The 55,863-nt window shown below is 68.8% G+C and carries 56 protein-coding genes and 1 riboswitch (1 of these 57 only partly in view); of the genes, 27 read left to right on the top strand and 29 right to left on the bottom strand.

The window, feature by feature from the left end; genetic code table 11:
- The 4 genes from ABT130_RS17530 to ABT130_RS17515 all read left to right on the top strand — a co-directional run.
- A protein-coding gene (locus ABT130_RS17530) for an FAD/NAD(P)-binding protein (protein ID WP_350956548.1) crosses the window boundary here: on the top strand, nt 1-32 show its final stretch. 1,333 nt of this gene lie to the left of the window's left edge; only the last 32 of its 1,365 coding nucleotides appear in the window; its start codon lies off the left edge, out of view; the stop codon is at nt 30-32.
- 224 nt (nt 33-256) lie between these two features.
- Complete coding sequence (locus ABT130_RS17525; protein ID WP_350956546.1) at nt 257-853, top strand: molybdopterin-binding protein; 597 nt, start codon at nt 257-259, stop codon at nt 851-853.
- A 38-nt stretch (nt 854-891) separates the two neighbouring features.
- Nucleotides 892-1,467 (top strand): TetR/AcrR family transcriptional regulator, encoded by a 576-nt coding sequence (locus ABT130_RS17520; protein ID WP_350956544.1) that lies wholly within the window; start codon nt 892-894, stop codon nt 1,465-1,467.
- Between the two features lie 348 nt (nt 1,468-1,815).
- Nucleotides 1,816-2,985, top strand: coding sequence for a DUF6745 domain-containing protein (locus ABT130_RS17515; RefSeq protein WP_350956576.1), 1,170 nt, complete (start codon nt 1,816-1,818; stop codon nt 2,983-2,985).
- A gap of 151 nt (nt 2,986-3,136) precedes the next feature.
- Here ABT130_RS17515 and ABT130_RS17510 read toward each other — a convergent pair whose 3' ends face one another.
- The 4 genes from ABT130_RS17510 to ABT130_RS17495 form a co-directional block, all read right to left on the bottom strand.
- The gene (locus ABT130_RS17510) at nt 3,137-5,638 is read right to left on the bottom strand and encodes an ATP-binding protein (RefSeq protein ID WP_350956542.1); all 2,502 of its coding nucleotides are present in this window, start codon (nt 5,636-5,638) and stop codon (nt 3,137-3,139) included.
- A gap of 674 nt (nt 5,639-6,312) precedes the next feature.
- Nucleotides 6,313-7,407: a tetratricopeptide repeat protein gene (locus tag ABT130_RS17505; RefSeq protein WP_350956540.1), complete on the bottom strand. Its 1,095-nt coding sequence runs from the start codon at nt 7,405-7,407 to the stop codon at nt 6,313-6,315.
- Nucleotides 7,397-8,692 (bottom strand): MFS transporter, encoded by a 1,296-nt coding sequence (locus tag ABT130_RS17500; protein WP_350956538.1) that lies wholly within the window; start codon nt 8,690-8,692, stop codon nt 7,397-7,399. The genes ABT130_RS17505 and ABT130_RS17500 overlap by 11 nt, the downstream gene beginning before the upstream one ends.
- Before the next feature lie 139 nt (nt 8,693-8,831).
- Nucleotides 8,832-9,038: a hypothetical protein gene (locus tag ABT130_RS17495; RefSeq protein ID WP_350956536.1), complete on the bottom strand. Its 207-nt coding sequence runs from the start codon at nt 9,036-9,038 to the stop codon at nt 8,832-8,834.
- 432 nt (nt 9,039-9,470) lie between these two features.
- On the opposite strand from ABT130_RS17495, the gene ABT130_RS17490 reads away from it, so the two are divergent.
- Complete coding sequence (locus ABT130_RS17490; protein WP_350956534.1) at nt 9,471-9,710, top strand: hypothetical protein; 240 nt, start codon at nt 9,471-9,473, stop codon at nt 9,708-9,710.
- A 190-nt stretch (nt 9,711-9,900) separates the two neighbouring features.
- A complete protein-coding gene (locus ABT130_RS17485; protein WP_350956532.1) occupies nt 9,901-10,734 on the top strand; it encodes an SAM-dependent methyltransferase in 834 nt (277 codons plus the stop codon).
- 45 nt (nt 10,735-10,779) lie between these two features.
- On the opposite strand, the gene ABT130_RS17480 is transcribed toward ABT130_RS17485, so the two are convergent.
- Nucleotides 10,780-11,559 carry a (2Fe-2S)-binding protein gene (locus ABT130_RS17480; protein ID WP_350956530.1) on the bottom strand — a complete coding sequence of 260 codons (780 nt, stop codon included), beginning with the start codon at nt 11,557-11,559 and terminating at the stop codon, nt 10,780-10,782.
- 38 nt (nt 11,560-11,597) lie between these two features.
- Nucleotides 11,598-11,775: riboswitch (cobalamin riboswitch) on the bottom strand.
- A gap of 238 nt (nt 11,776-12,013) precedes the next feature.
- On the opposite strand from ABT130_RS17480, the gene ABT130_RS17475 reads away from it, so the two are divergent.
- Entirely contained in the window at nt 12,014-12,952 is a 939-nt protein-coding gene (locus ABT130_RS17475; RefSeq protein ID WP_350956528.1) for a leucine-rich repeat domain-containing protein, read from the top strand.
- 129 nt (nt 12,953-13,081) lie between these two features.
- On the opposite strand, the gene ABT130_RS17470 is transcribed toward ABT130_RS17475, so the two are convergent.
- Nucleotides 13,082-13,618, bottom strand: coding sequence for an NUDIX hydrolase family protein (locus tag ABT130_RS17470; protein WP_350929234.1), 537 nt, complete (start codon nt 13,616-13,618; stop codon nt 13,082-13,084).
- Between the two features lie 342 nt (nt 13,619-13,960).
- On the opposite strand from ABT130_RS17470, the gene ABT130_RS17465 reads away from it, so the two are divergent.
- The 3 genes from ABT130_RS17465 to ABT130_RS17455 all read left to right on the top strand — a co-directional run bounded on the left by ABT130_RS17465 (nt 13,961) and on the right by ABT130_RS17455 (nt 17,169).
- On the top strand, nt 13,961-15,175 hold the full coding sequence (locus ABT130_RS17465) for a helix-turn-helix domain-containing protein (protein WP_350956526.1): 1,215 nt from the start codon (nt 13,961-13,963) through the stop codon (nt 15,173-15,175).
- A gap of 129 nt (nt 15,176-15,304) precedes the next feature.
- The gene (locus ABT130_RS17460) at nt 15,305-15,733 is read left to right on the top strand and encodes a hypothetical protein (RefSeq protein WP_350956524.1); all 429 of its coding nucleotides are present in this window, start codon (nt 15,305-15,307) and stop codon (nt 15,731-15,733) included.
- A gap of 746 nt (nt 15,734-16,479) precedes the next feature.
- Nucleotides 16,480-17,169, top strand: a complete 690-nt coding sequence (locus ABT130_RS17455) for a hypothetical protein (RefSeq protein WP_350956522.1) — start codon at nt 16,480-16,482, stop codon at nt 17,167-17,169.
- A gap of 89 nt (nt 17,170-17,258) precedes the next feature.
- Here the strand turns inward: ABT130_RS17455 and ABT130_RS17450 are convergent, their stop codons facing one another.
- From ABT130_RS17450 to ABT130_RS17420, 7 genes are all read right to left on the bottom strand, one after another.
- Entirely contained in the window at nt 17,259-17,585 is a 327-nt protein-coding gene (locus tag ABT130_RS17450; RefSeq protein ID WP_350956520.1) for a hypothetical protein, read from the bottom strand.
- Nucleotides 17,585-18,523 carry an alpha/beta fold hydrolase gene (locus tag ABT130_RS17445; protein WP_350956518.1) on the bottom strand — a complete coding sequence of 313 codons (939 nt, stop codon included), beginning with the start codon at nt 18,521-18,523 and terminating at the stop codon, nt 17,585-17,587. Before ABT130_RS17445 ends, ABT130_RS17450 begins: the two co-directional genes overlap by 1 nt.
- 44 nt (nt 18,524-18,567) lie before the next feature.
- On the bottom strand, nt 18,568-20,943 hold the full coding sequence (locus ABT130_RS17440; RefSeq protein WP_350956516.1) for a CaiB/BaiF CoA-transferase family protein: 2,376 nt from the start codon (nt 20,941-20,943) through the stop codon (nt 18,568-18,570).
- Nucleotides 20,944-21,018: 75 nt separating this feature from the next.
- Nucleotides 21,019-22,317 carry an amidohydrolase family protein gene (locus ABT130_RS17435; RefSeq protein WP_350929219.1) on the bottom strand — a complete coding sequence of 433 codons (1,299 nt, stop codon included), beginning with the start codon at nt 22,315-22,317 and terminating at the stop codon, nt 21,019-21,021.
- Nucleotides 22,318-22,420: 103 nt separating this feature from the next.
- Nucleotides 22,421-22,927, bottom strand: a complete 507-nt coding sequence (locus tag ABT130_RS17430; RefSeq protein WP_350956515.1) for a DoxX family protein — start codon at nt 22,925-22,927, stop codon at nt 22,421-22,423.
- Nucleotides 22,927-23,253 (bottom strand): hypothetical protein, encoded by a 327-nt coding sequence (locus tag ABT130_RS17425; protein WP_350956513.1) that lies wholly within the window; start codon nt 23,251-23,253, stop codon nt 22,927-22,929. The genes ABT130_RS17430 and ABT130_RS17425 overlap by 1 nt, the downstream gene beginning before the upstream one ends.
- A 105-nt stretch (nt 23,254-23,358) precedes the next feature.
- Entirely contained in the window at nt 23,359-24,858 is a 1,500-nt protein-coding gene (locus tag ABT130_RS17420; RefSeq protein WP_350956511.1) for a class I adenylate-forming enzyme family protein, read from the bottom strand.
- Nucleotides 24,859-25,188: 330 nt separating this feature from the next.
- Here ABT130_RS17420 and ABT130_RS17415 point away from each other — a divergent pair, with 330 nt between their 5' ends.
- The 4 genes from ABT130_RS17415 to ABT130_RS17400 all read left to right on the top strand — a co-directional run bounded on the left by ABT130_RS17415 (nt 25,189) and on the right by ABT130_RS17400 (nt 29,148).
- Nucleotides 25,189-26,346, top strand: a complete 1,158-nt coding sequence (locus ABT130_RS17415; protein WP_350929211.1) for a thiolase family protein — start codon at nt 25,189-25,191, stop codon at nt 26,344-26,346.
- The gene (locus ABT130_RS17410) at nt 26,343-26,768 is read left to right on the top strand and encodes a Zn-ribbon domain-containing OB-fold protein (protein ID WP_350956509.1); all 426 of its coding nucleotides are present in this window, start codon (nt 26,343-26,345) and stop codon (nt 26,766-26,768) included. Before ABT130_RS17415 ends, ABT130_RS17410 begins: the two co-directional genes overlap by 4 nt.
- Before the next feature lie 285 nt (nt 26,769-27,053).
- Complete coding sequence (locus tag ABT130_RS17405) at nt 27,054-28,517, top strand: MFS transporter (protein WP_350929206.1); 1,464 nt, start codon at nt 27,054-27,056, stop codon at nt 28,515-28,517.
- Nucleotides 28,518-28,674: 157 nt separating this feature from the next.
- Nucleotides 28,675-29,148 carry a GNAT family N-acetyltransferase gene (locus tag ABT130_RS17400; protein WP_350929204.1) on the top strand — a complete coding sequence of 158 codons (474 nt, stop codon included), beginning with the start codon at nt 28,675-28,677 and terminating at the stop codon, nt 29,146-29,148.
- A gap of 224 nt (nt 29,149-29,372) precedes the next feature.
- Here the strand turns inward: ABT130_RS17400 and ABT130_RS17395 are convergent, their stop codons facing one another.
- Nucleotides 29,373-30,374 carry a trypsin-like serine peptidase gene (locus ABT130_RS17395; RefSeq protein ID WP_350956507.1) on the bottom strand — a complete coding sequence of 334 codons (1,002 nt, stop codon included), beginning with the start codon at nt 30,372-30,374 and terminating at the stop codon, nt 29,373-29,375.
- A gap of 181 nt (nt 30,375-30,555) precedes the next feature.
- Here ABT130_RS17395 and ABT130_RS17390 point away from each other — a divergent pair, with 181 nt between their 5' ends.
- Nucleotides 30,556-30,768, top strand: coding sequence for a GNAT family N-acetyltransferase (locus tag ABT130_RS17390; protein WP_350956505.1), 213 nt, complete (start codon nt 30,556-30,558; stop codon nt 30,766-30,768).
- Between the two features lie 332 nt (nt 30,769-31,100).
- Here the strand turns inward: ABT130_RS17390 and ABT130_RS17385 are convergent, their stop codons facing one another.
- From ABT130_RS17385 to ABT130_RS17360, 6 genes are all read right to left on the bottom strand, one after another.
- Nucleotides 31,101-31,448 (bottom strand): DUF4288 domain-containing protein, encoded by a 348-nt coding sequence (locus ABT130_RS17385; RefSeq protein ID WP_350956504.1) that lies wholly within the window; start codon nt 31,446-31,448, stop codon nt 31,101-31,103.
- Between the two features lie 160 nt (nt 31,449-31,608).
- Entirely contained in the window at nt 31,609-31,809 is a 201-nt protein-coding gene (locus ABT130_RS17380) for a DUF397 domain-containing protein (protein WP_350956502.1), read from the bottom strand.
- 144 nt (nt 31,810-31,953) lie between these two features.
- Nucleotides 31,954-32,154, bottom strand: a complete 201-nt coding sequence (locus ABT130_RS17375; RefSeq protein ID WP_350956500.1) for a DUF397 domain-containing protein — start codon at nt 32,152-32,154, stop codon at nt 31,954-31,956.
- Nucleotides 32,155-32,279: 125 nt separating this feature from the next.
- Nucleotides 32,280-32,480 (bottom strand): DUF397 domain-containing protein, encoded by a 201-nt coding sequence (locus ABT130_RS17370; protein WP_350956498.1) that lies wholly within the window; start codon nt 32,478-32,480, stop codon nt 32,280-32,282.
- 11 nt (nt 32,481-32,491) lie between these two features.
- Nucleotides 32,492-33,334 carry a helix-turn-helix domain-containing protein gene (locus ABT130_RS17365; RefSeq protein ID WP_350956497.1) on the bottom strand — a complete coding sequence of 281 codons (843 nt, stop codon included), beginning with the start codon at nt 33,332-33,334 and terminating at the stop codon, nt 32,492-32,494.
- 186 nt (nt 33,335-33,520) lie between these two features.
- Nucleotides 33,521-33,775 (bottom strand): GntR family transcriptional regulator, encoded by a 255-nt coding sequence (locus ABT130_RS17360; RefSeq protein ID WP_350956495.1) that lies wholly within the window; start codon nt 33,773-33,775, stop codon nt 33,521-33,523.
- A gap of 172 nt (nt 33,776-33,947) precedes the next feature.
- Here ABT130_RS17360 and ABT130_RS17355 point away from each other — a divergent pair, with 172 nt between their 5' ends.
- The 7 genes from ABT130_RS17355 (at nt 33,948) to ABT130_RS17325 (ending at nt 39,055) form a co-directional block, all read left to right on the top strand.
- A complete protein-coding gene (locus tag ABT130_RS17355) occupies nt 33,948-35,030 on the top strand; it encodes a hypothetical protein (protein WP_350956493.1) in 1,083 nt (360 codons plus the stop codon).
- Nucleotides 35,027-35,347 (top strand): hypothetical protein, encoded by a 321-nt coding sequence (locus ABT130_RS17350; RefSeq protein WP_350956491.1) that lies wholly within the window; start codon nt 35,027-35,029, stop codon nt 35,345-35,347. Before ABT130_RS17355 ends, ABT130_RS17350 begins: the two co-directional genes overlap by 4 nt.
- Nucleotides 35,348-36,079: 732 nt before the next feature.
- A complete protein-coding gene (locus ABT130_RS17345; protein WP_350956489.1) occupies nt 36,080-36,241 on the top strand; it encodes a hypothetical protein in 162 nt (53 codons plus the stop codon).
- 54 nt (nt 36,242-36,295) lie between these two features.
- Nucleotides 36,296-37,288 carry an MvdC/MvdD family ATP grasp protein gene (locus tag ABT130_RS17340; RefSeq protein WP_350956487.1) on the top strand — a complete coding sequence of 331 codons (993 nt, stop codon included), beginning with the start codon at nt 36,296-36,298 and terminating at the stop codon, nt 37,286-37,288.
- Complete coding sequence (locus ABT130_RS17335; RefSeq protein WP_350956485.1) at nt 37,285-38,280, top strand: TIGR04500 family putative peptide maturation system protein; 996 nt, start codon at nt 37,285-37,287, stop codon at nt 38,278-38,280. Before ABT130_RS17340 ends, ABT130_RS17335 begins: the two co-directional genes overlap by 4 nt.
- Nucleotides 38,189-38,803, top strand: coding sequence for a transposase (locus ABT130_RS17330; RefSeq protein WP_350956483.1), 615 nt, complete (start codon nt 38,189-38,191; stop codon nt 38,801-38,803). The genes ABT130_RS17335 and ABT130_RS17330 overlap by 92 nt, the downstream gene beginning before the upstream one ends.
- 114 nt (nt 38,804-38,917) lie before the next feature.
- Nucleotides 38,918-39,055, top strand: a complete 138-nt coding sequence (locus ABT130_RS17325) for a hypothetical protein (protein WP_350956481.1) — start codon at nt 38,918-38,920, stop codon at nt 39,053-39,055.
- A 408-nt stretch (nt 39,056-39,463) separates the two neighbouring features.
- Here ABT130_RS17325 and ABT130_RS17320 read toward each other — a convergent pair whose 3' ends face one another.
- Nucleotides 39,464-40,078, bottom strand: coding sequence for a type IV toxin-antitoxin system AbiEi family antitoxin domain-containing protein (locus ABT130_RS17320; protein ID WP_350956479.1), 615 nt, complete (start codon nt 40,076-40,078; stop codon nt 39,464-39,466).
- 246 nt (nt 40,079-40,324) lie between these two features.
- Nucleotides 40,325-40,903, bottom strand: coding sequence for a TetR/AcrR family transcriptional regulator (locus tag ABT130_RS17315; RefSeq protein WP_350956477.1), 579 nt, complete (start codon nt 40,901-40,903; stop codon nt 40,325-40,327).
- An 85-nt stretch (nt 40,904-40,988) separates the two neighbouring features.
- Between ABT130_RS17315 and ABT130_RS17310 the strand changes: the two genes are divergently transcribed.
- Nucleotides 40,989-41,675, top strand: a complete 687-nt coding sequence (locus ABT130_RS17310; RefSeq protein WP_350929177.1) for an SDR family oxidoreductase — start codon at nt 40,989-40,991, stop codon at nt 41,673-41,675.
- A gap of 383 nt (nt 41,676-42,058) precedes the next feature.
- Here ABT130_RS17310 and ABT130_RS17305 read toward each other — a convergent pair whose 3' ends face one another.
- Nucleotides 42,059-42,526 carry a hypothetical protein gene (locus tag ABT130_RS17305; RefSeq protein WP_350956475.1) on the bottom strand — a complete coding sequence of 156 codons (468 nt, stop codon included), beginning with the start codon at nt 42,524-42,526 and terminating at the stop codon, nt 42,059-42,061.
- A gap of 378 nt (nt 42,527-42,904) precedes the next feature.
- Nucleotides 42,905-44,215, bottom strand: coding sequence for a WD40 repeat domain-containing protein (locus tag ABT130_RS17300; protein WP_350956473.1), 1,311 nt, complete (start codon nt 44,213-44,215; stop codon nt 42,905-42,907).
- A 500-nt stretch (nt 44,216-44,715) separates the two neighbouring features.
- On the opposite strand from ABT130_RS17300, the gene rfbA reads away from it, so the two are divergent.
- The 4 genes from rfbA to ABT130_RS17280 all read left to right on the top strand — a co-directional run bounded on the left by rfbA (nt 44,716) and on the right by ABT130_RS17280 (nt 49,313).
- On the top strand, nt 44,716-45,588 hold the full coding sequence (rfbA, locus tag ABT130_RS17295; RefSeq protein WP_350956471.1) for a glucose-1-phosphate thymidylyltransferase RfbA: 873 nt from the start codon (nt 44,716-44,718) through the stop codon (nt 45,586-45,588).
- Between the two features lie 79 nt (nt 45,589-45,667).
- Nucleotides 45,668-46,867, top strand: a complete 1,200-nt coding sequence (locus ABT130_RS17290) for an AMP-binding protein (protein WP_350956469.1) — start codon at nt 45,668-45,670, stop codon at nt 46,865-46,867.
- Nucleotides 46,864-48,387, top strand: coding sequence for an aromatic amino acid lyase (locus tag ABT130_RS17285; protein ID WP_350956468.1), 1,524 nt, complete (start codon nt 46,864-46,866; stop codon nt 48,385-48,387). Before ABT130_RS17290 ends, ABT130_RS17285 begins: the two co-directional genes overlap by 4 nt.
- Nucleotides 48,384-49,313 carry an SAM-dependent methyltransferase gene (locus ABT130_RS17280; protein ID WP_350956466.1) on the top strand — a complete coding sequence of 310 codons (930 nt, stop codon included), beginning with the start codon at nt 48,384-48,386 and terminating at the stop codon, nt 49,311-49,313. The genes ABT130_RS17285 and ABT130_RS17280 overlap by 4 nt, the downstream gene beginning before the upstream one ends.
- Before the next feature lie 46 nt (nt 49,314-49,359).
- Here the strand turns inward: ABT130_RS17280 and ABT130_RS17275 are convergent, their stop codons facing one another.
- From ABT130_RS17275 to ABT130_RS17255, 5 genes are read right to left on the bottom strand one after another with little or no spacing between them, the layout of a single operon-like run.
- The gene (locus ABT130_RS17275) at nt 49,360-50,613 is read right to left on the bottom strand and encodes an activator-dependent family glycosyltransferase (protein ID WP_350956465.1); all 1,254 of its coding nucleotides are present in this window, start codon (nt 50,611-50,613) and stop codon (nt 49,360-49,362) included.
- Nucleotides 50,614-50,622: 9 nt separating this feature from the next.
- Nucleotides 50,623-51,861, bottom strand: a complete 1,239-nt coding sequence (locus ABT130_RS17270) for an activator-dependent family glycosyltransferase (RefSeq protein ID WP_350956463.1) — start codon at nt 51,859-51,861, stop codon at nt 50,623-50,625.
- A 9-nt stretch (nt 51,862-51,870) separates the two neighbouring features.
- Complete coding sequence (locus tag ABT130_RS17265) at nt 51,871-53,127, bottom strand: activator-dependent family glycosyltransferase (protein ID WP_350956461.1); 1,257 nt, start codon at nt 53,125-53,127, stop codon at nt 51,871-51,873.
- A gap of 4 nt (nt 53,128-53,131) precedes the next feature.
- Nucleotides 53,132-54,421, bottom strand: a complete 1,290-nt coding sequence (locus ABT130_RS17260) for an activator-dependent family glycosyltransferase (protein ID WP_350956459.1) — start codon at nt 54,419-54,421, stop codon at nt 53,132-53,134.
- Between the two features lie 5 nt (nt 54,422-54,426).
- Complete coding sequence (locus ABT130_RS17255) at nt 54,427-55,722, bottom strand: activator-dependent family glycosyltransferase (RefSeq protein ID WP_350956457.1); 1,296 nt, start codon at nt 55,720-55,722, stop codon at nt 54,427-54,429.
- Nucleotides 55,723-55,863: the final 141 nt, after the last annotated feature.

Below are 55,863 nucleotides of genomic sequence, written 5' to 3'. Positions count from 1 at the left end.
TCGACGCGATCACCCTCGCTCCCCGCCTCTGAAGGAGGGGAGCAGCCTCTGCGGGAGAGGCCGGGGAAAGATTCGGATTGACGCGTTCGCTCTCTGCAGGATGCGGATGCGAGAAGAAATCTCGACAAGCTCTCGTGCCTGCCATAGTTATGTGCATTTACCCTTGCATATGCGTGTGATCGAGACGCAGGGCGGGAATATTGCGGTAAAGGTCCATGTCCATGACCTGATCACGGGCGAGGGAGGGCTGAGGCCCATGTCGATCGACGTCCCCGATCGTGTCCGCGCCGGCGGGCGGCTGCGCCTGTCGGGCGACCTGTCCCTTCCCGGACTGTTGAGCATGGCCGATCTGCGGGCCTTGCCGCAGCGGACGGTGGAGGTCGGCTTCGCCTGCCGCACGTCGGGAACCCGGCACCACCGCTTCACCGGCCCCCTGCTCCTGGATGTGGCCCGCGCGGCCGGGCCGGTCTTCGACGCCTCCGAGCGCAAGGACCGGCTGCGGTTCCTGGTGTCGGTGCTGGGGCGCGACGGCCATCACGCGGTGCTGTCGTGGGGGGAGATCGATCCGGAGTTCGGCGATGTCCCGGTGCTGGTGGGCGTCCGGATGGACGACGACGACCTCGACGCGCGCGGGCCGCACCTGGTGGTGCCCGGAGACCGGTGCGGAGGACGGCACATCAGCGAGGTCGTCGAGATCCGCATCTGCGCGGACGCGCGCCTGTGGAAAGAGACGCCGGACGACCTGAAAGGAATGGAGGGCGTACCGGATCGTGTCGGCCGCTCGTCCCCGAGCGGTGCCGGAGCCGCAGATCATTCCGGTGAGGAGCCCGGAACCGCCGTGCCCCTGCCGTGACGGTTGGTCCTCCTGCCCGGGACACGGATCCGGATAGTATGGCCCGCGTGAGCAGGAGTGATCAAAAATATCCTTATCATCACGGTGACCTGCGACGAGCTTTGCTGGACGCTGCGATGGAGGCCATCGCGAAGGACGGACCCGCCGCGCTCAGCCTGCGCGACGTGGCCCGCCATGTGGACGTCTCACACGCCGCGCCCACCCATCACTTCCGCAACAAGACGGGCCTTCTCACCGCGATAGCCGTGGAGGGTTACCATCGGCTGGCCGACGAGTTGGCGCGAGCGCGGGCGGCTGGCGGGCTCGCCGAGCTCGGCGTCGCCTACGTGCTCTTCGCCACCGGTAACCGGGCGTATTTCGCGGTCATGCGCGCCACCGACCTGCTCGACACCAGGGACCCCGAATTCGTGGCCGCTCGCGAGCGAACCGGGCACCAGCTGCTGCGCGGCACGGCGAGGCACCCCGGTTCGGCCGACTGGACCGTCGCCCTGGCGGCGTGGGCGCTCATGCACGGTCTTGCCAACCTGTTCGTGGAGGGCAACATCCAGCCCGAGCCGGGAAGTGACATCGAGGAGCTGACCCGCGCTCTCACCCGTCGGCTCGTTCCTCGCTGACCTCAAGATGACGGCCGCCCCGCGCTCGGCCGGGGCGAGGACCGTCCCCCGAGGGCCTTGCCGTGCGTTCGAGCCTCGCGCACAGGGCGGAGCGCGCCCGCGGTCCCGCCATGAGGCAGCGCGACTCGGCGGGCCGCGTCGGCAGAGGCCGCATCCGGGAGCGTGCGACGGCCGATTCGCGACGTCGACCCCGTGAGCCAAGGTGCGGGTGCGCTGGGCGCCAAGCATCCACCAAGAACGGCAGGCGAAGCTGGTGTCCGACAGTCCGGCTCGGACCTCGTTATGTGACAGGAGATCCGTCAGTCCTGTCCGTATCCGACGTGCGAATGGAGAGAACACTTGAGCACCATGTGTCCATCCGCCTTCGGGGGTGATCTCACCTCTGAACACGAGGAAATCATTGACACCGTGCTCCGCGAGTGGATGGACTACGGACTGTCCACCGTGGCCGTCGACAAGGACAGGGCGGAATGGGCCGTGCGCCACGCGTACGGCGCCGCCGGGCTGGACGTCCCCTCTCTCGTGATTTGGGCCGACTCCCCGATGGAATGTCTGTCGACCGTCACGGCCTTCGACCGGCTTCCCCCCGCGAACCCCTCGTGGGAGCGGTCCGTGGAGGTCCGCCGGAGCGGGCTCGGCGACGACCTGCGGGTTTCCAGCAGGAGCCAGGTCAAGGAGGAGCTCAAGGACCGGCTCAAGGACCAGATGCACGACCGGCTGAGGGCCCGGCTGGGCGACCAGCTCTGGGACCGGTTGCGGAGCCGGCTCAAGGAACGGCTCTGGGAGCAGCTCTGGCGGCAGCTCAGAGCCCAGCTTGGCGGCCAGCTCCTCGGCCGGCTGTGGGAGCAGTTCCGGTCCGAGACCTGCACATACGTGTGGGGGATCCTCGACATCTGGCGCGAGGCCTATTGGATCGCACTGTACACCTGCGCTTTCCGGATAGCCGGGCTGGAGCCCGGCGAGCGTCTGGAAACGCTGGCGGAGGCGAGCCGGCACCTCGGCTGGTGGATCCCGCTGAACGGGACGGTGGTCCTGTCCGAACGTCCAGTCGCCATCCTCCGGGACGACGACCATCGGCTTCACTGCGAAACCGGCCCGGCCCTTTCCTGGCCCGACGGGTACGCGCTGCACGCCTGGCACGGCATCCGGGTCCCCGAGTGGGTCATCACCGATCCCACCCCCGAGGCCATCCTGGCCGAGGGGAACGAGGAGATCCGCAGGTGCGCCATCGAATCCCTCGGTTGGTACCGCTACGTCGCCGCCGCGGGGCTGAAGCTCGTCGCGGAAGCCGCCGACCCCGGTGATCCCGGCCGCACCCTCTCGCTCTACGACGTGCCGACGCAGGTGTTCGGGGAGCACGTCCGCGTTCTGCTGTCCGCCAACGGTGGGAACGAGCGTGACGGGGCCCCGGGCAAGTCCGGGCTGATAGTCCCCGTCGAGACGGCCACGCCGCTCGACGCGGTCGATTGGAGCCGAGGGTTGACCGCCGATCGGTACAGGCCGCCGTACCGGGCCTGACCACGGCACGCGCGAATGGCCGGTCGGTGGTGGCCGCCCGAACACTGAGGAACATGTTCGAGGCGAGTTCCGGTGGTCCTCGAATCCCTCCGGAAATCGTTTCGCGGGGACATCGCGATGCCAGGGGTGGTGCCCGCGGTGCCCTTCCCCGTCACCCGCCTCCGCCGCCTCGGCGAAACCGGCGGCTCGTGGACGGAGCCTGCCTGTACAGAGGTGCACGGCACGGGTCGCGATCCACCGCCTCCGGGCCCTTCGGCCGCCTGGTCGTGGCCTGCGCCTCGTCTGCCGCCTCGGTGAACCGGGTCGCCTCCTCGCCCCCGAAACCCGCGACCTCGAAGGCGAGTGAGGTGAGCAGCAGGCAGCGTGCCGCGCGGTCGCCCGCGGGCAGCAGGGAGAGCGCCTCCTCGATGACCTGGACGACCTCCTGGAAGCCCTTGTCGCCACCCCCGGTGCCGTATACCGCCGGCTTGTCCAGTACGCCGACGACCCGTGCGGTCAGCTCGGGGTCGGCGTGCGGAAGGGCCAGCTGGATCGCCCGCTTCCACAGCTCCCTGGCGTCGTCCAGCTCGTCGCAGAGCGCCAGAGCGGTGACCCGTCGCACGAGCAGTTCCAGATCCTCCTCGTCCGCGAATTCGATCGCCCGTCCCCAGAGGGAAGCCGCCTCGCGGTACGCCGAGCGTCCTTTGGCTCGCTCGGTGGCGAGCACGCAGTGGCGAGCGGCGGCCGAGGGCTTCCCGCTCGCGGCGAAGTGGTGGGCCACGGCGGCGGCCTCGCGCGGGCGGAGCCGTTCGAGAGACACGGCGATCCTGCCGTGGGTGCGGATCTGTCGCAGGCGGGACATCTCACCGTAGAGCGCGTCCCGGGTGAGGGCATGGGTGAAGCGGAGCCCACCACCCTCGGGCTCGACGAGCAACCCGGCTGTCAGGGCCGCCTCGACCGCTTCCACGACGACTTCCTCGCCGTTGCCGTTCACATCGATCAGCACGTCGATGTCGAAGTCCCTGCCGATGACCGCCGCCTCGCTCAGCACGCCCCGGATGGACGCGGGCAGGCGGGCGAACCTGCGCCGGAGCACGTCGCGTATCCCCGCGGGCACGGTCGACAGGGCGGCGTCCTCGCCCTCCGTGGCGATCAGGCGGGCGGTCTCGCGCAGGAAGAAGGGGTTGCCGCCGGTGCGGTCGGTTACGGCGGCAAGCACGCCAGGCGTCACCGCCCTGCCCGAGACGGAGGCCACGAGCCGCTCCGCCGCGTCCTGGTCGAGCCCGTCCAGGACGATGCGGAGCGGCTCGTGGCGGGCCAGCGTGGCCAGTGTCTCCGCGAGTCCGTCCGCCTCCTCCTCGCGGAAAGTGCCGACGATGAGGACCTCGGCGTCCCTCAGCTCGGAAACCAGGTCCACGAAGATGGCCAGCGTCTCATCGTCGGCCCGGTGCAAGTCGTCGAGGACGAGCAGTAGCGGGGAGACCCGGGCCACCTCCGCCAAATACGCCGCCAGGTCGCGGCGGAACCGGAACCGCTCGGCGGTGAGGTCCGCGTCGCCGTGGACGGGGTACGGGGCATCCGGATCGGCGAGCAGCCGCCGGATCCGCGCGGCCACCGCCTCGGCGGGGGCCACGCGAGCCGTGAGAGTACGCAGAATCTCCACCCACGCCCATCCGGCCGGAGCTCCGCCGGTCTCCGGGCAGCGGCTGACGGCGGCCTGCCGACCAGAGCGCGAGTGTCCGGCGACGACCGCTTCCACCAGGGCGGACTTTCCTATGCCCGCCTCACCGCTGATCAGCGCGATGCCCCGGGACATCCCGGCGAGCAGGGCCAGTTCCCTCTCCCTGCCGAAGATCGGGCCGAGGGTCTCCGGACCCGCCTCGGCCCTTACCCGGCGGAGTCTCTCCGGCGAGGACAACGTTGTGGAGGAGGTCATGTGCTCCAACGGCTTGTTCGCGGCGACCGGCCGCGCGATCTCGGGAGATTGCGAGAGAATGTCGGCTTCCAGCCGTTGCAGCGCCGGACTCGGGTCGACGCCGAGTTCCTCGGCGAGGGTGTGGCGGGCCTGTCTGAGTGCGACGAGCGCGTCCCCCTGCCGGCCCTGGTGGTAGAGGGCGATCGCGAGCAGCCGCCATCCCTCCTCCCGTAGCGGGTGTTCGGCGAGGTGGGCGCGCAGGTCGGCGATCACGGTGCCCGGCGAGTCGAGCGTGATCGCCGCGGCCGCGCGGTGCTCGACGGCCATGGTGTGCAACTCGTCCAGGCGGGCGATCTCGGACAGTGCCCAGTCGGCCGTGGCGAACTCGGCGTACGCCGGTCCCCGCCAGATCTCGATTGCCGCGTCGAGCTCGCGCAGAGCCGCTCGGGCGTCTCCTGCGCCCAGGAACGCGGCTCCCCGCCGAGCCATGTCCTCGAACCGCCAGGCGTCCGCCTCCTTGCTCCGTATGGCATAGCCGGGAGAGACCGTGACCAGCACCTGGGGCGGGGTGCCCGCCGCGCGGTCCGATTCCAGGACGCGCCGTAGGTTGGAGACGTAGGCGTGCACCGAGGTGACGGCGCTTCCCGGCGGGTGGCCGCCCCACAGGTCGTCGATCATGCGCATGATCGGCACGACCTGGCCGCGGGCGACCAGTAATCGCCCGAGAACCGAACGCTGTCGTGGTGCCCCGAGGTTCACCGGCCCTCCGGCGCCGATTACTTCGAACGCTCCAAGAACCCGAAATGCCACCATTAATGCCCACTCAGCATCGAGCGTCGGCAGGCCTGGACCTGGCACGTGCCACTTCCGGAGTTCGGACATGGTGATGCCGCAGCCTGCCGCGCAAGCGTGCCCACGCCGGTCTTCCGCGAATCAGGACGACTCGCGGGCGGACCGGCAACGGGATTTCCGACGGATCCCACGACCGCGGTCATCGGGAGGACCAGGCCGACCATGCCGGGGTCGGCGCCCGTGTGCGGTGCGTGAGGGGGAGAAGGAATGATTCAGTACCGACTGCGGGCACGGCGTCGTCACGAGGATACGCATCCGCCGAAAACATCGATCACCACCCCGCGCGACCGCCCCATCACATCATCGTGGAGAGGCTCCGCGGAGAGTTGGCTCGTCGTAGTGGATGAACAGGCCGCGTGCGGGCTGGCGTGACATGGGCGTCTTCCTGTGGGGGCGGCTTGGTTCTGGACTGCGGAACCGAGCGGTTTGAACGCAATCACAATCACCGATCTCCCTTGAGGAGAGCTTGGAATCCACTGCAAACCCTGGCAGCGGCCTCGACCACCTGGTTGACTCCCGTCAGGGCCCCCTTTCGGCGCTGTGCGCGCCGCTGCCGGCGCGACGCACGCGCGCCCGCTGATTTACCGGGCTTCCGGTGAGCTCATCAACCGCCGACAGGCGTCGAGGTTGCCGAGGCAGGCCAGCCGGACGGGTTGGTCCCGCTCCACCACGCCGTCAAGCAGGTTCAGCGCCCGCTCCAGGAACGTCACGGCCTCATTTGGCCGGCCGCTCCCGCGCAGGGTCGCCGCGAGGTTGTTCAGGGCCACGGCCAGCTCGGGATGGTTCTCGCCCAGAAGCTCTTCTTTGATCGTGAGCACCTTGCGATAGGTCGCCGCAGCCGCTTCCAGATCCCCCCTGGTGTACTGGAACGCGGCGAGGTTGTTCAGCGTCGACGCGACCTCGTAGTGCTCGGGCCCGAAGTGCTCCTCGAAGACGGCGAGGGCCTCGCGCAGCAGCCGCTCGGCCTCCTCCTCCTCGCCGAGCTCGCGCAGGATCGCGGCGAGCGCCACCTGGTCGCCGGAGACCTCAGGATGGGCGGGGCCGTGTACCAGCCGCCGGATCTCCACCGCGCGGCGGGCGAAGGGCTCGCCGAGCGCGTGGGTGCCGCGTGCGTGGTTCAGCCCGCCGAGGTTGTGATTGATGTCGGCGAGGTAGGGATGGTCCGCGCCATGCAGGGCTTCGACGATCTTCAGAGCGCGCTGGTACGACCGCTCGGACTCGTCGAACCGACCGGTGTACTTGTGAAGTACGCCCAGGCTGTTGCAGACCCGGACGACGGCAAGGGAGTCAGGGCCGCAGGATTCCTCCGCCAGGACCAGCGCGTTCCTGAGCATCACGTCGGCGTCGCCGTAGCGCCCCCTGGCCCGCAGCAGGTCGGCGCGGTCCACGGTCACCCGTAGCCGGATCTCCGGATCGCCTGTCCGGGTGACCTCGGCCGCGCGTTCGAGGTGGCGTTCGGCCTCATCGTGGCGCCCGAGGCGCCGGCACAGCCGGCTCGCGAGCATCAGGGCGTCGGCGAGATCGCCACCGGCGTCCGGGTGGCCCGCGCGGGCGCCGCCGGTGAGATCGCGGACGGCGACCATGACGCCGTCGTACGCCTCCGCATAGCGGCCTGCCCGCTCGTGCTCACGGGAGAGGTCGAGGTCCGTCATGGCGGGTGTCTCTTCAGCCGTCATGCGAGCCGCGCCCCTGTGCCACCTCGATCGCCTCGGTGGGAGTCGTTTCGGCGGAGACCCCGTTCACCGACGGGGGAAGGAACCGCTCCAGCCGGATCGCCTGGCCGACCACCAGGACGAGCACCCCCACCAGCACCATGAAGAGCACCGAACCGTAGCCGGCGCCGAGCGCCATACCTGCCAATCCGGGGCCGATGACGTAACCACTGGTCCATGCGAGGGTGTACGCCCCGTTGTACCGTCCCCTGTTCGAGTCGTCGGCGAGATCGTTGATGATCGGCGGGATGGTCGGGGCGAGGAATGCCTCCCCGATGGCGAACAGCGTCAGTGCGATCGTGAATCCGGTCAGGGCGATCCCGCCGCCTCCCAGTAGCGGGGTGACCAGTACCGTCGCCCACGCCGCGGCCATCAGCACGGCGCAGAGCGCGAACCCGCGAGTTCGGCGCCGGCCGGTCATGAGACGGAGCACGAAGAGCTGGGCGACCACGACCATGCAGGTCTGCACGATGAAGGTGAAGCGCAGGCCTCCGGCGTCGAGCCCGCCGACCTCGGTGGCGTAGATCGGATAGGCGGTGTAGTAGGCCACGAACCCGCACACGACCACGGCCACCACCAGAACCCAGATCCTTCGCAGCATCCGGTTCGAAACCACCTCGCGATACCCGCCCGCGACGGCGGTGATCGGCGTTTTCTGGATCTGCGGAGGATTATGTGTGAACCGGGCGATCAGTATGGCGAAGATCAGGAACGTCGCCGCGTCCAACAGGTAGAGGATCACGAAGCTCCACAACGACGAGAAGCTCACCACGAACGCTGCCACCAGCCCTCCGGCGCTGGCACCGGCGTTGACGGCGGCCTGCCGGACCGCGAAGGCCTGCGCCCGCAGTTCCGCGGGCACCGAGCCGCCGAGAAGTGACTGGAAGGCCGGTGCCGTGATCGCGATGCCGAGCCCGTACACCCCGGCCGCGAGAAATCCCTGCAAGGCCGACTGGATGACCGCCAGACCCGTGGTTCCTGCGGCGACGATGACAAGGCCCGCCACGCTGGTCTGCCGCGCGCCGAAGCGATCCGAGAGCAGACCGCCGAGAGGGTTTCCGATGAGTCCCGCGGCCGCGATCATCGAGAAGATCGGCCCTGCCAGGGCAAGGTCGATATCCCGCATGCGGTGCAGGTAGATGAGGAAGAAGGGCAGTGTCATCCCCGTGCCGAGCGCGGACACGGCATCGCCGCTGAGAATGAGCCAGGTCCGTCGTGGAAGACGCGGCAGCAATCCGCGCACCGGCATCCGTTTCACCTATCTTGCTTGTCGTCTGTGGTGGTCCATGGATTCAGCAGGACCGTTCAACGTCGTAGATGACGTCCTTGAACCCGCCGTTCCTCGCCGGAGCGTTTCCGGCGAGGAACGGCGGTCGATGATCGGCTGTCTAGAGGAGGGTCTCGTTGTGGTTGGTGGACAGGCCGTCTGCGGGGACGAGGGTCTCGTTGTGGTTGGTGGACAGGCCGCCTTCGAGGAGGGTCTCGTTGTGGTTGGTGGACAGGCCGTCTGCGGGGACGAGGGTCTCGTTGTGGTTGGTGGACAGGCCGCCTTCGAGGACGGTTTCGTTGTGGTTGGTGGACAGACCGCGCGCCATTGAGATTCTCCTGGGAGAAGGGCCCCGACCTGGTGTGCAGGGCCAGATGGTTGGACACCGTCAGGCTGGCCGACGCTCCTTGGTGGAGACTTGGTGTCCTTCGCGCCGTCGTCTTGGCTCACAGCTTCCGAGGGCGACCGAGCGGCCGAGGCCTCGCTCGCTCATGCCGGGCGCCAAGCTCCCACCAAGTGGGATCGGTCCAGTGCGGCCGGGCCCGAGTGGAATCCGGTGGGATACCCGGATGACCGGATGCCCGCCGTCGACGATCAGGCTCTCGGCGGAGACCCGCCGGTTCTCGCCGGGATGAGCGGTCCCGGAGCGGGCGGCCGTGCCGAATGCGAATCGGCCAGAGTCTTGATCATCGGCGTGGTTCTCTTTGCCTTATATCAGGCAATATCCCCGCTGTACCGTTTATGTCTTTTGGGGGAGCAAATGTCCATTTCCCGCTATCTCGTCACCACCGCTCTCGCCGCTTCGGCGGTAGCGTTCGCCACGCCGGTCGCGTACGCCGACCCCGTTCCACCCTGGTCCCCCGAGTCGCCGTACTATGATCCCGCCGGTACGCTGACCATCACGAACGGTGGCCGCACGGAGACCTGGACCTGGGAGCCCGGCCACCAGAGCTACCGGAGCACCGAGAGCAACTCCGGGTCGATCGAGCGGGACGGGTAGCCGCCGGCAGGCCCGCCGAATCCGGAAAGCGCGCGTGGGCCGCGTACGACTTCCGATCACACGGTGGCCGTCCGCCGGTCCGCGCGGGTGTCGCTCGCCGGTGCCGCGATCACCCTGGGAATTCGGTCGTATATGGTTTGTCAGTAAAGATCAACAGTTTTATGGAATTCCCATATCCTTCCCGAAGGCGATGAAGGGCGAGGGTATGGGCGAGCAAGAAGATGTTCCAGCGGGTATCGACCCGAACACCCCAAGTGTCGCTCGAATGTACGACTACTACCTCGGAGGCAAGGACAACTTCGCCTCCGACCGGGCGGCCGCGGAACAGTTCATGCGGGTGGTGCCCGGTATCCGCGAGATGACCCGGGCGAACCGGGCGTTCCTCTCGCGAGTCGTCGATCTGCTCGTGCGCCAGGGCGTGCGGCAGTTCCTCGACATCGGGTCGGGACTGCCGACGCAGGACAACGTGCACCAGGTCGCCCATCGCATCGCGCCCGACACCCGGGTGGTCTATGTCGACAACGACCCCATCGTCCTGGTGCACGGCCGTGCGCTCCTGGAGGACAACCACCTCACCTCTGTCGTCCAGGGCGACATGCGGGAACCCGAGAAGCTCCTGACGGACCCGCAGATCGAGAGCGCCGTCGATTTCACCCAGCCTGTCGCGGTGCTGCTGATCTCGATGCTGCACTTCATTCCCGACGACGCCCTGGTCGCCCACATCATCACCACGATCCGCGAACGGCTGGCCCCGGGTAGCCATCTGATCGTCACGCACGCCTTCGAGGCCAACGTCAGCGCCGAGGTGCACGAGGCCGGGCAGCAGGTCTACCGCTCGACCAGCGCGGGGGCGCTCACCTCGCGCGGCCCGGAACAGCTGGCCGAGTTGCTGAGTGGAATGGAGCTGCTGGAGCCGGGGATCGTCCCGGTCGAGGCGTGGCGCTCCGAGTACAACGAGTACGGAGAGAAGATCACCGTCGACTTCACCAAGCCGGGCATCCTCGGCGTCGTCGGACGTAGCTGACCGCCTCCAGGCGAACTGGACTGGGAAGGCGCGAAACGAAAAGCGTCAGCCAGGGCGGTGGGTTGGTGGCCGGCGGGTCGGCAACAGGACGCAGTCACCGCACATGCCGCCGCCGGGCAGGCGGTAGTACAGGCAGCAGCTGCGACGGACGAAGAAGGGACGGCCGGGTACGGGCTCGGTCAGTTCGCCGGTGCCGCGCAGGAGATCCCGGTCCAGTAGTTCGCGGCCCAGCCTCATGGCCTTCGCGGTGAGGTCGGGCCGTCGGTGGGTGAAGGCGCCGATGGTTCCGGCCAGTGCGGAGGCCGCATTGCCCCACAACAGCCCCGGCGCGATCTTCACGATCCGCCGGACCGCCTCCGCGAGCGGTTCCAGCATCTCGGCCATGATGCCGCGGTAGACCGGTTCGGCGATCCGCGCGGGGTCGCGGACGCCCCAGCCGGACAGCCGGGTGGCTCGCAGCGGCAGCGGGTCGGGGGCCGGCCGCCAGTACAGGTGCTCGGGGGCCAGGTCGATGAGCAGGTCGTGCGCGACCACGGCGCCGATGGACGGTGACCACAGGCGGGCGGCCAGGCCCTGGAACAGGATCGAGGCGGCCACCCGATGCTCGGTGGTGCCCAGACGTCCGGCCATGTCGTGGATTCTCGCCTCCAGGACGCCCGGAGCCGTCCACAGATCGGTGAACGGTCGCCATCCGGTCTCGGCCTCGCCTGTCTCGATCCCGAAGTAGCCGCCGATGGAGCGGACGTCGGCGACCGCGCCGGCGACCACGGCCGGGGCGGCGGGCAGCAGTCCGGGCGGAGCACCGGCGGGTGAGTCGCACGGCATGGCAACCGCCTTCCTCTCTTGGGGAGTTCCGCCCCAATTTCGCTGAGGAGGCGACGGCGTGAGTCTCCTGGCTCTCGGGTCCAAGCTCGCCCGGCCTTCCCACCCGTACCCGGGCAGTGGCGATGTCGGGGTCCGCTCGCCGATCACAGTGGCGGGACCGCGCCGGGTTCACACCGGCTTCCTCGTTCCGCCGTCACCTTCGCTGTCATGGTCGCACGGCCCGCATGATTCGCGGTGGGAGGGCCTGCCCAAGGAGGCCACCGCTTCCGGCGACGCGCTTTTCACCGCGTACCGGCGATACCTTGCCGAACTCGCGATCATGCTGTGACCAGCGGTCCCGCACCCCGAGGGCGAAACAAGTTCAATGACCCACAACCGGGTCGCAAGTCCTCATCGCTACCGTGATCGCCGATCACATCTTGTTGACGGCAAGGAGAAAAACAGGGTGGCAGCAGTGGATTCCGTGCTTCGGACCGCTCGGCGGCGGATGAACACGTACCTGCGCGAGGGATCTGACACGTTGAACCTGTCGGGTCTCGGGCTGGCCCAGGTGCCCGAGGAGGTGGCCGAGCTTCCCGGTCTGCGGGTGCTGCACTTGAGATCCAACTGGTTGACCGAGCTTCCCCGGTTCCTGACCGACCTGCCCGCGCTGACCGAGCTCGACCTCGGGGGCAACCGTGAGCTGACCGCCCTGCCCGAATGGATCGGCGAGCTGACCGGACTGATCTACCTCAATGTCTCGGTGACCGGACTGCGCCGCCTCCCCGACTCGATGCGCGAGCTCACCGGTCTCACGGAACTCGACCTGAGCAACCTCTATGACCTGGAGGAGGTGCCCGAGTGGATCGGCGACTTCACCCGGCTCGCCAGGCTCCGCATGTGGTACGCCGGGCCGGCCTGTTTCCCGGCGTCGATGGCCCGTCTCACCGCCCTCACCTGGTTGGACCTGACATACAGCCGGCCCGCCGACCTCTCTCCGTGGCTGGGCGAGCTGACCGCTCTGGAGCATCTCGATATGGGATGCGTCCCACTGACCGGCCTGCCGGAGTCGATCGGGAACCTCACCGCCCTCACCTCTCTCGGCCTGTGGAACACCGGGCTGACCGAGCTGCCGGAGTCGATCGGCAAACTCACCGCCCTCAGGTCCCTCAGCCTGGGCCTGAACAAGCTGACCGCCCTTCCCGAGTCGATGCGGACCCTCACCTCCCTGACCGAGCTCGATCTGCGGAGAAACCGGCTGGCCGAGCTGCCGGAGTGGCTGGGTGAGCTGACCGCGCTCACCGACCTGCGCCTGGACCGCAACGACCCCAGGCCCCAGGTTCCGGCCTCGCTGCGAGCACTCGCGCGAACCCGTCCGGAATGGCGCCGCTTCCTGGCCAGCCGCACCCGCTGAGCCTCTCCGAATCAGGTGCGGTGGCAGTGGCAGGGACAGCGCGTTGAGGCCGCTGCCTGAGCCTGGCACAGAGAGGGGGCACAGCAGCCCGCTCTCCTCGCGCTGACGGGGATTTCCGCCGTCGGAAGGTCAGGAGAGGCGGCCGACGTAGGCGAGGGCCTGCTTCAGCAGGGTGCCCTGACCGCCGAGCATCTCCTGTTGCACCAGCGGTGACGAGGCCTCCTCGGGAGTGAACCAGACAAGGTCGAGGGCGTCCTGCCGGGGGCGGCAGTCACCCACGACCGGGACGACGTAGGCGAGGGAGACCGCGTGCTGCCGGGGGTCGTGGTAGGGCGTGACGCCCTGCGTCGGGAAGTACTCGGCGATGGTGAACGGCTGCGGAGAGGCGGGGATGTTGGGCAGTGCCGTCGGGCCGAGGTCCTTCTCCAGATGGCGGATGAGCGCGTCGCGGACCCGCTCGTGGTGCAGCACCCGGCCGGAGACGAGGGCGCGGCTGACCGTCCCGTCCGCTCCGATGCGCAGCAGCAGGCCGACATGCGTGACCACTCCGGCCTCGTCGACTCGCACCGGCACGGCGTCGACGTAGAGGATCGGCATTCGTGCGCGGGTCGACTCCAGCTCTTCGGGAGAGAGCCAGCCGGGCGTGGTTTCGGTCATTTCGGTCATTGATCGATCGTACTTCGCGGTGGGCTCGGAAACGCGTTCTTCCCCGGCGACCTGCCGAAAGTCAGGGCCGGCGGGGCGCCGCCCGGCCTCGCTCGCGGTACGCCGGTCGTGGAGTCGATGCTCGCGATATCGCCAGGCGTACCGGCTTCTCGCCATGCCGAACGCGCCGCCGTCCACCGTGCGCAGACCCTGTTCATCACCGCCCCGATCCGGCTCTTATGATTCACCGCAGAACCGGCATGGACCTCTTGGAAAGAGAACCGGTCGTTGGGAATGTTCATCTCGGTGAAATGCTCAGGCCGCTATCGTGAAGACATCGCGTGAGCGAGAGAAGGTGGTGAGATGGCCAGGCATGAATGGGATCCCGATCTGGGCGGCGGTCAGAATGAAAGCACTGGGCGTCGAATTGCCAGGGCGCGTAAACGCAGAGGGCTCACCCAAACCGGCCTGGCGGCCAGGGCCAATGTTTCCCGCAGCCTGATCGCACAGGTCGAGGCGGGTCATAAACCGGCCACTCCCTCGCTTGTGGCGGCTGTGGCAAGGGCCTGCGGGGTCGATGCCGCCGAGATCAACGGTCAGCCCTACCGAGGGTCCGACAGACGCACCGACGCGGTGCACGCGGCGATGCCCGCCATCAGGCGCGCTGTCACCTACGCCGACGTCTCCCCGGAGCTGGAGGTCCCTCCCCGGTCACTTGATGAGCTCGCCAAGGAACTGGTCAAACTCCAGAAGCTGCAGGGGGCCGCCGCCCATGTCAGGCTCGGTGGGCGCCTGCCGCCGGCCATCGAGGAGCTGACGGTCCACGCGGTCGAGTCGGACGCTCCGAGGGCGTGGCGCCTGCTGAACCACGCGTACGCCATAGCGGTGTCCCTGACCCGCCGCCTGGGCTACAACGACCTGGCGCAGGTCGCCGTCGAGCGGGCCGCGACCGCCGCGCTGCGCGCCGACGACCCGCACCTGCGGCACCTGGTCTCGCTGTCGCGGGCGCTGCTGCTGCTCACCCTGGGGTCCGGTGACATCGCGCTGACCATGGTGAGGCGGGCGGCGAGCGAGGTGGACCGGTCAGATCCGGCAGGCCTGCAGGTTTACGGCTCCCTCCAGTTTCGCGCGGCCGTCTCCGCCGCCCGGCTGGGGCATGAGTCGGACGCCTGGGAGCACCACGGCCTCGCGGCGGAAACAGCCGCCCGCATCGACTCGCGAACCCGGTCAGACCCGTACGGGCTGCAGGTGAATCCCGTCAACGCGGTGATTCACGGATGTGTGGTGGCGACGGAACTCGGTGACTACGACAGGGCGATTCGCCTGGACTCGGGTTTCATCCCGCCTGCCAGGCTGTACGCCGAACGTAGGGCACATCACGAGATAGACATGTCCAGGGCACATCTGTGGCTCAGGGATCACGACAGAGCACTCAGCCGAGTTCTCAACGCCGAGCGAATCGCCCCCCAGATGACACGATTCCACCCTACGGCGAGAGAGACCGTCAGGCAGCTCGGCACCTATTACCGCACCGTCCCCGAGCGGTTACGCGGCCTGGAAAGTCGAATGGCCTTCTAGATTTACCAGGGAGAATTGTTCACGGGAAACTGTGAACACTGCCGGTGGTCATGTTCCGTAAGGTCGCGATGATGGTGAGCATCGCGCTTCTCGCCATCCGAATCCGATGATTCCGACCTTGGAGGACGGGTGACACGGCGTGCGGTACGGGCTGGATATCGGGAAATGATCGACGAGGCGACGGCGAACCGGCACGACCGGGCGCTGGCGGTCGTTCAGCGACTCCTGGTCGAGCGGGGAATCCGCGCCCACCGCCATCACACGATCAGCCTGGGTTTCGCCGACCGTACGGACGCTCCCACCTGGCCCGGACTATCCGCTCCCCGCTCGTGGACAAAGCGGCATCCGCCCGAACTGGTCGTGATCGACTCCCAGGGCAGGCGCGACGCCACGGTGACCATAGGCCCACGCTCGGGCTGCTACCTGGTGTCCGTCCGCGACGGCCCCGACCTGCAGGCCTTCAGGCAGGAGCAGCCCCAGAACGTCGTGCACCTGATCATCGCGACCCGGCGGGTGCCGGCCTGTCCCCTGCCGGCCACGGAAGAAGGGGTTGGTTGACGACCAACCCCTGCCGCCCCCCGGTGTGAGCAACGTCGGCATTCCGCGCTGGAATCGAGATCTCCCCCGCCAGGGGGAGGATGGTCTTCCGCGTTGCGGTTACGCTGTCGCCATGGGCCTCAGGGGCCGGATGGCCGCATCGTACGTGCTGGTGACGGCGGGGGCCGCGGTCCGCGTCGCCGCGGGGATCCGCGCGGTGGTGTTCACCCGAACCTCCCCTTGGGCGTCCACGACAGGATCGGGGAGGTTCGGGACGCCGTGCCGGCGTATGCAGGCGACGAGTTCTCGGTAAACCGCCAGGGCTGATGACGGGGTGGCACTCGGCGTATCCGGCCGATCCGATGAGGGGCCGGGCCCGCAGGCCGCCAGGAGGGGCACGATCAGGAGGACGCCCACTCCGCAGATCTTCATAGCTCTACCTCCGGAAATGTCGAATACCTCAACACTTCCGGTCGAGCCGCTCCGACACATCGCGCCCGGGTGGAGCGACAGATCCCCCATCCGGGGGACAGGACCGCTGTCGACGACGGTGGCTCTGGCACAGACGGGGGCCGCGGTTGAGGCCGGCCGTGATGGTGCCCGGGGGCGGCACGGTGACCGGGCGGCCCGCGTGCAGGGATTCGGTCACGCACGCGGCGGTCACCGGCTCAACGTCCGATGACGTACGGGCTGTGTGCCCCGTTCGCTTCAGTGGGTGACGGGACGGACGTGCCGTCGGCGCCGCGTCCGCCACTAGACTTGAGCCCGTGGACGACGAGCCCGAGGTAGAGATCGGTGCACCGCTCCCCGCCACCGCCTACACGGTTCTGGGCGTCCTGTCGATCCTCGACGAGGAGCTGTCCGCCGCCGAGATCAAGGTCCGGTGCGACTACACGCTGCGCTGGTTCTACTGGTCCCCCGCTATCAGCCACATCCGCCGGGAGCTGCGGAGACTGGGGGACCTGGGGCTGGTGACCGAGCGCGAGGTGACGATCGGCAGGGTCAGGCGGAGCACCCTGTACCAGACCACGGAGCGCGGTGAGGAAGTGCTCCGGCAGTGGGTCTCAAGCCCGCCGGTCGACGAGCCGGTGATGCTGAAGAACCCCGCGCTGCTCCGGGTCTACCTCGGCAGGTTCACCGAGCCCTACGAGCTCGTCAAGATCCTCGATGACCGGCTGGAGCAGCTGGAGGAGCAGATCAAGGACCTCGTCTGGGGCAAGAGGCGCAGCCACGAGCTCGGCCTCGACGAGGAGGAGCGTGTCCAGTACGGGAGCGCGCTCGGCGACTACCTGCTGCGCGCCGCCCACTTCGAGTACGGCAACGTGCGCCAGCTGCGCGATCGCATCGCCGACTACGACCCCGACCATCCGGAGCTGAAGGTCACCCGCCCGAAGGGCCTGCTCCGGCGCCGCCTGCGCCAGCACGACGCGCCACCGGAGGACCTGCCCGACGAGTGACACGGCGGAGACGCCTGCGGGCACGCCGGAGCCACCGATCTCGCCGAGGCGGTCGGTGGCGGCGGTGCGTTCCCGCGAGCGGTGGACGGTCAGTTCTCCTCCGAGACCACCCCCAGGTACGTCCCGTAGACACCGAGCCGCTCGCCGTCACGCTCGATCTCCCCGAGCAGCCGGCTGCGCGGGGAGACCGCGGCGTCCAGCGGGAGCACGCTGAACCGGACGTGGACGGGCCGGGAGGTCTCGGGGTCGGTGATGTCGACCCAGACCGCGACGCCGCCCTTCACCTCGTCCTGCTCGACCTTCGTCACGCGGTGCCGCGAGGTCAGTTCGAGGAAGGTGTGCTCGCCGGTCAGGTCGAACCGGACGGGCGCGCACAGCTCCCCCTGCCGCGGCGGAATGCAGAGACTGATCGCCATCACTCGGCTCCTTCATCATCTTGATCGCGTAGGAAACGGGTCACCGCGTCGGCGAGGCCGCGGGGGTTGCTGGTCTGGATGGTGTGCCCGGCGTCGGGAATCCGTTCCCAGCGGGCTCCGGGGATGAGCGCGGCGAGTTCCGCCGCCCCTTCGTCGCTGAACACCCGGCTGCGCTCGCCGCGCAGCACCAGGGTGGGGCAGGTGATCCGCGCGGCGGCCTGTCGCAGTTCGTCCGGAGAGGCGATCCTGCCCATCTCCGGCTGGAACTGTGCCGTGTCGTGCTTCCAGGTGAGCAGGCCGTCGTCGGTCCAGGTCAGGTTCTGGGCCACCCCTGAGGTGGCCGCCTCCCGGGTACGCGGCAGCACGCCGGAGAGGAAGGCGTCGGCCTCGTCGAGGTCGGCGAAGAGCGGGCGCCGGGAGATCAGCTCGTTGACGGACCGGCCCGCCGCGGCGTCGATGTCGGGGCCGACGTCGACCACGACCAGCCCGGTCAGCACCGCCGGGCGCCGGGCGGCCCAGACCAGGGCCGCCATGCCGCCCATCGAGTGCCCGACCAGGACGACCCGCCGGGCGCCGAAGCTCGCGATCACCGTGTCGAGGTCCGCGGCGATGGCGTCGGTGCCGTAACCGCCGGGCCCCGCCCAGTCGCTCTCCCCGTGCCCGCGCAGGTCGAGCGCGACGCAGCGGCCGAGCCGCCGCAGCAGCAGCCCGACAGCGTCGAAGGAGTGCGCGTGCAACCCGCCCCCGTGCAGGAACAGCAGCAACGGTTCGGTGGCCGGGCCGGGCCACTCCAGGTAGTGCAGTCGCACCCCGTCATCGGCCCGTACGATGCCCTCGGCGGGGAGCACCACGTCGGCGGGGTCGACTCCGGCGGCCGAGGCGAGCGCGGTGAGCCGTCTGAACTCGCTGGTGAAGGAGTGCATCCGCAGCGTGCGCACCGAGGGCCGCCCTTGCGGGACGGCTGTCGTGTCGGGCGTCCCGCTCACAGGCCCGCCGGCCGGGTACCGATCACCTTCTCCTCGGCCAGGACCCGGATCTCGTCCTCGCTCATCCCGAGGATGCCGGTGAGGATCTCCTCGTTGTGCTGGCCCAGCAGGGGCGCCGGGGTGTGGAACCACGGCTCGGTGACACTGGCGAGGCGGAACGGCAGCCCGGCGGTCAGGAACTCCCCGGTCGTCGGATGTGCCGACGGCTCCCAGAACCCGCGGGCGGTGAGCTGCGCGTCGGTCAGCAGGTCGGCGGCGGGACTCACCCGCGCGGCGGCGACCCCGGCCGCCCGGAGCCGGTCCACCGCGTCGCCCACGTCGACGCGCGCGCTCCACGAGCCGATCGCCTCGTCCAGCTCGTCGGCCGACGCCCGCCGGCCCGGCTCGTGGGCGAGGTCGGCGCGGTCGGCCAGGTCGTCCCGGCCGAGGAGCCGGGCGAGCGCGGGCCACGCCTCGTCGCCGAGTACGGCCAGGGCCACCCACTCGTCGTCCCCGGCGCAGCGGTAGACCCCCTGCGGGCCGGCGCCCGGACCGCGGTTGCCGTCGCGCCGCAGCTCCCGGCCGTTGACGCTCGCCTCCAGGAGTGCCTCGGCCGCGACGTTGAGCGCGGCCTCGACCATCGTCGACTCGACCTGCATGCCGGCCCCCGTGGCATCGCGGACCTCGAAGGCGGCGATCGAGGCGAACGCGGCGTGCAGCCCGGCGAGGGGGTCGCACACGCCGCGGGGGATCAGCGGCGGACCATCGGCCGCACCGGTCATCCATGCCATGCCGCCGGCCTGCTCCATCGTCTGGGCGAAGCCCACCCGGTCGCGCCACGGCCCGTCGAGGCCGAAGGCGGGCATCCGGATCATCGTGGCGCGCGGGTTGGCCGCCCTGATCGTGTCCCACTCCAGGCCGAGATTGCTCATCACCCGGGGGGAGAAGTTCTCGATGACCATGTCGGCGGTGGCGATCAGGCGCAGCGCCACCTCGCGGGCCCGGGGCAGGCTCAGCTCCAGGGTGAGGTCGAGCTTGTCGCTGTTGTTGCAGAGGAAGAACAGGCCCCACTCCCACCACTGGTCGACGGTCGGGGGCCGGCCGCCGGAGAAACGCATCCCGTCGGGGCGGCGCAGCCCCTCCACCTTGATGACCTCGGCGCCCAGCGCGGCGAGGGTCTGGGTGGCCGAAGGACCGGCCCAGAAGGCGGTGAAGTCCACGATCCGCAGCCCCGCGAGCGGACGGGCCGCCGGGTCGGCCGCGTCCTCGGCCGCCGGGACCCGGTCTCGTACCGGCCAGCTCACCAGGCCGTCGTGCGTACCGAGGTCCGGCACCTCGCCGGGGTCGACGGTGCCGAACGCCTCGCTGCGGTAGGGAACCCGTGGCTGCGGGTGGCCGCTCGCGTTCTTGACGAAGACGCCGCGCTCGCGGAAATGGTCGATCTCGGTGACCGTGGTCGGGGTGCCGATGGGCGCGACGGGGATGCGCAGCGCGGCGGCGAACTCCACGATCTCGGCCGTGGTACGGGTGGCCGCCCAGTTCTCCACCATCTCGGCGAACTCCTCCCGCCGCCGCAGGCGGCCGGCGAAGGAGGCCAGGTCGGCGTCCTCGACCAGGTCGGGCCGGTCGATCAGCACCAGGAAGTCGGCGAACTGCTGGGCGGTGATGGTGCAGAACCCGACCAGGCCGTCGGCGGTGGGGACGATCGAGGGCAGTTCGAGGTTCCTCGGCGGCAGGCCCTGCCCCCCGTCGGGGAGGCCGGCCGCGACCGCGGACAGGCCGCCCATCGTGATGACCATGGCTTCGAACGTCGACACGTCGACGACATCACCCTGCCCGGTACGCCTGCTTCGGCGCAGCGCCGCGGCGGCGGCGACGGCGCCGTAGGAGCCGGCCACCCACTCGCCGATCCGCCCTCCGGCCTGCAGCGGCATCTCGCCGGGCCAGCCGCGGCCGCCGATGGACCCGCACATCGCCTGCAGTACGAACTCGTTGACCGGCAGGTCGGTCTCGGTGTAGGGCCCGTCGAGGCCAAAGGGGGTGATCGAGACGACCACCGTCGCGGAGCCGGGTGGCAGCAGCCGGCGTACGGCGTCGACGTCCCAGCCCGCCGATCCGTCGGTGACGACGAGATCGACGTCGGAGAACAGTTCCGCGGTGCCGGACACCACGGACTTCTTGCCCGCGTTGAGATAGCCGAACAGCGCGCCGCTCCGGCCGGCGGCGGGCTGGAAGCCCGACGCGCTCCACCGGCGCATCGGATCACCTTCCGGTGGCTCGATCTTGACCACTTCGGCGCCGGCGTCGGCGAACATCTTGCCGCAGTAGGAGGCGGCGATGCCCGCCGAGATCTCCAGGACTCTGAGTCCGGCGTAGGGGGTGCGCTGCGTCATCTCTACCTCGCGTGGTGAAGTGGGGGGATACGGCGCCCGCCCGAGGGGGACGGGCGGGCGGCCGATCACTGGGGGTCAGGCGTCCTGGCGGGTGCGGGCCTGGCCGAACCGGGTCATCCGGGCCCAGGCGTCGCGGTCGCGCTGGCTGGCCTCGCGGCCGACATGGGTGACCACGTCGACGTCGGTGGCCAGCGACCGGAGGTATCCGGCGGTCGCCTGCTCCCTGGGGATGTGCTTGAAGGGGTCGAAGGAGTAGGCCTTCATCGCGTTCTCGTGGGTGATCTTGTTGATCACCGAGTCGGGCAGGTGGCCCATCGTCTCGATGACGTCCTCGGGCGCGAAGGGCCAGTTGCTGTCCGAGTGCGGGTAGTCCGACTCCCAGAACACGTGGTTCTCGTTGAAGTGGTCGATCAGCTGGGGGCCGACCTTGTCGGTGATGAAGCAGGTGTAGAGGTGCTTCTTGAACACGTCGGTCGGCCCGGTGTAGCCCTCGGGGAAGGTGGCGTTGGTCCAGCCGGAGTGGCGGTTGAGCACGTGCTCGGAGCGCCAGAGGAAGTAGGGGATCCAGCCGATGTCACCCTCGGTGAGGGAGAACTTCAGGTTGGGGAACTTGCCCCAGAACTCCGCCCAGATCAGCTCAAGCAGGGTGTACGTGCTCATCATCGAGGAGATGGACATCGCCACGCTCGGCGGCGCGTCGGAGGAGATCATCGGCATCCGCGAGGACGAGCCGACGTGGCAGCAGAGCACCGTGTTGTTGTCCGAGGCCGCCTTGAACAGCGGGTACCAGTAGTCGGTGTGGATGCTGGGCATGTTCAGCGCCTCGGGGTTCTCCGAGAACGTGACGGCGTGGCAGCCCTTGTCGGCCAGCCGCCTGATCTCCTTGGCGGCCTCCTCCACGTCGAACAGCGGCAGGATGCCGCACGGGATGAACCGGCCGGGGTGGGCGCCGCACCACTCGTCGACGTGCCAGTCGTTGTACGCCTTGATCATGATCAGGTTGAGGTCGCGGTCCGGCCCCTGGTTGAGCACCTGCCCGGAGAACCCGGTCCAGTTCGGGAAGTTCAGGCCCGCGAGCTGGCCGCCCGCGTTCATGTCCCGGACCCGCTCGTCGACGTTGAAGCAACCGGGCCGCATCTCGTCGTAGCTGCTGGCGTCGATGTTGTACATCTCGCGCGGCTTGCCGGCCACCGCGTTGAGGCCCATGTTCCGGCCGCGCAGGTCGCCGTAGTACCACTGCTGGACCCCGTCGTCCTCAAGAATCACCCGAGGAGCCTGGTCCTTGTACCTCTCGGGGACATGGGCGTGGAACATGTCCGCGGGCTCGGCGATGTGGTCGTCGACACTGATCAGGATCAGATCGTCCTTGTTCATTTCAACCTCCGTTGGTCGGTCCTGCCGGGCAGGACGGATGGGGGGTGCGGCCCAGACCCCTGTTTCGGATACGAGCCGGAGCCGACCGGTACGGGAGCGGGGCTCAGGCCCGCTCCCGTACCGGTCGCCAGGTCGCGAGGAGCAGGGCGGCCGAGCCACCCACGCCGACGAGCAGGGCGACCGCCAGCCGGATCCACCCGTCGGCGAGGGCGTCGATTCCCAGCGCCGCGTCGAGCGAGGCTCCGCCCGGACCGGCGAGGGCGACTGCGAGGCAGGTCACCGCGAGCAGCAGTACGTACTCGTAGCCGTCCTTGAACACGAAGAAGCCGTTGCGGGCGTGGGCGGTGAGTCCGGCGACGACCGAGACACCGACCAGCGCGCCCGCCGCCACCGGTGTCAGCAGTCCCAGCGCGAGTGCCGTGCCCGCCGCCACCTCCACCACGACCGACATGACGGCCTGCAGCCTGGGATGGCGCATGCCCAGGCCCGCGAACCAGCGGGCCGTTCCGGCGAGCTTTCCGCCGCCGAAGGCGTGGTTGAGACCGTGCACGATGAAGATCACTCCGACCGTGGCGCGGACGAGGAGGACGGCGCCGTCCGTCGGCCCCATCAGTCGCTGGCCGGGAGCGGCTTGGCCTCTTTGAGGACGAGGTCGGTCGCGCCGTCCGACAGCGAGCCCTCGCCGCCCACGGTCACCAGCACCTCGACGGCGTCGTCGTCGGGGTGGGTGTAGCGCTTGCCGAGCAGTGACCCGCGCATCCGCTCCGCGGCGGGTGTCACCTCCGCCGAGCCGGACGCGTCACGTCCGAGCATCGGAGCGCCGCCGCAGCAGAGCGACAGCGGGCGCGTCCCCGGCCGGACGACGATGACCTCGGTGGCGCACACCTGACTCTTCAGGCGCAGCCCGGCGCGGAGGCCGACGGCCTCGGTACTCATGATCGACTCCTTCGTTGAACGGGTACCCGCGCGGCTCTTCGCAGGTTCGGGGACCGGTACGCGGCACACGTCCGCAGCATCGGCCCTCGTCGGATGGGCACTGGCTCAGCTCTCCGCGGGCGGGCCGAGCTGGGCGACGAGATGGCGGCGGATGATCTTTCCGGTCGGCGTGTAGGGAAGCTCGGCGCGGAAGACGACCTCGTCGGGTGTCCGGGAGCCGCGCAGCAGGCCGCGGACGTGCGCGCGCAGCTCCGCGACATCGGCCTGTGCGTTCTCGCGCCGGACGACGACCGCGACGAGTCGCTGGCCCCACTCGTCGTCGGGCACCCCGACGACCGCGACCTCCGCCACCGCGGGGTGGGTCAGCAGCGCGTCCTCCACCTCCGCGGGCGCGATGTTCTCCCCGCCGCGGATGATGGTGTCGTCGTTGCGGCCGCCCAGGAACAGGTAGCCGTCCTCGTCGAGACGGGCGAGGTCGCGGGTGGGGAACCAGCCGTCGGCGTCCAGCACCGAGCCCGCTCCCCGGTACTCCCCGGACACCTGCTCGCCGCGGACCCACAGCTCGCCGGTCAGTCCCGGGCCGAGGACCGATCCGTCGTCCGCCCGGATCTGTGCCTCGATGCCGGGCACGACCTGACCGGCCGAACCGAGCCGGGCCCGCATGACCGGATCGTCGGACTCGACCGCCTTGCGGTGATCCTCGGGCCCGAGTACGGCGATGGTGGAACTGGTCTCGGTCAGGCCGTAGGCGTTGGCGAATCCGGTCTCCGGAAAGGCGCGCAGGGCCTGTTCGAGCACCGGCAGCGGCATGCGCGCGCCACCGTAGGCGAGCGAGGCGAGCGCCGGGCAGTCCGCGTCCGCTCCGCCGAGATGCTCGACGACGCGCGCCAGCATGGTGGGCACGACCATCGCGCCGGTCACCTTCTCCGAGCGCACGAGCTCCAGCCAGCAGGCGGGGTCGAAGTCCGGCAGGTAGACCATTCTGCGGCCCGCGTACACGTTGGTCAGGGCTGAGCCGATCCCGGCCACGTGGTACGGCGGGACACTGACCAGGGCGCAGTCGCGCTCGTCCGCCGTGGCGAACTCCACCGTGCCCAGGACGTAGGAGAGCAGGTGGGAGTGGCGCAGCACGACGCACTTGGGGTCGGCGGTGGTACCGCTGGTGAACAGCAGGACCGCGGCGGAGCCGGGATCGGCCTCGGGGCCGGGCACCGGCTCGGTCGCTCTGGCGGCCGACAGCCACTCCTCGGCCGCGATGACGCGGTGCCCGGTGCTCCTGGCGATCTCGACGTACCGGGAGTCCGCGATGACCACCGGTGCGTCCAGCCGATCGAGCAGGCCGCGCAGCACGTCGCGAGGCAGCCGATAGTTCAGCGGGGCCAGCGGGAGTCCGGCGGCGGCGCCGGCGAACAGCAGGGTGGGCAGCAGCGGTGAGTTCTGGCCGATGAACGCGACCGAACCCGCGGCGCCCTTCCGAAGCAGGGTGGCCCCGGCATTCGCGTCCCGCTCAAGGCCGGAGAAGGTGATGCCGTCCGCTCTGCGCCCGAGGGCGACGCGGTCCGCGAACGCGGCCGCCGCCATGGAGAGAAGCATGGAGATGCTCACAGGGCCTCCGTGGTCCGTGGCGAATTGCGACCAGTAGAACTCGGACCTTTAGTCCTGTCAACCCTCAAGATTGGAACCGTTTGTCGAGAGAAAGTTAGGGCTGCCTAACTTGATCTTCTTTGCAATATGACCGGTTCTGTCGGGTTTTTTGGGTGGAGGTATCGGACTATCGGTGCAACATCACTTGGAGTTCGCACAGTCGCACCCCTTGACGTAGTGAGGAACACTGAATCTAATAGGTCCATAGTTCTGTGATGGGAATCACTTCCTGGGGTGGTTGTACATGCATGTGAGACAACGAGTCGGAACCCTGGCGCGGAGGATGAGCCGGTGACCGCCGGCCGCGCGGCGATCGCCGGGGTGTTCAACACCCCGCAGGCGCGACGCCTGGAGAACTGGACGACCCGGAAGTTGATCGCGTCGGCCGCCCTGGGCGCCCTGCGCGACGCCGGGCTCACGCTCGCCGACGTCGACGGGGTGATCACGGAGGGGGATTCCTCCGCGCTCATCTACGACCTGCGACTCGGACCCGCCTGGCAGGGCCGGGGATTCGGCCTCGACGCCGTCGTCGAGGCGGCCAACGCGATCGAGGGAGGTCAGGCCGACGTCGTCCTCATCGTCGCGGCCGCGGCCGGGGTGTACGTCGACCGGGACGCGACCGCGCCGTGGACCCGGCCGGAGAACGAGTTCGTGGCGCCCTGGGGCCTCTTCACCGCCGCGGAGTTCGCCCTGATCGCCCGGCGGCACATGACGACCTACGGGACGACCCCCGAGCAACTGGCCATGGTCGCCGCGACCATCCGCAACAACGGTCACCACAATCCCGAGGCGGTGTACTCCGGGCGTGGCCCGTTCAAGCCCGAGGACATCCTCGCCTCCCGGATGATCGCCGACCCGTTCCACCTGCTGGACTGCTCGATGACCTCCGAGGGCGGGTGCGCGCTGGTCCTGGTCGCCGCCGACCGGCTGGCCGACATCCCCGCCAAGCCCGTCCACGTGCTGGGCGGCGGCGCGGACTACTACGGCCCCGCCTACCAGTTCCCGCCCAGTTGGGACCTGGCCGGCCGTCGCGGCGGCCCGGTCAACGGCCGGATCGGCGGGCGGGCGGCGGACCGGGCGTTCCGGCACGCCGGCCTGGAACGTTCCGACGTCGACGTCCTCGAACTGTACGACCCGTTCTCATTCGAGATCATCCGCCAGCTGGAGGCGTTCGGCTTCTGCGAGCCGGGCGAGGGCGGTCCGTTCGTCGAGGACGGGCACATCGCCATCACCGGCAGCCACCCGGTCACCACGGACGGAGGAACGATGTCGTTCAGCCACGCGGGCGGGTCACCGCAGATGTTCCAGCGCGTCATCCGCGGCGTCCAGCAGCTCCGCGGCGAGGCGGGACCGCTGCAGGTACCCGGGGCCGAGGTGGCGCTGTGCAGCGGCGCCGGAGCCGGAGCCCTGTTCAACTCGGTCGTTCTGCTCGGCACGGAGGCGTCATGAGCACACCCCTGGCTCCCCAGCACGGTGAGCTGCCGCACGCCGAGCCCACCGAGCTGAGCGCCCCGTTCTGGAACCGCTGCGCGGAGGGAACGCTGACCTTCCAGCGCTGCGCGGCCTGCCGGTCGATCAACTTCCCGCCGGTCGAGGTCTGCCGCGAGTGCCTGGGAACCGACCTCGGCTGGGAGGAGAGCTCGGGCCGCGGCACCCTCTACAGCTGGACGGTCGTGCACCGGCCGGTCACCGCCGCCTTCACCCCGCCCTACGCGCCCGCCATCGTCGACCTGGACGAGGGCTACCAGATGGTCACGGACCTGATCGGAATCGCACCCGAGGAGATCACCGCCGGGATGCCGGTCGAGGTCGACTTCCACGAGGTGAGCCCCGGACTGCACCTGCCCTACTTCCGGCCGCGCCCCAGCTAGCCCCTGTCCCGCGAGCCTCGCGAGCCTCGCGAGCCTCGCGAGGCGGAAGAGGAAACCTGACCGGCCGCGAAAGGTAGGAAACCGGTGGGACAGGGCCCCGCGGCCCTCCCTTCACCAGCCACAGGCGTCCGTGCCTATGGCATCGCGTACCGGCGTGCATGAAACGGCCGTACGCGACGTGAGCCGGCACGCCCCGCTCCGCCGAGCGCCGGCGTGCCCGTTCACCTTCGTCTCCGCACTCCCCACCCCCCGCCGCAGTGCTCCCGGATGCGAGGAGAAACAAGAATGTCATCACCCTCCGGTACGTCAGCCGCCAACCTGCCACCTCGATCGATTCCGGTCGTCATCACGGTGCTGCTCATCGCCGAGATCGTCAGCGCCTTCGAGACGACCATGGTCTACAACGCCCTGCCCCGGTTCATCACGGCGTTCCAGAGCAACGCCGCGGACGTCAGCTGGAGCGTGACGGCGTTCCTCCTCGTCGCGGCCGCGTCCGCCGCGCTGTGCGGCCGTCTCGGTGACGTCTACGGGCGGCGGAAGCTCCTGATCATCGTGCTGCTGCTCTCGGCGGTGGGTTCGCTGATCAGCCTCTCCACCGGCACGCTGACCGGCGTGATCGTCGGCCGGGCGATCCAGGGAGCCGCCGGGGCGATCCTGCCGCTCTGCTTCGGCCTCGCCCGCGAGATGCTGCCGGCCAAGCGGGTACCGGTCGCGGTCGCGGTCATCGCGGGTGCGGCGCTCATCGCCGGAGCGTCGGGCAACCTCGTCTCCGGCCTGCTGCTCGACCTGGCGGACTGGCACCTCATCTTCGTCTTCGCCGCCGCCCTGGCGCTCATCGCCGCCGCGGCCTGCCTGGCCCTGCGGCCCTCGACCGTCGTCGCACGAGTACAGAAGATCGACTATGTGGGTGGTGTCCTCTTCGCCCCCGCCATCGCGCTGGTGCTGTTCGGGGTCACCCAGTCCCGTAGCTGGAGCTGGGGAGACGCCAGGACGCTTGGTTTCATCCTGGTCGGCCTGGCGATACTCGCGGTCTGGGCGTGGTGGGAGCTCAGGGTCGACGACCCGATGATCAATATCCGGCTGTTCTTCCAGCACAAGCTCGCCCTGACGATGCTCGCCACCGCGGTCCTCGCGCTCGGTCCGCTCGGTATCAGCGGATTCCTCTTCCCCCTGATGATGCAGACGCCGGAGGCGGCACCGGTGGGTCTCGGGCTGAGCCCGAGCGTCGCGGGGATGTTGGCCTTCTCCACCTCCATCATCGGCTTCGTGCTCACCCCGGTCAGCGGGCGCGTCTCGGCGGCCGCGGGGGCCCGGCTCTCACTGATGATCGGCGCGGCCGTCGGCGTGGCGGGCGTCGTGATGCTCGCGGTGCTGCACAAGAGCGTCGTCGGCCTGGTCGCGAGCACCCTCGTCCTCGGCATCTCGACGGCGTTCGTCTACACCGCGCTGCCCAACCTGGTGGTCGAGGCGGTCCCTGCGGAGAACACCAGCGAGGCGACCGGCGTCAACGTCGTCACCCGCACCGCCTTCCAGGGCGTCGCCACCTCGGTCGGGGCCGTGCTGCTCGCCTCCGCCACCGTGCCGGGGACGACGTTCGGAACCGAGGCAGCCTACTTCAAGGTGTTCGCCCTGATGGGGGTCTGCTGCGTGATCACGTTCGTGATCGGCATGGTCATCAAGCCCGGACGGGAAACGGCACGATCCGCGACGCCCGGGGTCGCGACCCCCGTGGCGGCGCAGGCCGACTGACGGCCGGCACCGGTTCAGGGGCCCCGGGACGACGACGTCCCGGGGCCCTGCCCCCCTGACCGACCCGTCCCCACCTCAGGGCGGTCGCCGAGGTCTTTCGGCGGTACGGCCCCCGGTGTGCCGGAATTGTCGCCCCCCGGTGCCAGACTCGCTCGGCATGAGCGACGATGTGCGGCTGAGGGATGTCGAAGAGGCCGATCTGGAGCTGTTCTTCGAGCACGAGCACGACCCCGAGACGGTCCGGCGGTCGAAGTTCGTCCCCCGGGAGCGGGAACGCTTCATGACCCACTGGACCACCAGGGTCCTGGGAGACCCCACGAACCTGGTGCGGACGGTCACCGTGGACGGCGAGGTGGCCGGCAATGTCGTGTCCTGGTGGGAGGGGGACATGCGCTTCATCGGATACGTGTTCGGCCGGCGGTACTGGGGCCGGGGCATCGGCACCCGGGCGCTGACGCTCTACCTGCGACAGGAGGAGAAGACCCGCCCGCTCTACGCCGACCCCTTCGGCGGGAACATCGGTTCGGTACGACTATTGGAGAAATGCGGCTTCCGGCACACCGAGACGGTCCGGTACGGCGAGCACGAGCACCTCATGTTCGTGCTGGACGATTCCCCCTCACCCACCTGATTCCGGGCGTGTACGGCGGGAACGGCGTCGTCCACCCGCGCATCCGGTCGGCCGGGAAGAAGCTACGAACCCCCATGGCGAATCTCCTGCGATCTCGGGATCGGCCACCAAAGATCGCAGAACGTACTTGTGCCTCACTCGGAGGTCAGCGAAGTGAGCCTCCCCCGTTGGACCACGACACCGCGCCCGCCCCTCTGGGCGGACGCGGCGGGAACGGGAGCCGTTTAGGCGATGGAGGAGCGGATGGTGCCGGTCCAGAGGTTGACGGCCTTCAGGTAGACCGTGAGCAACTCACCGTCGAAGTACGGTGAGACGCCGGTGTCGTACCGGTTGTCGCCATCGGTGTCGGAAACGCTGATCGTGATGCCGTTGAGATAGCCGGTGCGGGTGTCGTCCGTGTACTGGGTCAGCCACGAGGAGCCGAGTGAGCCTTCACCGGTGAACGGGGAGTCCACCCCGATGGGCCGGTCCGCGGGGAGGCCCGTGACCTTCATCGCGAACGTCGATCCGGTCGACCGTTCGAGGCTCTCGCCCGTGTAGGGCCGGCTGCCGTCGGGCTCGGGGCCGGCGGGATAGCCGAAGACGTCGACCGTGGGCGCGAGCGGCTGGTTGAACGCGACCCCCTGGCCGCCGACGTTGTCGGCCAGCCTCCCGGTATCGGTCAGCACGTCCGGAGAGGAGAGGACGACACCGTTGTACACGGTGACGAAGGCGAGGTCGCGGTCGTAGTCCCGGATGTCGTCGAAGTCATAGTGAACGAGGCCCTGCTTCCCGACGTACAGGCCGAAAGGGGTCGTGCCCTCGGAGTAGCCGGGGACGAAGACCCACTTGGCGAGCGCGCCGGCCGGGGCCTCGACGTCCAACAGGCAGTGACCTGCCGTCGCGACGAGGTTCCGGTATTTCGACTGCACGGACGTGCCGGTGCACCAGTGCGGCTGGAGGTCGCTGCCGATGAAGAACACCTTGCCCGAGGTCGCCTCCGGCGAGACCGCCCCCTCCACTGGCGGGATGGAAACCGGGGGGCCGTCCGGGACGATGTCCGTGGACAGGCGTTTCCCGACGACCGCGGTCTGCACGGCGTACGGCGTGGCGTTCTTCAGGTTGGCGGCCCCGTCGGCGAGCCAGAACCTCGCGACCTGCTGAGCCGTCGGCACCGTGGGAGCCAACGGGACCACCAGCACACTCGCGGCCTGTGCCGGCCCGGCGACGACGGTGGAACCCAACACGCTCAAGCCGATACCCAATGCGATCAGTGCACGCCTCAAGGGCGATCTCCCGTCCAGTCATGGGGCGCCTTCGCGCCCCGTCAGCGTGGAGAACCGGCCGATCGACACGGCCGGCGAACAGCAAGATCGTAACCTTGACCGGAGCTCTGGTCTAGAAGTTTTGAATCACACGTTCGATTTATTGGGTATTTGTTCGATCGACAGTTCGAGGGCCGGGGCATCGGGTCCGCTCCACCTGCGGCAGGAGCGGACCCGCCCGCTCTACGCCGACCCCTTCAGCGGGAACATCGGCTCGGTGCGAGTGCTGGAGAAGTGCGGCTTCCTGCACGTCGAGACGGTCCAGTACGGCGAGCACGAGCGCACTGGACGAGCATTCCTTCTCCACCCGATCTGAGAACCCGGAACACTCCGGCGACTGCAGTCACACGCCACTAGATCAACCGCATGAGCCGGGACCCGAACCTGCTGCTGCGTTCCTCAAAGCAGGTAGACGAACTTGCGGTGCAGGGCTCGGGGCTGCGGGGGCGGTCGTCCCCAGATCTAGGGATAGGCGTGGGCGTTGAGCTGGGCGGTGGCGAGGGTGACCGCGTGGGCGATCTCGGTGGCGTCGGCGAAGGTCTGCCCGGCGAACACGGCCTTGCGCAGCAGCCGCCACCAGCCCTCGGCCAGGTTCAGCTGGCAGGCCTTCTCAGCTCGCCAACGCCAATGCCCTCTGAGATATCGATATTAATCCTGCTCGCCCTCAAGTGAAGATAGTGAAAAGACGTCCTTGTATTGGGCTAGATCGCGAAAGCTTCGCGAGTACAGAGTTGTATTTTCACTCAATGAGTCATATAGGGCGTTGCGAACATCGGCTAGGCCCACAAATGACCAATTGACTGACTCGCCATATTCATTAAGGTAAGAAATTTCATCATTGCGGCCCCTTGCTTCTGCTGCAGCACGAGCCTCTTCGAGGGAGCTGCCGTATATCAAGACTACGTCTTCGCTATATCGGGGGTGTGCGTAACCTCCTTCGACATGAGTCACATAAACCAAGATAGCAATATATGGAGCCTTTGTTTGCTCGCCCATAAGCCCTCTCCAACCCCTGCCGTCTAGCACTCTACACGACACAGATAGAAGGATCCCAAATTATTACGTTTGCGAAGCGCATTACCCAACTCGAGGGCAGCGACTGCCGTACGGCTGGGCAGCCCCTAGATGACCTCGGCCGTACGGCACTTGCGTTCGATTAGATTTCTCCGTTGCGGATGCCGGTCAGGAAGTTGTTCCAGGCCGTCGGGGAGAAGGTCAGCATTGGGCCGGATGGGTTCTTGCTGTCGCGGACGGCGATGAGACCGGGCAGGTTGGTGGCTACTTCCACGCAGTTGTCGCTACTTCCGCCGCTGAGGCTGGACTTGCGGAACTCGGCGCGACAGGTCAGGGAGATCATGCTTACTCCTCATCGCGATAAGGAACGCCACAGACTGCTTAGGGGATGGGGGCGTGCTGGCGAGGATCTCGCATGCCAGCGTAAGTTGCCACACGGCCGGGTGCTTTCTTGGACGATTCCGGCTGTGTGGCACTCGTGGTCGGGTCAGATTTCTCCGTTGCGGATGCCCGTGAGGAAGTTGTTCCAGGCCGTCGGGGAGAAGGTCAGCATTGGGCCGGATGGGTTCTTGCTGTCGCGGACGGCGACAAGGCCCGGCAGGTTTGTGGCGACCTCCACGCAGTTGTCGCCGCCACCGCTACAGCTGGACTTGCGGAACTCGGCACTGGACAGGTCAGGGGAGATCATGCTCACTCCTCATCGCGATAAGGAACGCCGCAGACTGCTTGGGGAATGCTCGCATGCCAGCGTAAGTTGCCGCACGGCTGGGCGGTTTCCCAGACGATTCCGGTCGTGTGGCACTCGTGGTCGGGTTAGATTTCTCCGTTGCGGATGCCCGTCAGGAAGTTGTTCCAGGCTGTGGGGGAGAAGGCCAGCGCGGGGCCGGATGGGTCCTTGCTGTCGCGGACGGCGATGAGGCCCGGAAGGTTCGTGGCTACTTCCACGCAGTCGTCTCCGTTGGGGCCGCTGTAGCTACTTTTGATCCAGATGAGGTCGGGATGGATGGATTCCATGATGCTCGCCTCTACTTAAGATGATCAATGAGTTTGGTCAGGTACGCGGCGGAAAACTCCGCGCTGAGTGCAGACGCACGCGCATGGTCGAATATGAGCGTATAACCACGTAACTCTTCTTTGGTCTCCAAGTACAGGTCGCTCATAGCCGTCTCCACGTAGACGATCGAGCCGTCTCCCTGTTTGAAGTCGAGGATCATGAACGAGCCCTCCATGGCGGCGTGTGCGCCGGCGGTATCAGGGAGAACTTGGACGGTGATGTGATCTCGCGCTGATAGCTCGATCACATGCTCCAATTGCCGCACCATGATCTCTGGGCTGCCGACCACCTTGCGCAACGCCGCCTCATCGAGGATGACCCACAGGTTGGGCGGATTGTCCTGTCGGAGGATCTCTTGCCGGGCCAGGCGTGCCTCAACGCGCCGGGCAATGAGGGTTTCGTCCATGACCCGGCCTCCTCGAAAGATGGCGGTCATGTAGTCCGGCACCTGCAACAGTCCAGGGATGGACAGTGCGTGGTAGGCGCGGATGTCGATGGCCGCTGCCTCGAACCCCGCGAGTGAACCCCTGAACACATCGCTGTACTTCGACCACCAGCCCTTTTCGCGGGCCTGGCGGGCAAGGGTGAGCACAGCATCGTGCATAGCTTTGTCGGTAACGCCATAAAGATCGAGCAAGGCCCGAATGTTCGCTAGATCAGGCCGTACCCATCTATTTCCCTCCATATAGGTCAATTTGCCTGGCGACCACGCCAGCTGCCGAACGACCTCTTCGGCGGTGAGACCAGCCGCTTTGCGCAATCTGATGAGCTCGGCACTGAGTTGCCGTCGGCGCACCGTAGGACTGCCCTTCACGCCGAACCTCCTCAATCAAGACCCAGAGAGAAAAATAGTTTGAGGCAATAAACTTTGAGGCTTGCAAGTTGGTCGAGCCAAGGTTCACTATGGACCCACCACATCATGACTCAGAGTGAGGACGCCATGACAGTCGGAGGTCGATCCTTGCAACGGCTCCGCCTGTTCGATGTGGTCGTGGTGGGCTCAGTCCTTCTCATCGGCAGTTGTCCTCGTTGGGCTGACGAAGGATCCGATCTGCGGGACGGTGTAGACCACTCCCTGTTCCCGCAGGTAGGCGACCACCTTCCTGGCCGTGCCCCGGGCGATACCGAACTCCTGCACCATCTGCACCTCAGAGGGGATCAGGTGGCGCGGCAGGTACTGGCCGCGTTCGATTCTCTCGGTGAGGGTCTCGGCGACCTGGATCCATATCGGCCGATCGCGCTCGAACTCGATCATGCGAAGAAGATAGACGGCCATGCTCATAGGCACTCATGTGAGTACGAGCATGAACGAGCACACGCAGAGAAGAGCTGTAGAGGCTCGAAATCCGCCTCAAGGCTCATAAAGCGGACCCGTCCGGTGCTGGAACACCGTGACGGGCCCTTGATCAGGAAGTAGGTCCTGACCCGTGAGCAACCCTAGTGCTCCAGTTCTCGACAGACAGGCGGTCGGCGACTGCGGCTGTTTCGCCGAAGTGCCGCCGATGCCGATGGGGTGTGCCACCTGTGGGCATGCCCCCTACGCGCACGGTTGTCCCGATCGGCCCGCCGACCATGAGTACGTCCAGCCCTCCGGCGACCTGCTGGACATTCGGCTGCGGGTCCGTCGTACCGGAGACCGTTCCCTGCCGTGCTTCGAGCCCGCCCCCGAGGCCCCGGCCAGGATGATCCCCGCTCAGCGGTCCGCCGAGGTGGTCGCGCCGGTATCCGCTCAGCAGCGTGCCGGGTCGATCCCGGCCGAGGGGATTCCGCCGATCCCCGAGCAGCGTCGTCCCGAGCGGAGCCCGGCCGTCGAGTCCGTACCGGCGTCGTCGCCTCGGCGGGTGCCCTGGCGTCTACATCCGGCGTCCGCTCCCACCAGGGCGTCCCGGCTCGGATGTGGACGCCGTCTCGTGCCCCGCTCCGGGCGAAGAACCACCTGCGCACCGAACCGCTCGGCGGTCACCCCGTCTTCGTGTCGGCCGCCCGGCCGGTACGGCGAACCCCTCCAGATCCTTCCCCGCTTCATGAAGCAGGCCCGCCCCACGCTGACAACGACCGGACGGGCCCTTGATCGGATCGAGGTCCAACCAGTGAGAGATGGTAGTTCCACCCACCCAGAGCCGACCAGCCCCGCGGCGACGATTCCCGGCTGGCGGCTGATCCTCAGCGACGCCGGGCGACTGTGGGCCAGCCGGGAGCGGCCCTTCTCCCAGGTGGCCACCCACGCCGGGGCCGAACGGACCGTCGACGGCGACAGCCTGGAGGCGCTGCGGGCCGAGACCGACCGGCAGGAGACCTTCGCCCGCGAGGCGGAGGAGCAGGCGGCACGCGACCAGGAGACGCGGGAGACTCCTGCCTCGGAGGAGCGGGAGCAGGAGACGCGAGAGCGGGAAACTCCGGAGCGGGAGCAGGCGGTACGAGAACGGGAGACACGGAAGGCTCCTGCCTCGGGGGCGCGGGAGACGCGAGAGCGGGAACAGTCCGGGCAGGCGGGGCAGGTGGTCTCGTGATTCGCCGCTGTCTGTCCGCCGCCCGGGGGCGTCACCGCGACGGCCAGGCCGTCGCCCCGGTCCCGCAGTACACCTGGGATCACGAGGCCCGCGCCGAGGCCGCAATGCTGGAGATCACCTGGCCCGGCTGGTCCGTGCTCTACGGCACCGGCAGCCGTCTCTTCCACGCCATCGCCACCTGGCCCACCCCAGAACCGTTGATCATCTGTGACCGGACCATCGAGGGCCTGAAAACCCAGATGCGCGAAGCCGAGACGACCGCGCTCCTGCACCGCTGGGCGCTCACCTCCGGCTCGGCCACTATCGGCCACTTCTGATGAGCGGGCACGACGGCCCCATCCCTTCCCCGGTTCGGGGCCGTCATGCCGTCCAAGACGTACCGCGCGAGGGTGAAACGCGGTGCGTGACGCGGGCGGGCCGCCCACCCGGCCCGCCCACGTCCTCCAGACAGGAACCCCCACCATGACCAACCCCGACACCCCGCAACAGACCCCGACAAGACCCTGCTGGTTAACTCGCGACATGTGAGCGGCCGGTCCGTGATGTGATTCGTTGCGTCCTGAAAGCATGTCGTGCACGGCCGTCCTTCCCTCGTAACGGCTCCGGGCGGGTGGCGTCGTTCGGATCGCCTGTCGTGATCTTCGACGTGGTCCTCTCTCTCCGGTGGCCGAATCTGAGCACCGGTCGCTGACGAACGCTAGGGCCGTGCGGTTGGAAGGGACTTGTGAGTGGCCGAGGCCGGCTGACGGACAGCCCGGCCTCCACCGTTTTGCGGTCCGCACGGCGTGACGGCATCCTCGGTCAGCCTGCTGACCTGGGGTTCGCGCGAGTCAGGACCCGCTTCTCACTCACATTGCAGCCGTCTGCAAGACGGCCCTTTCACAATCCAGTTCTGTAAGCAGTGAGGCGTTCCGCGACGATGCGCATCGACGATCCGAGCGAGGCCGCCGAGCCGGCTCCATCGGAGTCTCCCGAGGGCCGTCTGTTCTGCTCTGTTCTGTTCACGAATGCGGACGGGCGAACGTCCGCAACACGATGAGGAGTTGAGAATGACCGTTCGAATCGATGATCTGGAACACGGCGCCGAGCTGCCGGACGACGTGCTGGACGCGGTCATCGGCGGTCGCGCCCCGATGACCCCGCCGAGCCCGAAGGTCTGTACCTCGGTCAACAACGGTCAGCCGGACACCTGCTGGGACTACGGCGGCTAACGATCGAGCAGAGCGGCGCTCCGCGGAGCGCCGCTCTCCTTCTAGGAGCATTCGGTGATCCTGATACTCAGCAGCAAGGACGACCTGGGCGTCAACCTCGTCCTGCCCAAGCTCGTCGAGCGTGGCGTCGAGGTGTACTGGTGGGACCCCGGCGACTATCCCGCCACCGCCCGGATCACCTCCCGCCTGGTCGGCGGTGCCTGGCGGCACACGCTGATCACGGACGACGCCGAGATCGACTCCTCGGCCGTCAGCACCGTCTGGGTGCGCCGCCCGCAGCCGCCGAAGGCGGCGCCCGCGGTGGCGGACCCCGGACACCGTGACCACGTGGCGAAGCTCGGACGGATCTTCGTGGACGGCTGGAGCGACACTTTCGACGCCCGTTGGTTCCCCGCCCGCCTGAACACGCTGCGGCGTACCCAAAACAAGCTGGTCAACCTCGCGGCCGGCGCCGGGCTGGGCTTCACCGTGCCGGCGACGACCATCACCAGCGATCCCGAGGAGCTGGCCGACGCCTGGGCGGCGACGGGCGGCCGGTTGATCGCCAAGGAGGTCGAGTTGGTGCCCTACGAGCTCCACGGGGAGGAGCACGGCTTCTACACCACCTCGGTGACCCGGCGGCACCTCACCAGCCGTCACCGCCTGGCGCACGCCCCGGTGATCCTTCAGCCCAAGATCGAAAAGGCGGTCGAACTGCGTATCACCGTCGTCGGTGATCAGGTGTTCACCGCCGAGATGCACTCCCAGGCGTCGCGGATGACCCGCGACGATTTCCGCCACTACGAAGGCACCTTCATCAGCTACGCCGTTCACCACCTGCCCGAGGACGTGGAACGGCGCTGTGTCGAACTGGTCAGGTCACTGGGCCTGGCCTTCGGCTGCATCGACGTGATCCTCACCCCGGAAGGCGAGTACGTGTACCTGGAGTTGAACCCCAACGGTCAGTGGGGATGGCTGGAGGAGTTCACCGACCTGCCCATCTCCGAGGCGATCGCCGACTGGCTGGCGGCCGGAGAGCGCCCGGCCGGCCAGGAGGTACCCGCGTGACCGGCTACCCGCAGACGCTCGCCGCGGCGGTCGAGGTGCTGCGCGGGCTGCCGCGGCACCGCGACGCCGTGCCCGACGCGCGCAGGACCGTGGCGGCCTGGCGTGCCGCCAACCCCGGCTGCCGCGTCCAGCTCGTCGTGGACGAACGGCCGGGCACCCCGCTGGTCGACTACGACCTGCTCATCGACCACCCGGACGGCGGCACCGTCGCGCTCACCACCTCCGCCGAGGACGGCGTGCCATGGACGGTCGACCACTCCACGCACTGGGCCGCGAGCAAGGTGCTGCGCGTGGACGGCCTGGACCTGCCCGTACAGACAGCGCTGCTTTCGATGCGGGCCTACGGTGAGCGGGACAGAGCCCTGCACGATGATCTGATCGACTACTGCATCCTCTCCTTGGAGACCTGGGAGGACGAGGAGCCGTCGGAGGACGAGCTGCAGCGGGCCTCCGACGACTTCCGGCGGCGGCGCGGGCTGCACAGCCGCGCCGACACGATGCGCTGGCTGGACCAGGTAGGTCTCACCCCGCAGGCATACCAGAACCATCTGTTCGCCCTGGCCAGGATGAACAGGTTCACAAGACGCACACAGGCCGAATTGGCCATGGCCTACTTCACCGACCACGCAGCGGACTTCGACCGGGTGTCGGCCGTGTGGGCCATCGGGCCGGAAGCCGTCCTCGGTGAGCTGGCCGGCCAGAATGACGCCGTCGCGGCGCTGGGCGCGGCGGTGACGCGTGCCGACGGAGATCTCACCGTCCATGTGGCCGACCGGGTGGCTGCCGAGCTGCCCGAGCCGTTGCGTGGTGCCGCCGAGGGGGTGGCGGTCGGTCCGGTGCCCTACCGTGATGCCTTTCTCTTCGGTGCGGTACGCCGTCGCCGCCCCGCTCAGCCCGACGATGCCACGCTCGCCGCCGCGGGACGGGCCGCCTTCTCCGCCTTCATGGCGGAGCGGCGGGCCAAGGCGAAGATCGAGTGGTTTTGGCTCTGATCTCGGCTGCCTCGTTGACGGCGGCCCGGTTCGCTCCGGCCTTCTGGAGCGCACCGGGCCGCCCCGCGCCTGCTCCTCGAAGGGCGATGGTCCATGTCCGACCCCGACGCTCGCGTTCCGGCGTCAGCCGAGTATCAACTTCCCCACCGCCGTCTGCCGCCCGTGCCCGGTCCGGACCCTGTGCACCACCGGCAAGAAGGACAGACGCCAGATCACCATCCGTCCTCAGCTGATCCAGCAGGCACTCGATACCGCCCGCGCTGAGCAGAACGGAACCGACTGGCGCGACAGGTACAAGATCCGGGCGGGGGGCGAGGGCACCGTCGGTCAGGCCGTCGCTGCCTGCGGCATCCGCCGGGCCCGCTATCGGGGGATCAAGAAGGTCCACCTCGAACACGTCTTCTCAGCGGTCGCGCTCAACCTGATCCGCCTGAACGCCTGGTGGAACGGCCATCCCCTCGACCGGACCCGCACCAGCCACCTGGCCCGCCTAGAACTGGCTGAACTCGCCCTGGCCGCATGAAGCCGAGTTAACCAGCAGGGTCCGACAACACAGCAAAACCCGCTCGCCGTACTGCGTCAGACCTTCCCCGGCTGGTACATCGACCACGACACCGTCCTCGGCCGCTGGATCGCGATGCGCTACCGCCCCCTCACCAGCCAGGAGACCAAGGCCGGCGCCAAGCACTTCCTCCAACGCGGCTGCCCCGAACGGCTCGGCGTCGCACTGGCCGACCAGAAGGAACTCGCCCGCCGCACCCGTACCGTCCCCTGAACCGGCGCGGCCAGTACGGTCGGCCCCCGTGACGTGCTCGCCGCGCCATCTCACTTGTGCCCGTATTGCACCCTACGAAGGGTGACCTTGGGCTCAGTTCCATGCTTTGCGTTCGGCCTCCCAGGTACGCTCGGCAGCTTTACCCACCACGAGAGGGTCCGCGAATGTGGCGACAAGATCCGTCAGATCGGCGAAGTCCGGTGGGTGACCAGCGTCAGCCCGGCCTTGTCGTCGTCTCCAGGCCGAGTACGAGGACTGTCGTCGCACAGGTAGATCGCTTATCCGGGAACTCAGCGGTTCGAGAATCACGCCTCTGTGCTCGGCAGTGGCCCTGACTGCCGCGGCGAGCCAGGGTACGCAGGTCGTTGTACACCTGTCCGGCGACGTCAGCGCGGGGTGGGTTGGGCATCAGGCCAGCAACGCCTCGACCGCGGGACGGATCACGGGCATGGCGTTCAGCCTCTCGGCCATGTCCTGAAGGTCACTGACCGCCGAACCGCCGCGGGTGCGTAGATACCGGCCAAGCGCGGAAAGCGCCAGGCCCTCTCCGATCCGATGGCGATGTCGCATCGCGTCGACCACACTCCGAGGTGCGCTGTACACAGGAATCCTCTCTCCGGGAGCGGCCTGGAACTCTTCGCGGCCGAGGTCGAATGTGCCGGCTGTGTACTGGGACACCACGACAGGTGGATAGGAGATCGACGGGCGATGACTGCCGCGCGCCACTGCGATGTGAACAGCGAGAGGTATGTCGTCGATGAGCTCGTGAAGAGCAAGAGCTGATTCTTCGCAGACGATCGCGCGGGGGACCCGCGTACACACGGCAAGCAGATCAAGATGTGCTGTCTCCGGAGCGCTCGCGTGGCGGTAGACCCCTCGCGACAGCTCGTCGAGCTTTCCATCCGCTACCAGCAGGGCAAGGTCACGGGAGGAGACTCCAGTACGACGCGCCTGAGCAGCGGTGAACGTGGGCGGCAAGGCCGCCAATCGCCCCTCAGGCGCCCGATCCTCCCGCATCCTCATGTATCAAATCCTCCCCATCGGCCTAGGTGAGGGGGAGGGTTTGATACATGAGGACGTGTTTCAGAAACGTCAGGAGTTTGACGCGGCATGCTTCGAACCCCCCGAAGCAGGACCCGCTCACAGCACTGCGGCAGACATTCCTCGGGCGGAAGCCCCGTGGAACAACCGGTACCGGTCCCCTGCTCGCGGTGTGGCAGCGTCGGCGGGCTCATGCCTACGGTGTGCCGGCCGGCCTGGTGCCCCGGATCAACTGTTCGCCGTCAAGGCCGCGCGTGCGGCGGTGAGGATCTCCTCGGAGAGGGGGAAGCCCTTGGTGGCTCGGGCCAGGACGAGTGCGCCGAGCATCGTGCACAGCCGGGTGATGCCGTCCTGGTCTTCGGTGGCGAGCAACTCGGCGAAGTCGCTCACGCCTTCGGCGTAGACGCGGTGGGCCTCGTGATCACCGAGTTCCCGTGCCATGTCGGTGGCGAGCCCGGCGACGGGGCAACCGTCCGCCGGGTTGTCGCGGTGTTCGACGGAGAGGTAGGTGTCGATCAACGCCTGCTGAGCGGCGTGCCGCTCCGGTCCTGCCGTGCGGCGCCGGGCGAACTCGTCGAAGGCGTGGGCGGTGGCCTCGTCGACGAGCGCCTCCTTGGAGGCGAACTGCTTGTAGAAACCGCCGTGGGTCAGCCCGCACTCCTTCATGAGGTCGGCGACGCTGACCTGTGTGCCCCGCTCGCGGAACAGCCGGGAGGCGGCCTCCACGACCCGCTTGCGGTTCTCCTGTGCTTGCGCCTGCGACACGCGGCCCATCGGCCACCTCTCAAGTTGGATGTCGGTTGACATCTATCCTACCTTCCGGTTTAGATTATTGACGTAATCTAATTGCCGGGCTCGGTCATCGGAACCGCCCGCGACGCTGGGAGCAGGCATGGAACTGAAGGACACGGTCGCAGTGGTCACCGGCGCCAACCGGGGGTTGGGTCGCCAGCTGGCCATCCAGCTTCTGGAGCGCGGAGCGAAGGTGTACGCGGCGGCCCGCCGCCCTGAGAGCGTGGACGTGGCCGGCGTCATCCCGCTCCACCTGGATGTGACCGACGAAGGGTCGATCCGGGCCGCGACCGGCATCGCCTCCGACGCGACGCTGCTGGTGAACAATGCCGGGATCTTCACCGGCACCCCTCTGGTCGCCGGTGATCTGGACTCGGTGCGGCTGGAGATGGACACGAACTTCTTCGGGCCGCTCGCCGTGACGCGGGCCTTCGCCCCGGTCATCGAGGGCAACGGCGGTGGCGCCGTGCTCAACGTCCTGTCCGTGCTGTCCTGGCTGCACCCGGCCGGTTCCGGGTCCTACGCGGCGGCCAAGGCCGCCGCGTGGGCACAGACCAACGCGATCCGCGAGGAACTGGCACCTCGCGGCATCACCGTCTCGGCGCTGCACGTCGGGTACATGGACACCGACATGGCCGCCGGCGTTCCCGCCGAGCGGAAGGTCGATCCCGCCGAGGTCGCGGCGCAGGCCTTGGACGGCATCGAGAAGGGCCTCCCCGAAATCCTCGCCGACGACATCACCCGGCACGTCAAGCAGAACCTGGCCGCGACGCCGAACCCGGTGTGAGGTGCACCCCGCGGCGTCCGTTGTACGTTGCCCCCGGTGGCGTCGACCCGGGTAGGGACTTCTCACCAGGTGCGGTTAGGGCCCACGTCGAGCCCGCGCATTAGGCAGAGATTTGGACTGTTGAGGTCGCCTGGCGCGGTAGCTACCGCGAACGCCGCCCAGCGGCAGACCGAGGGGATAGGCGCCGGAGGCCGGACCCTCCGCTCTCCTGTCGACGGTCAGCCGGCCAGGCGGCGGACCATGCGGACCAGCGCCTCGCGCCTCGACCGGGTGCTGTCAATGGTGCCCCGCCGAGGTGCTCGGCGGGGCATCGCCGTCCGGTGTCCTACATCCACAGGCCACCACGCGACTCCGCCCGTCGGCGAGCCTGTCTTCACCGACGCTCAGCGTTCGACGTCGGCGCGGAAGGCGGGGAGGAGATCCCTGAGTTCGGTGGCGTTGAAGTTCGGGCCGTACACGATTCCGACCGTGCCGTCGTCGGCCCAGACACACATGCCCGATGCGGAGTCCAGGAGCAGGGTTTCGGTACAGCGGGCGTAGCCGCCGAACGGACTCGGGGGGATCTCGAAGTCTTCGCCCGGTGTGCCGACCGCCAGAAAGGTACCGAGGATGTCGTCCACGGCCGGTTGCCACTGGTCGGTGACGACCCTTGCGTCATATCCGGTGAATGTGAGGAGCCTGGTCCATTTGCGGCCCTTGGCCTTCTTGGTCTCCTCGTAGCGGGCATCCACCGCGTCGTAGACGGGAGCACCCCCGATGGAGGGTCGGTTGGACAGCAGTTCCTCCCGCGTGGCGGACGGCCACATGGCGTCGAGGCGAAGGCCCACCGTCCGCTGCGGCAGCGGTTTCACCAGCCAGTGCCCACCCAGAGGGGAAGACGGAGCCGCCGGAGCCGCCGGACGCGCACGCCGAGAGCAGGCAGACGGCGAGTACCGCCACCGCCGCGGCTGCCGTACCGTTGGCGCGGCGGGCGGTCCGCACCGCCGGGTCCGGGGGGTGGGCGGCGCCCCTCCCCGCGGAGAGAACTCCCCGATCGCGAGGCGTACATACGGGGTTGAGGACAGGCATGCGTCTTCCTTCATGTTCGGTTCATCATCGCGAGCAGCACAGGGCGCCGGCCCGCGTGGTCCCGCGCGACGTCTTCTGTAGGGGGCCGGGCCCGGTCGGGTCGCCCCGGGCTGCGACATCCGGGGCGACGCGGTGCCTTCCCAAGTCGGTCGGAAACCAGATCAACCGATGGGCGGATAGGGCGGGGACAGGCTCCACGCCCGCAAGGCCGAGCTTCGATCGGTGGAGATGACAACCGGAAGGCCGTCCAACCGGGCCACCGTCATCGTCCGGACCACGTCGGGGTGGACGAACGGTGCGCCGATCTGCTTGCCGGTGGCCAGGTCCCACACCCGCACCGTCATGTCGTGGCTGGCCGAGACGACGACCGGGCGATCGTCCAGATGCGTCATGACCGCTGACCAGATCACATTGGTATGGCCTTCGAACGGTGCGCGAAGCAGCTTGCCGGTGGCCAGGTCCCACACCCGCACCGCTTTGTCGCCGCCGGTGACGACGACCGTGCGGCCGTCCACCCGCGCCGTCGTCACCGATCGGAGCGCGTCGTCGTGGCCGGCAAGGGGCGTGCCGACCTGCTTGCCGGTGGCCAGGTCGCGAACCTGCACCGTGCCGTCTACGGTGCCAAGGAGGATGACGGGGCGACCATTCAGTGATGTCACCGCTATTGACCACACAGCATCACTGTGGCCTTTGAACGGTGCGCCGACCTGCCTGCCGGTGATCAGGTCCCACACCCGCACGGTCTTGTCCACGTCGACGGAGACGATGACCTGCCGCCCCTTCAACCGCGTCACCGCCACTACTCCGACTCCGTCGACATGGCCGGTAAGAGGCTCACCGATCTGCTTGCCGGTGGCCAGGTCCCACACCCGCACCGTCATGTCTGTGCTGCCGGTGATGGCGATCGGGTGGCCGTTCAACTTCGTCACCGCAATCGTGGAGATCAGTGTGGCGTGGCCGGTGGGCAGCGCGTTGACCTGCTTGCCGGTGGCCAGGTCCCACATCCGCAGTATCCTGTCGTAGCCTCCGGTGACGGCGACCGGGCGGCCGTTCAACTCCGTCACCGCCAACGCCTCCACGTCACCTGTGGCTTGCACATAGAGCTGCGTGCCGAAGGGGGCGGTCGCCGCAGAACGGGCCGCCGGGGCAGAACCCTTGTCCGTGGTGGAATCACCGGGCGAGGAGGAAGCCTCGCGGCTGTCTGACTGCCAGAACAGGACGACCAAAATGGACACCACAAGGGTGGCGACGGTCGCCACGACGGTAACCAGCATGCGCCCTTTGACGGGACGGCGTGATGGGCCATCGGTGCTCGACGAGCCGGACTCGGACATCAGATGCTCTTTTCCGGAGTGGACGTGACGGCTTCGACCAGGTCGGTCAGAGGAAGTGATGTGCTCCCCTTCGAGTGCGCGGACGGATGAGATGTCGGGTGCGGTTTTATACAGCTCCAGCAGGCCGACGTACGCCATCACCCTGCTCCGTCGATCTTGCTATTGGCTTGGAATCAGCTTGTAGACATCCCGGCGCTGGAGATTTGCCAGAAACCTGGCCATGCCCCCATCCGGCCCCGACCCCGGCGCCCGCATAGACCCGTGGCCTTGTCGCACTCTTGTTTTCTGCCTGACCGCTTGACTCCTCCGGCGGTTGCGTCCACGGAGGTGGTGTATGAGCACATCGGGTCCGAGCCGGACGGCGGCTGGTCCCGATGATCCGTTCGGACGAGCGCGCGGAGCGGGTTCGTGACGTCTTCTTATCTCTTGCGGGAAATCCCTTGTGTGCATCGGATACGGCTGTCACCGCCGGTCCGCGGCTTTCCGAAACGATGCGGTTGACAGCGAACCTGTCAACACGATAAACGGCATCGCCATTCCTTGCGAAGGGATACGACTGGGTCGGACGCTTGGCCGGCGGGCGAAAGTCTGATTACTCTTGCGCTGCATTCATCCCGAAATCGAGGAGAGGACGGGTGATGAAGGGAATCGTTCTCGCCGGCGGTAGCGGTACGCGTATGTACCCCCTGACATTGGCTACGTCCAAGCAGCTGCTGGCCATCTATGACAAGCCAATGGTTTATTACCCGCTTTCCGTGCTCATGCTGGCCGGCATGCGGGACATTCTGGTGATCTCAACGCCTGAGAGCCTCCCCGCGCTACGCAACCTGCTGGGCGACGGGTCGCATCTGGGGCTCGACATCTCCTACGCCGAGCAGGCGGAACCGCGAGGAATCGCCGAGGCGTTCATCATCGGCGCGGACTACATCGGCAACGACCAGACGGCGCTCATCCTGGGGGACAACGTCTTCCACGGCGCGGGCTTCCCGCGGATCCTGCGGGCCTGTCGTACCAGGTTGAACGGTTGCACGATGTTCGGATACCCGGTGTCGGACCCGGAGCGGTACGGCATCGGCGAGGTCGACGGCAGCGGTGCGCTGGTGTCGATCGAGGAGAAGCCGCTCCGCCCGCGCTCGAACGACGCGATCACCGGGCTCTACCTCTACGACAACGACGTCGTGGAGATCGCCCGGGACCTGGCCCCCTCGCCGCGCGGCGAGCTGGAGATCACGGACGTCAACCAGACGTACCTGAAGCAGGGGCGGGCCCACCTGGTCCGGCTCGGGCGGGGTTTCACCTGGCTCGACGCCGGCACGCACGACTCGATTCTGGCCGCGAGCCAGTACGTGCAGGTCATCGAGAAACGCCAGGGTGTCCGGGTGGCCTGCCTGGAGGAGATCGCGGTGCGCATGGGATACATCGACGCGGACGCCTGCCACCGGCTCGGCGCCGGGATGAAGAATTCGGAATACGGCCAGTACCTCATGGAAATCGCCCAGTCGCTCGGCTGAGCGGTGCTGTCCCGCCAGCGGGACAGCAAATCCGATTCTTTCGTCTCTCTTTCCGCACGCCAGGGGTAAAGGAGTGGCCATGGATTATGCCGAGCTGAGCCCGGCCGAATTGCTTTCCCTTGAATTCACCGCGCCGGCGATGACCGACAGGGCCTGGCAGGTGCGCTGGGACCTCGCCGACCGCGATCCGGGGGAACTGGTGCTCGGCACCCTGCCGCCGACCATCGATTTTCACACCTCGGGGAGCACGGGTCCGAGCCGGTGCTGGCGGCGGCTACGGGAGAACGTCTGGCTGGAGGCGGGCATGCTCGCCGAGCTGATCGAACCGGAGAAGCCGGAGGCGGTCGTCTCCTGCGTTCCCCCGATCCACCTGTACGGGGCGCTGGCGAGCGTGCTGATCCCCGCTCATCTCCGGCTGCCGGTCTGGTACAAACCGACGTTCTACGGTGTCATGCCGCCGATCGAGCAGCGGCGGGTCGTGGTGGTGGCGACACCGTGGATCTTCACGTTGCTGTTGCAGCACATGGAGTGGGTCCGCGAGATGGAGCACATCACCGTGCTGTACGGCGGCGCGATGCTCCCCGCGACGGCCGGGGAGTTCCTCGCCGAGGCGGGCCCGGACCGGGCGCTCATCGTGGAGGTGCTGGGCTCCACCGAGGCGGGCGGCATCGCGACCCGGCGCTGGCGGGAGGGCGAACCTCCCCCCTGGACCCTCTTCCGCGACGTGTCCTTCGCCGAGCCCGGATCCAAGCCCGAGTTCGTGTCCGATCCCGAACCCGCCGGGACGAACGGCGAAGGGCAGAACGGCGACGGGTCACCGGACGACGGGGAGATACCGCTCGTGATCCGCAGTCCCCGGCTGGCGTTCCGGCCGGACGAGCGGCCACCGCCGCTCTGGGAGGCGGACGACCACGTCCAGCCGCTGGACGAGCGGACGTTCCGGTTCGCCGGTCGCCGCACCCGGCTGGTCAAGGTGAACGGCCGCCGGATCAACCTGGACGAGGTCGAGCACGCGCTGCGCGCCGTGCTGGACTGCGAGGACCTCGCGGTCGTCCCCGTCGCCGACCGGATGATCGGCGAGCACGTCGACCTGCTGGTCGTGCTGAAGCCGGGCACGGAACTGGCCGACCTCGACCTGTCCACCGCGTTCGACCGGATCGGGGTCCGCCCGAAGCGCGTGCACGAGGTGCCCAGGATCGAGCGGTCCGCACTGGGCAAGGTGCGGCACCTCCAGACATCACCCACCACTGAGGCAACTGAAGCAGAGGTAGCAAAGTGACACTGACCGCCGAGATGACGAGCAGCGAGACGACCGGTGCGGCGTACCTGGCGGAGATCGCCAGGAGCGCCTCCTGGGAGGGCCGGGTCGATCCGTGCGACGACGCCGACATCGCCAGGATGGAGGCCAGCGCGGCGACCGTCGCCAAGCACCTGGCCGCCGACCAGCCCATCTACGGCCTCACCCAGGGATTCGGCCCGCTCGTCACGTACGCCGCGGAGTCGGAGATGGAGCAGGGCAGCTCGCTGATCTCGCACCTGGGCACCGGCCAGGGCAGGCCGCTGAGCCCGGAGGTGTCCCGGCTCATCTTCTGGCTGCGTCTCAACAGCATGCGCCGGGGGTTCTCGGCGGTCTCACCGGAGTTCTGGCAGACCCTGGCCGACCTGTGGAACGCCGGTTTCACGCCGGTGATCCCGCGGGACGGCACGGTCAGCGCGAGCGGGGACCTGCAGCCGCTGGCACACGCGGCACTGACCTTCACCGGATTCGGCGAGGCGTGGATGCGCGGCGCCGACGGCGGCTGGGAGACGCGGCCCGCCAGGGAGGCGCTCGCGGCGCTGGGCGCCGAGCCGTTCGAGTGGCCGGTCAGGGAGGCGCTCGCCTTCGTCAACGGCACCGGCGCGAGCCTGGCGGTGTCCATCCTCAACCACCAGTCGGCGGTGCGGCTGGTCCGGGCGGCGGCCATGCTGACCGGCCGGCTGGCCACCCTGCTGCGGGCCAACAGCGAGCACTACGACGACGGCCACGCGTTCGCCCGCGGCCAGCTCGGGCAGCTCACCGCGGCCAGGTGGATCAGGCAGGAACTGCCCGCGGGCCTGGTCCGGGACGAGCGGCGGCCGCTGCAGGAGCCGTACAGCCTGCGGTGCGCGCCGCAGGTGCTCGGCGCGGTGCTCGACCAGCTCACCTCGGCGGGTGACGTGCTGGCCAGGGAGGCGAGCGGTTGCCAGGACAACCCGATCGCCTACGAGGGCCAGATCCTGCACGGCGGCAACTTCCACGCCATGCCGGTCGGCCTCGCCTCCGACCAGATCGGGCTCTCCCTGCACATGGCCGCCTACCTGGCCGAGCGGCAGCTCGGCCTGCTGCTCAGCCCGGCCACCAACGGAGACCTGCCGCCCATGCTCACGCCGAGGGCCGGCCGGGGCTGCGGGCTGGCGGGCGTGCACATCAGCGCGACGTCGTTCGTCTCCCGGATCAGGCAGGTCGTCTACCCGGCCTCGCTGACCACGCTGCCGACCAACGGCTGGAACCAGGACCACGTCCCGATGGCGCTCAACGGGGCGAACGCGGTCGCCGACGGCCTGGAGCTGGGCTGGCTGGCCATCGGCTCGCTGGCCCTGGGCGTGGCCCAGCTCGCCGTGATGGTCGGCGAGGAGCCCCAGGCCGACGGGATCTGGGCGGAGCTGGCCGAGATCTCCCCGCCGCTGGACGCCGACCGGCCGATGGCCCAGGAGGTGCGGGACGCCCGCGACCTGCTCGACCGGCACGCCGCCGCGGCGCTCGCCGGGAGCGGCGCATGAGTCTTGATCGGTTGCGGGCCAGCGCGCGCGACTTCACCGCCGCTCCCGAGTCGTTGACCACGCGCGACTTCCACCCGAGCGCGGGGAGCGGCAAGACGGTACAGGCGCCGTCCGCCAAGGAGGTCGGGGAGTTCTACGACCGGAACGGCCGGGTGCTCACCGACATCTTCGCGGGCAGCATGCACCTCGGGTACTGGCTGGGCCCGGACGACGACAGCGATCTGAAGGCGGCCACCGAGCGGCTGACCGAAATCATGATCATCAAGCTCCGGGTCGAAGCGGGCGACACGGTACTGGATCTCGGCTGCGGCACCGGCAAGCCTGCGGTGCGGCTCGCCAAGACGACCGGCGCGCGGGTGGTCGGCATCTCGGTCAGCACGGAGGACGTCGCGCAGGCCACCGCGCTGGCCCAGGCGGAGGGGGTGGCCGACCTGGTCGACTTCCGGGTCGCCGACGCGATGGACCTCCCGTTCGAGGCCGGTTCCTTCGACGCGGTGCTCGCCCTCGGCTCCATCCTGCACATCCTCGACCGGACGCACGTGCTGAAGCAGGTCGCCCGAGTCCTGCGGCCCGGCGGCCGGCTGGTCCTCACCGACGCCATCAAGCGGGGGAACGAGGAGGAGGACGAGATGGCGGTGGCCATCCTGACCGAGGTGCTGGACGCCTGGCGGCAGGCGTCGCCGGTGCGCGCCAGCGACTACTGGCGGTTCGGGCGCGGCGCCGGCCTGGTCATCGACGAGATCACCGACATCACCGAGCACACGAAGTACACGTACCGGAAGATCTACGCGGAGATGGACGCGTACGGTGAGCTGCCCCCCGACATGATCCGCATCCACGACCACGGCGAGGGCGTGGACTGGGTGGAGGTGGAGAACGGGCCGCAGCCCGACGGGATGCTGATCGTGGTCGCGCACCGGCCGTGACGATGGGGAAAGGACCCCGGGGCACCGCGTCCCCGGGGTCCTTTCCCTATGGGCGGTATTTGGCGACGAGCTCTTCCAGCTGCGGGACGAGCTCGTTGGGCGTGGGCAGATCGTGCATCTCGTCCCGGAGGTCCTCGGCGCGCTTCCGGAACGCCGGTTCGTCCAGCAGCCGGAGCAGGGCCTCCCGGACGGCCCGCCCGGTCCCGAGGGCGGAGGGGATGGCCAGCCCGGCGCCGTGTTCGGTCAGCGTCCTGCCCAGCAGCGGCCCCTCGAAGTGGTACGGCAGGGCGAGCTGCGGCACCCCGTGCAGCGCGACCGTGCTCAGCGTGCCCGCCCCGCCGTGGTGGATGACCGCCGAGCAGGTGGGCACGAGCGCGTGCAGCGGCACGAAGGACACCAGGCGGGCGTTGGCGGGGACGCGGGCGAGCTTCTTCTGCTCGGCCTCGGCGATCGTGGCGACGACCTCGATGTCCAGGTCGGCCAGTGCGTCCAGGATGTCCTGCACGTTGGCGGCGTAGCCGGAGAACACGTCGGTGGCGGTCGTGCCGAGGGTGAGGGCGACGCGCGGCTTCTCGGGCGGCGCCCACAGCCACTTCGGGACGGCGGCGGGGCCGCCGTAGGCGACGTAGCGCATGTGCACGTTGTGCAGGCCGGCGGCCGTCACGCCGATCGGCGGGGGGAGCTGGTGGATGGTGAACTGGCCGGTGACCATGTCCTCGGTGAACTCGAAGCCGTACTTGCGGCCGTAGCCGGCGAGCCACTCGCCGAGCGGGTCGACCGGCGTCTCCTGGAGCCGGAGGAAGTGCTCCCGCGTGGCGCCGAAGACGTCCGCGCTCCACAGCAGGCGGGCGTGCGCGGCGCCACAGGCCTTGGCGGCGATGCCCCCGGCGGAGGTGAAGGGCTCCCAGATGATCAGGTCGGGCCGCCACTCGCGGGCGAAGTTCACCAGGCCGGCGATCAGCGGGAAGTTGTGCGGCTTCTGCTCGTACTGAACCGTGCCGCGATAGGCCTCCGTCATGGACTCCCCGGTGGCGCCCGTCGGATCCTCGGCGACCGCCCAGGGCATGGGCAGCCCGCCGCGTGCCTGTTCGAGCAGCGCCGGGTCCAGCTTCACGTCCCACCAGAAGTCGGCGTCGCGGCCGACGGGGACGGCGGTGAGTCCGGCCTGGGTGATGACGTCGGCGAAGGAGGGCTGGCTGGCGACGCGGACCTCGTGCCCGGCGGTGCGCAGCGCCCAGGCCAGCGGCACCGAGGGCAGGAAGATCGTTTTCTCGGGAATAGTGACAAACAGGACACGCATCGTGTCTCCTCAGCGGTGTTTCGCGGTGAGCTCTTCGAGCCGGGGGACGAGGTCGTTGGGACTCGGCATCGCGTGGATCTCGTCGCGCAGGTCGGCGGCGCGCCCGGCGAAGGCGGGCTCGTCCAGCAGCCGGAGCACCCCGTCGCGGACGGTCACGTCGGGACCCACCTGCAGCGCGCAGCCCTGGGCCGCGAGCCCGCGCGCGATGATCGGCTCGTCGAAGTGGTAGCCCATGGTGAGCTGGGGGACCGCGTACAGGGCGCTGTTGAGCACGGTGCCGACACCGCCGTGGTTGACGACCGCCGAGCAGGTCGGCATCAGCGCGTGCAGCGGCACGTACGACACCAGCCGGGCGTTGTCGGGGACGGTGCCCAGCTTCTCCCGCGCCGAGTCGGCGATGGTGGCCACCACCTCGATGTCGAGGTCGGCCAGCGAGTCGAGGATGCCGCGTACGTCGGCGGTGTATCCGGCGAACATGCCGGTGGCGGTGAGTCCGAAGCTGAGGGCGACGCGGGGCCGTTCCTGGGGAACCTGAAGCCACTTCGGCACGGTGGCGGCGCCGCCGTAGGGGACGTGGCGTATCGGCAGGTAGTCCAGGTCGGCCCGGACGCTCAGCGAGTCGGGTAGCAGGTCGACGGTGAAGTCGCCGGTGACCATGTCCTGGGTGAACTCGAAGCCGTACTTGCGGCCGTAGGCGCCCATCCAGTCCGCCACCGGGTCCTCATCCCCCTTGAACTCCAGGAACCGCTCCCTGGCCACCCCGAAGACGTCGGCACCGAACAGCATGCGGGCGTGCGCGGCACCGCAGGCCTTGGCGGCGATCGGCGCGGCGTAACAGAACGACGACCAGACGATGAGGTCGGGCTTCCACTGCCGGGCGAAGTCGGCCATGCCCGCGACCATCGGGAAGCTCTCCGCCCGATCCCCCTCGGCCATGTCCCGGCAGGCCTGCAGCATGGTCTCCCAGGTGTAGCGATCGGGGTCCTCGGCCACGTCGTACGGCGCGGGCAGCCCGATCCGGACCTCCTCGAACTGGTCGCTCGTCATGCCGTACCACTGGAAGAGCCGCACGGTGTCGACGTCGCGGCCGACGGGGACGGCGGTCAGCCCGGCCTGGGTGATGACGTCGGCGAAGGCCGGCTGGCTGGCGACGCGGACCTCGTGCCCGGCGGTGCGCAGCGCCCAGGCCAGCGGCACCATGGGCAGAAAGATCGTCTTTTCCGGGACGGTGGCGAACAGGATGCGCATCGTGTCTCCTCAGCGGTGTTTCGCGGTGAGCTCTTCGAGCCGGGGGACGAGCTCGTTGGGGCTCGGCATCGCGTGGATCTCGTCACGGAGGTCGGCGGCGCGCTCGCGGAAGCCGGGTTCGCCGAGCAGTCGCAGCACGTTCTCCCTGACGACCGCGCCGCTCGCCCGATCGGCCGCGACGACCAGCGCCGCGCCCTGGTCGGCGACCTGCCGGGCGAACAGCGGTCCGTCGAAGTCCCACGGCATGGCGAGCTGGGGGACCGCGTTCCTGGCGGTGGTGAGCACGGTGCCGAAGCCGCCGTGGCTGATGACCACCGAGCAGGTCGGCGCCAGCGCGTGCAGCGGCACGTAGGAGACGAGGCGGGCGTTGGCGGGGACGCGGTCGAGTTTGTCCTGCTCGGTCGCGGCGATGGTGGCGACGACCTCGATGTCCAGATCGGCCAGCGCGTCGAGGATCTCCTGCACGCTGACCGAGTAGCCCGCCTGGTGATCGGTGAGGCTCAGGCCCATCGTCAGGGCGACCCGCGGGCGTTCGGGGGCGGTCCACAGCCATTTCGGCACGACGGCGGGTCCGCCGTAGGGGACGTACCGCATGGGGACGTAGTCGAGGTCGGCCCGCATGCTCAGCGAGGCGGGCAACTGGTCGACGGTGAAGTGGCCGGTGATCATCTCCTCGTCGAACGCGAAACCGTGCTTGCGGCCGTAGCCTTCCAGCCAGTCGCGGAGCGGGTCGGCCCGCTCGTCGCCGAGCCGCAGGAAACGGTCCCGGGTGAGGCCGAAGATGTCCAGACTCCACGGCAGCCGGGCGTGCGCGGCGCCGCAGGCCTTGGCGGCGATGGGCCCGGCGAAGGTGAGCGGTTCCCAGATGACGAGGTCGGGCCGCCAGTGCCGCGCGAAGTCCACCAGCCCGGCGATGATCGGCAGACAGGCCGGCCGGTGCCACGACTGCTGCACCTCGGCGTACCCCGTGGTCAGATACTCCCGAGTGGCCTTCGCCGGAAACTCGGCGACATCGTATGGCGTGGGAAGGCCGTAGGCGGGCTCCCAGGACCAGTCCGGGATGCGGTGGTCGCGGGCGAGCAGTTGCCACAGGTCGGCGTCGCGGCCGACGGGGACGGCGGTGAGGCCGGCCTGGGTGATGATGTCGGCGAAGGCGGGCTGGCTGGCGACGCGGACCTCGTGGCCCGCGGTGCGCAGCGCCCACGCCAGCGGGACCATGGCCAGCAGGTGCGCCTTCTCCGGGTTGGCGGCGAACAGTACGCGCATGACGTCACCTCCCGCCGAGCACGGCGGGTCGCCGGTACGACGCCACCCGCTCTTCGAGCTGGACCGCCATCTCGTTCGGGGTCGGCATCGCCAACATCTCCTCGCGCAACAGGTCCGCGCTCCGGCGGAACCGGGATTCGTTCAGCAGCCGCAGCAGTCGTTCCCGGAGGAGCACACCGATGGCCTGGTTGCTGTGGACGGCGAGACCGGCGCCCTGGGCGGCGATCCGCCTGGCCAGGGCGGGGCCGTCGTTGTCCCACGGGATGATCAGCTGCGGGACCGCGTTCAGCGCGGTGGTGGCCAGGGTGCCGAACCCGGCGTGGTGTATCACGGCATCGCAGGTGGGGACGAGGTCCGCCAGCGGTACGAACGGAACGAGCCGGGCGTTCTCCGGGACCGAGGCGAGTTTCCGCTGCTCCGCCTCCGGGACGGTGGCGACGAGCTCGATGTCCAGATCGGCCAGCGAGTCCAGGATGTCCTGCAGGTCGAACCAGTAACCCGCCCCGTGGTCGGCGCCGCTGAGCCCCATCGTCAGCGCGACCCTGGGCCGTTCGGGCCGTTTCCACAGCCACGACGGCATGACCGCCGCGCCGCTGTAGGGCACGTAACGCATCGGCAGGTAGTCCAGGTCGGCGTCCATCCGCAGGGAACGCGGCAGCAGGGTGATCGTGAACTGGCCGGTGACGAGGTCCTCGCCGAACTCGAAGCCGTGCTTGCGGGCATAGGGGGACAGCCAGTCGGCGAGCGCGTCGGCCCGCTCCCCGGGCGGCTGCTGCTCCTTGAGCCGCAGATAGTGTTCGCGGGTCACCCCGAGGGTGTCCACGCTGAACAGCAGGCGGGCGTGCGCGGCGCCGCAGGCCTCGGCGGCGATCGCACCGGCGTAGGTGGTGGGTTCCCAGATCACCAGGTCGGGCTGCCAGCTCTGGGCGAACCTCACCAGATCAGCGATCAACGGGACGTTGCTCACCTTGTGCCAGCGGCCGACCTGGATGTCGTAGCCGTCCTTGAGATAGCTCCAGGTGATCTCCCGCGGCTGCCACTCGGCCGCGTCGTACGGGATGGGCAGCCCGCTGACCCCCGACCCGATCCAGGTGAGGTTCCGGCTCATGAGCTGCCACAGGTCGGTGTCGCGGCCCAGGGGGACGGCGGTGAGCCCGGCCTGGGTGATGACGTCGGTGAAGACGGACTGGCTGGCGACGCGGACCTCGTGGCCCGCGGTGCGCAGCGCCCACGCCAGCGGTGCCATGCTCAGGAAGTGTGTCTTCTCCGGGTAGGTGACGAACAGGACGCGCATCGGCGTCACCGGGTCCCGCTGTGCTCGGCGACGAGTTCGAGGAGTCGCGGGACGAACTCGTTCGGGGTGGGCATGGCGAGGAACTCCTCGCGCAACCGGTCGGCGCCCTGGCGGAAGGCCGGCTCGTTCAGCAGCCGCAGCAGGTTCTCACGGACCACCGGGCCGGTCGCCTTGGTGGCGTGCACGGCCAGTCCGGCGCCCCGCGCGGCCAGCCGCTCGGCCAGGGCCGGCTGGTCGACGTCCCACGGCAACGCGAGCTGGGGCAGTCCCTGCAGGGCGGTGGAGGCGAGGGTGCCCACTCCGGCGTGATGGATGATGGCCGAGCAGGTGGGCAGCAACGCCTGAAGCGGTACGTAGGGCACCATCTTGATGTTGTCGGGAACCCGGTCGAGCTTGGCCTGCTCCTCCTCCACGATCGTGGCGATGACCTCGATGTCGAGGTCGCCCAGGGCGTCGAAGAGGTCCTGCACGTCGACGGGGTAACCGACGTCGCGGTCGGTGACGGTGAGTCCCATGGTGATGGCGACGCGGGTGCGCTCGGGCTGGGTCCACAGCCATTTCGGGACGACGGCGGCGCCGCCGTACTGGGTGTACCGGAGCGGGGCGTACTTCAGGTCGGCCCGCATCCGCAGCGAGGGCGGCAGCATGTCGATGGTGAACTGGCCGGTGATCATGTCCTCGTCGAACTCGAAGCCGTACTTGCGGGCGTAGCCGCCCAGCCAGTCGGCCATCGGGTCGGCGCGCTCCTCGACGGGGCGCTCGGCCTGCAGGCGCAGGAAGTGGTCCCTGGTGATGCCGTAGACGTCCGCGCCGATCAGCAGGCGGGCGTGCGCGGCACCGCAGGCCTTGGCCGCGATCGCGCCGGCGTAGGTGGTGGGTTCCCAGATGACCAGGTCGGGCTGCCAGCTCTGGGCGAACTCCACCAGGCTGTTGATCATCGGGGTGTTGCTCTGCTTGTGCCACTGGTGGATCTGCAGCTTGTACCCGTCGTGCAGGTAGTCCCAGGTGACATTCTCGGCCGGCCACTCCGCCGCGGCGTACGGCGTGGGCCAGCCCACCTCCTTGCTGCCGGTCCACTCCTTCTTCGCGTCGGCCATCTCCTTGAGGCGGCCGAGGTACTGCCACAGGTCGCGGTCGGTGCCGATGGGCACCGCCGTCAGCCCGGCCTGGGTGACCACGTGGGCGAACTTGGGCTGGACCGCGACGCGGACCTCGTGACCCGCGGTGCGCAGCGCCCAGGCCAGCGGAGCCAGCAGCAGGAAGTGTGTCCTCTCGGGATACGTCGTGAACAGGATGCGCATCGTTTCTCCTCAGCGGTGTTTCGCGGTGAGCTCTTCCAGCTGGGGAACGAGCTGGTTGGGGGAGGGCAGGGCGTGGATCTCGTCGCGCAGGTCGTGGGCGCGGTGGCGGAAGGAGGGTTCGGTCAGTAGCCGGAGCAGGTT

Origin of the sequence: Streptosporangium sp. NPDC001681 (assembly GCF_040298085.1) — a bacterium.
Lineage (GTDB): Bacteria > Actinomycetota > Actinomycetes > Streptosporangiales > Streptosporangiaceae > Streptosporangium.
This window is presented reverse-complemented; position numbering and strand designations above follow the sequence as displayed.

Bases quoted from the DNA above. Each gene is read 5' to 3' on its own strand.
- ABT130_RS17525 (WP_350956546.1), top strand. From the start codon at position 257: ATGTCGATCGACGTCCCCGATCGTGTCCGCGCCGGCGGGCGGCTGCGC.
- ABT130_RS17520 (WP_350956544.1), top strand. From the start codon at position 892: ATGGCCCGCGTGAGCAGGAGTGATCAAAAATATCCTTATCATCACGGT.
- ABT130_RS17515 (WP_350956576.1), top strand. From the start codon at position 1,816: ATGTGTCCATCCGCCTTCGGGGGTGATCTCACCTCTGAACACGAGGAA.
- ABT130_RS17505 (WP_350956540.1), bottom strand. From the start codon at position 7,407: ATGACGGCTGAAGAGACACCCGCCATGACGGACCTCGACCTCTCCCGT.
- ABT130_RS17500 (WP_350956538.1), bottom strand. From the start codon at position 8,692: ATGCCGGTGCGCGGATTGCTGCCGCGTCTTCCACGACGGACCTGGCTC.
- ABT130_RS17495 (WP_350956536.1), bottom strand. From the start codon at position 9,038: ATGGCGCGCGGTCTGTCCACCAACCACAACGAAACCGTCCTCGAAGGC.
- ABT130_RS17490 (WP_350956534.1), top strand. From the start codon at position 9,471: ATGTCCATTTCCCGCTATCTCGTCACCACCGCTCTCGCCGCTTCGGCG.
- ABT130_RS17485 (WP_350956532.1), top strand. From the start codon at position 9,901: ATGAAGGGCGAGGGTATGGGCGAGCAAGAAGATGTTCCAGCGGGTATC.
- ABT130_RS17480 (WP_350956530.1), bottom strand. From the start codon at position 11,559: ATGCCGTGCGACTCACCCGCCGGTGCTCCGCCCGGACTGCTGCCCGCC.
- ABT130_RS17470 (WP_350929234.1), bottom strand. From the start codon at position 13,618: ATGACCGAAATGACCGAAACCACGCCCGGCTGGCTCTCTCCCGAAGAG.
- ABT130_RS17465 (WP_350956526.1), top strand. From the start codon at position 13,961: ATGGCCAGGCATGAATGGGATCCCGATCTGGGCGGCGGTCAGAATGAA.
- ABT130_RS17450 (WP_350956520.1), bottom strand. From the start codon at position 17,585: ATGGCGATCAGTCTCTGCATTCCGCCGCGGCAGGGGGAGCTGTGCGCG.
- ABT130_RS17440 (WP_350956516.1), bottom strand. From the start codon at position 20,943: ATGACGCAGCGCACCCCCTACGCCGGACTCAGAGTCCTGGAGATCTCG.
- ABT130_RS17435 (WP_350929219.1), bottom strand. From the start codon at position 22,317: ATGAACAAGGACGATCTGATCCTGATCAGTGTCGACGACCACATCGCC.
- ABT130_RS17430 (WP_350956515.1), bottom strand. From the start codon at position 22,927: ATGGGGCCGACGGACGGCGCCGTCCTCCTCGTCCGCGCCACGGTCGGA.
- ABT130_RS17425 (WP_350956513.1), bottom strand. From the start codon at position 23,253: ATGAGTACCGAGGCCGTCGGCCTCCGCGCCGGGCTGCGCCTGAAGAGT.
- ABT130_RS17410 (WP_350956509.1), top strand. From the start codon at position 26,343: ATGAGCACACCCCTGGCTCCCCAGCACGGTGAGCTGCCGCACGCCGAG.
- ABT130_RS17405 (WP_350929206.1), top strand. From the start codon at position 27,054: ATGTCATCACCCTCCGGTACGTCAGCCGCCAACCTGCCACCTCGATCG.
- ABT130_RS17400 (WP_350929204.1), top strand. From the start codon at position 28,675: ATGAGCGACGATGTGCGGCTGAGGGATGTCGAAGAGGCCGATCTGGAG.
- ABT130_RS17385 (WP_350956504.1), bottom strand. From the start codon at position 31,448: ATGGGCGAGCAAACAAAGGCTCCATATATTGCTATCTTGGTTTATGTG.
- ABT130_RS17380 (WP_350956502.1), bottom strand. From the start codon at position 31,809: ATGATCTCCCTGACCTGTCGCGCCGAGTTCCGCAAGTCCAGCCTCAGC.
- ABT130_RS17375 (WP_350956500.1), bottom strand. From the start codon at position 32,154: ATGATCTCCCCTGACCTGTCCAGTGCCGAGTTCCGCAAGTCCAGCTGT.
- ABT130_RS17370 (WP_350956498.1), bottom strand. From the start codon at position 32,480: ATGGAATCCATCCATCCCGACCTCATCTGGATCAAAAGTAGCTACAGC.
- ABT130_RS17360 (WP_350956495.1), bottom strand. From the start codon at position 33,775: ATGATCGAGTTCGAGCGCGATCGGCCGATATGGATCCAGGTCGCCGAG.
- ABT130_RS17345 (WP_350956489.1), top strand. From the start codon at position 36,080: ATGACCGTTCGAATCGATGATCTGGAACACGGCGCCGAGCTGCCGGAC.
- ABT130_RS17330 (WP_350956483.1), top strand. From the start codon at position 38,189: ATGCCACGCTCGCCGCCGCGGGACGGGCCGCCTTCTCCGCCTTCATGG.
- ABT130_RS17325 (WP_350956481.1), top strand. From the start codon at position 38,918: ATGCGCTACCGCCCCCTCACCAGCCAGGAGACCAAGGCCGGCGCCAAG.
- ABT130_RS17320 (WP_350956479.1), bottom strand. From the start codon at position 40,078: ATGAGGATGCGGGAGGATCGGGCGCCTGAGGGGCGATTGGCGGCCTTG.
- ABT130_RS17315 (WP_350956477.1), bottom strand. From the start codon at position 40,903: ATGTCAACCGACATCCAACTTGAGAGGTGGCCGATGGGCCGCGTGTCG.
- ABT130_RS17310 (WP_350929177.1), top strand. From the start codon at position 40,989: ATGGAACTGAAGGACACGGTCGCAGTGGTCACCGGCGCCAACCGGGGG.
- ABT130_RS17300 (WP_350956473.1), bottom strand. From the start codon at position 44,215: ATGGCGTACGTCGGCCTGCTGGAGCTGTATAAAACCGCACCCGACATC.
- rfbA (WP_350956471.1), top strand. From the start codon at position 44,716: ATGAAGGGAATCGTTCTCGCCGGCGGTAGCGGTACGCGTATGTACCCC.
- ABT130_RS17290 (WP_350956469.1), top strand. From the start codon at position 45,668: ATGGATTATGCCGAGCTGAGCCCGGCCGAATTGCTTTCCCTTGAATTC.
- ABT130_RS17280 (WP_350956466.1), top strand. From the start codon at position 48,384: ATGAGTCTTGATCGGTTGCGGGCCAGCGCGCGCGACTTCACCGCCGCT.
- ABT130_RS17275 (WP_350956465.1), bottom strand. From the start codon at position 50,613: ATGCGTGTCCTGTTTGTCACTATTCCCGAGAAAACGATCTTCCTGCCC.
- ABT130_RS17270 (WP_350956463.1), bottom strand. From the start codon at position 51,861: ATGCGCATCCTGTTCGCCACCGTCCCGGAAAAGACGATCTTTCTGCCC.
- ABT130_RS17265 (WP_350956461.1), bottom strand. From the start codon at position 53,127: ATGCGCGTACTGTTCGCCGCCAACCCGGAGAAGGCGCACCTGCTGGCC.
- ABT130_RS17260 (WP_350956459.1), bottom strand. From the start codon at position 54,421: ATGCGCGTCCTGTTCGTCACCTACCCGGAGAAGACACACTTCCTGAGC.
- ABT130_RS17255 (WP_350956457.1), bottom strand. From the start codon at position 55,722: ATGCGCATCCTGTTCACGACGTATCCCGAGAGGACACACTTCCTGCTG.